The organism is Mycobacterium asiaticum (genome assembly GCF_001673635.1).
Lineage (GTDB): Bacteria > Actinomycetota > Actinomycetes > Mycobacteriales > Mycobacteriaceae > Mycobacterium > Mycobacterium asiaticum_C.
Genome location: NZ_LZMH01000082.1, coordinates 1 through 54430 on the forward strand (window position 1 = coordinate 1; position 54430 = coordinate 54430).

61 protein-coding genes and 1 pseudogene (1 of these 62 cut by a window edge) are annotated in these 54430 nt (G+C 65.5%); 21 read left to right on the plus strand and 41 right to left on the minus strand.

The genetic code is table 11. The features are described from left to right. Positions 1-246 (plus strand): annotated as a pseudogene (locus A5645_RS28910) (VWA domain-containing protein); the annotation flags it as partial. On the opposite strand, the gene A5645_RS23885 reads toward A5645_RS28910, so the two are convergent. The 3 genes from A5645_RS23885 to A5645_RS23895 are packed head-to-tail and all read right to left on the minus strand — an operon-like array spanning position 188 to position 3559. Beyond that, positions 188-1603 carry a VWA domain-containing protein gene (locus A5645_RS23885; RefSeq protein ID WP_065131281.1) on the minus strand — a complete coding sequence of 472 codons (1416 nt, stop codon included), beginning with the start codon at positions 1601-1603 and terminating at the stop codon, positions 188-190. The pseudogene A5645_RS28910 and the gene A5645_RS23885 overlap by 59 nt on opposite strands. After that, entirely contained in the window at positions 1600-2421 is an 822-nt protein-coding gene (locus A5645_RS23890) for a CbbQ/NirQ/NorQ/GpvN family protein (protein WP_065131282.1), read from the minus strand. Before A5645_RS23890 ends, A5645_RS23885 begins: the two co-directional genes overlap by 4 nt. A 1-nt stretch (position 2422) precedes the next feature. After that, complete coding sequence (locus A5645_RS23895; protein WP_065131283.1) at positions 2423-3559, minus strand: spirocyclase AveC family protein; 1137 nt, start codon at positions 3557-3559, stop codon at positions 2423-2425. Positions 3560-3687: 128 nt separating this feature from the next. Between A5645_RS23895 and A5645_RS23900 the strand changes: the two genes are divergently transcribed. Beyond that, positions 3688-4314 carry a TetR/AcrR family transcriptional regulator gene (locus A5645_RS23900; protein ID WP_065131284.1) on the plus strand — a complete coding sequence of 209 codons (627 nt, stop codon included), beginning with the start codon at positions 3688-3690 and terminating at the stop codon, positions 4312-4314. Positions 4315-4329: 15 nt separating this feature from the next. On the opposite strand, the gene A5645_RS23905 is transcribed toward A5645_RS23900, so the two are convergent. Continuing rightward, a complete protein-coding gene (locus tag A5645_RS23905; RefSeq protein ID WP_065131285.1) occupies positions 4330-5493 on the minus strand; it encodes a spirocyclase AveC family protein in 1164 nt (387 codons plus the stop codon). Positions 5494-5601: 108 nt separating this feature from the next. Here A5645_RS23905 and A5645_RS23910 point away from each other — a divergent pair, with 108 nt between their 5' ends. The 4 genes from A5645_RS23910 (at position 5602) to A5645_RS23925 (ending at position 9108) form a co-directional block, all read left to right on the plus strand. Next, the gene (locus A5645_RS23910; protein ID WP_065036933.1) at positions 5602-6363 is read left to right on the plus strand and encodes an LLM class F420-dependent oxidoreductase; all 762 of its coding nucleotides are present in this window, start codon (positions 5602-5604) and stop codon (positions 6361-6363) included. A gap of 86 nt (positions 6364-6449) precedes the next feature. Continuing rightward, a complete protein-coding gene (locus A5645_RS23915; protein ID WP_065036934.1) occupies positions 6450-7016 on the plus strand; it encodes a hemerythrin domain-containing protein in 567 nt (188 codons plus the stop codon). A 185-nt stretch (positions 7017-7201) separates the two neighbouring features. Then, positions 7202-8650, plus strand: a complete 1449-nt coding sequence (locus A5645_RS23920; RefSeq protein WP_065131286.1) for a protein adenylyltransferase SelO — start codon at positions 7202-7204, stop codon at positions 8648-8650. Positions 8651-8658: 8 nt separating this feature from the next. Further along, positions 8659-9108: a hypothetical protein gene (locus tag A5645_RS23925; protein ID WP_065131287.1), complete on the plus strand. Its 450-nt coding sequence runs from the start codon at positions 8659-8661 to the stop codon at positions 9106-9108. Here the strand turns inward: A5645_RS23925 and A5645_RS23930 are convergent. From A5645_RS23930 to A5645_RS23955, 6 genes are read right to left on the minus strand one after another with little or no spacing between them, the layout of a single operon-like run. After that, positions 9089-9472, minus strand: a complete 384-nt coding sequence (locus tag A5645_RS23930) for a carboxymuconolactone decarboxylase family protein (protein ID WP_065036938.1) — start codon at positions 9470-9472, stop codon at positions 9089-9091. The two genes, A5645_RS23925 and A5645_RS23930, sit on opposite strands and share 20 nt — an antisense overlap. 12 nt (positions 9473-9484) lie before the next feature. After that, on the minus strand, positions 9485-10279 hold the full coding sequence (locus A5645_RS23935) for an SDR family oxidoreductase (protein ID WP_065131288.1): 795 nt from the start codon (positions 10277-10279) through the stop codon (positions 9485-9487). A 13-nt stretch (positions 10280-10292) separates the two neighbouring features. Then, positions 10293-10697 (minus strand): VOC family protein, encoded by a 405-nt coding sequence (locus A5645_RS23940; RefSeq protein WP_065131289.1) that lies wholly within the window; start codon positions 10695-10697, stop codon positions 10293-10295. A gap of 16 nt (positions 10698-10713) precedes the next feature. Continuing rightward, on the minus strand, positions 10714-11649 hold the full coding sequence (locus A5645_RS23945; RefSeq protein ID WP_065131290.1) for a DUF808 domain-containing protein: 936 nt from the start codon (positions 11647-11649) through the stop codon (positions 10714-10716). A 52-nt stretch (positions 11650-11701) separates the two neighbouring features. Continuing rightward, positions 11702-12697 (minus strand): tocopherol cyclase family protein, encoded by a 996-nt coding sequence (locus tag A5645_RS23950; protein WP_065131291.1) that lies wholly within the window; start codon positions 12695-12697, stop codon positions 11702-11704. 46 nt (positions 12698-12743) lie between these two features. Continuing rightward, positions 12744-13379: a TetR/AcrR family transcriptional regulator gene (locus tag A5645_RS23955; RefSeq protein ID WP_065131292.1), complete on the minus strand. Its 636-nt coding sequence runs from the start codon at positions 13377-13379 to the stop codon at positions 12744-12746. A 91-nt stretch (positions 13380-13470) separates the two neighbouring features. Between A5645_RS23955 and A5645_RS23960 the strand changes: the two genes are divergently transcribed. Both A5645_RS23960 and A5645_RS23965 read left to right on the plus strand, forming a co-directional pair. Next, positions 13471-14487, plus strand: a complete 1017-nt coding sequence (locus A5645_RS23960) for a Rieske 2Fe-2S domain-containing protein (protein WP_065131293.1) — start codon at positions 13471-13473, stop codon at positions 14485-14487. Next, entirely contained in the window at positions 14484-15557 is a 1074-nt protein-coding gene (locus A5645_RS23965) for an NAD(P)H-dependent amine dehydrogenase family protein (RefSeq protein WP_065131294.1), read from the plus strand. Before A5645_RS23960 ends, A5645_RS23965 begins: the two co-directional genes overlap by 4 nt. Positions 15558-15573: 16 nt before the next feature. Here the strand turns inward: A5645_RS23965 and A5645_RS23970 are convergent, their stop codons facing one another. Genes A5645_RS23970 through A5645_RS23985 form a run of 4 tightly spaced genes read right to left on the minus strand, consistent with a single transcriptional unit; the run spans position 15574 to position 19179 of the window. Next, positions 15574-16026: a universal stress protein gene (locus tag A5645_RS23970; RefSeq protein WP_065036946.1), complete on the minus strand. Its 453-nt coding sequence runs from the start codon at positions 16024-16026 to the stop codon at positions 15574-15576. A gap of 53 nt (positions 16027-16079) precedes the next feature. Beyond that, positions 16080-17093, minus strand: coding sequence for an NADP-dependent oxidoreductase (locus A5645_RS23975; RefSeq protein ID WP_065036947.1), 1014 nt, complete (start codon positions 17091-17093; stop codon positions 16080-16082). Beyond that, complete coding sequence (locus tag A5645_RS23980; protein WP_065131295.1) at positions 17090-18058, minus strand: LLM class F420-dependent oxidoreductase; 969 nt, start codon at positions 18056-18058, stop codon at positions 17090-17092. The genes A5645_RS23975 and A5645_RS23980 overlap by 4 nt, the downstream gene beginning before the upstream one ends. Further along, positions 18055-19179, minus strand: a complete 1125-nt coding sequence (locus A5645_RS23985) for an acyl-CoA dehydrogenase family protein (protein ID WP_065131296.1) — start codon at positions 19177-19179, stop codon at positions 18055-18057. The genes A5645_RS23980 and A5645_RS23985 overlap by 4 nt, the downstream gene beginning before the upstream one ends. Positions 19180-19259: 80 nt before the next feature. Between A5645_RS23985 and A5645_RS23990 the strand changes: the two genes are divergently transcribed. Further along, a complete protein-coding gene (locus A5645_RS23990) occupies positions 19260-19721 on the plus strand; it encodes a winged helix-turn-helix transcriptional regulator (RefSeq protein ID WP_065036950.1) in 462 nt (153 codons plus the stop codon). Positions 19722-19727: 6 nt separating this feature from the next. Here the strand turns inward: A5645_RS23990 and A5645_RS23995 are convergent, their stop codons facing one another. After that, positions 19728-19988 carry a hypothetical protein gene (locus tag A5645_RS23995; protein WP_065131297.1) on the minus strand — a complete coding sequence of 87 codons (261 nt, stop codon included), beginning with the start codon at positions 19986-19988 and terminating at the stop codon, positions 19728-19730. Between the two features lie 3 nt (positions 19989-19991). Then, positions 19992-20894, minus strand: a complete 903-nt coding sequence (locus A5645_RS24000) for an oxygenase MpaB family protein (RefSeq protein ID WP_065131298.1) — start codon at positions 20892-20894, stop codon at positions 19992-19994. 164 nt (positions 20895-21058) lie between these two features. On the opposite strand from A5645_RS24000, the gene A5645_RS24005 reads away from it, so the two are divergent. After that, positions 21059-21283: a hypothetical protein gene (locus tag A5645_RS24005; protein WP_065131299.1), complete on the plus strand. Its 225-nt coding sequence runs from the start codon at positions 21059-21061 to the stop codon at positions 21281-21283. A gap of 9 nt (positions 21284-21292) precedes the next feature. Here A5645_RS24005 and A5645_RS24010 read toward each other — a convergent pair whose 3' ends face one another. The 5 genes from A5645_RS24010 to A5645_RS27940 form a co-directional block, all read right to left on the minus strand. Then, a complete protein-coding gene (locus A5645_RS24010; protein ID WP_065131300.1) occupies positions 21293-21682 on the minus strand; it encodes a VOC family protein in 390 nt (129 codons plus the stop codon). A gap of 100 nt (positions 21683-21782) precedes the next feature. Then, positions 21783-22592: a lytic transglycosylase domain-containing protein gene (locus A5645_RS24015; RefSeq protein WP_253867129.1), complete on the minus strand. Its 810-nt coding sequence runs from the start codon at positions 22590-22592 to the stop codon at positions 21783-21785. Positions 22593-22763: 171 nt separating this feature from the next. Further along, positions 22764-23255 carry an LppP/LprE family lipoprotein gene (locus A5645_RS24020; RefSeq protein ID WP_065131301.1) on the minus strand — a complete coding sequence of 164 codons (492 nt, stop codon included), beginning with the start codon at positions 23253-23255 and terminating at the stop codon, positions 22764-22766. Positions 23256-23373: 118 nt separating this feature from the next. Beyond that, positions 23374-24171 (minus strand): spirocyclase AveC family protein, encoded by a 798-nt coding sequence (locus tag A5645_RS24025; RefSeq protein WP_065131302.1) that lies wholly within the window; start codon positions 24169-24171, stop codon positions 23374-23376. Then, positions 24168-24308, minus strand: a complete 141-nt coding sequence (locus A5645_RS27940; protein ID WP_155768147.1) for a hypothetical protein — start codon at positions 24306-24308, stop codon at positions 24168-24170. The genes A5645_RS24025 and A5645_RS27940 overlap by 4 nt, the downstream gene beginning before the upstream one ends. Before the next feature lie 41 nt (positions 24309-24349). On the opposite strand from A5645_RS27940, the gene A5645_RS24030 reads away from it, so the two are divergent. Continuing rightward, a complete protein-coding gene (locus A5645_RS24030) occupies positions 24350-24988 on the plus strand; it encodes a TetR/AcrR family transcriptional regulator (protein ID WP_065131303.1) in 639 nt (212 codons plus the stop codon). Positions 24989-25002: 14 nt separating this feature from the next. On the opposite strand, the gene A5645_RS24035 is transcribed toward A5645_RS24030, so the two are convergent. The 3 genes from A5645_RS24035 to A5645_RS24045 are packed head-to-tail and all read right to left on the minus strand — an operon-like array spanning position 25003 to position 27442. After that, entirely contained in the window at positions 25003-25833 is an 831-nt protein-coding gene (locus A5645_RS24035; RefSeq protein ID WP_065131304.1) for a TauD/TfdA dioxygenase family protein, read from the minus strand. Between the two features lie 2 nt (positions 25834-25835). After that, on the minus strand, positions 25836-26159 hold the full coding sequence (locus A5645_RS24040) for a hypothetical protein (RefSeq protein ID WP_065036959.1): 324 nt from the start codon (positions 26157-26159) through the stop codon (positions 25836-25838). Next, positions 26156-27442, minus strand: a complete 1287-nt coding sequence (locus tag A5645_RS24045; RefSeq protein ID WP_065131404.1) for an aromatic ring-hydroxylating oxygenase subunit alpha — start codon at positions 27440-27442, stop codon at positions 26156-26158. The genes A5645_RS24040 and A5645_RS24045 overlap by 4 nt, the downstream gene beginning before the upstream one ends. Before the next feature lie 112 nt (positions 27443-27554). On the opposite strand from A5645_RS24045, the gene A5645_RS24050 reads away from it, so the two are divergent. Continuing rightward, positions 27555-28475, plus strand: coding sequence for a LysR family transcriptional regulator (locus A5645_RS24050; RefSeq protein WP_065036960.1), 921 nt, complete (start codon positions 27555-27557; stop codon positions 28473-28475). A 4-nt stretch (positions 28476-28479) separates the two neighbouring features. Here the strand turns inward: A5645_RS24050 and A5645_RS24055 are convergent, their stop codons facing one another. The 3 genes from A5645_RS24055 to A5645_RS24065 are packed head-to-tail and all read right to left on the minus strand — an operon-like array spanning position 28480 to position 32353. Beyond that, a complete protein-coding gene (locus tag A5645_RS24055; protein ID WP_065036961.1) occupies positions 28480-29430 on the minus strand; it encodes a TIGR03564 family F420-dependent LLM class oxidoreductase in 951 nt (316 codons plus the stop codon). A gap of 12 nt (positions 29431-29442) precedes the next feature. Continuing rightward, entirely contained in the window at positions 29443-30162 is a 720-nt protein-coding gene (locus A5645_RS24060; RefSeq protein ID WP_065131305.1) for a hypothetical protein, read from the minus strand. Between the two features lie 22 nt (positions 30163-30184). Next, positions 30185-32353 carry a hypothetical protein gene (locus A5645_RS24065; RefSeq protein ID WP_155768148.1) on the minus strand — a complete coding sequence of 723 codons (2169 nt, stop codon included), beginning with the start codon at positions 32351-32353 and terminating at the stop codon, positions 30185-30187. A 112-nt stretch (positions 32354-32465) separates the two neighbouring features. On the opposite strand from A5645_RS24065, the gene A5645_RS24070 reads away from it, so the two are divergent. After that, positions 32466-33374, plus strand: coding sequence for a DUF7064 domain-containing protein (locus A5645_RS24070; protein ID WP_065131307.1), 909 nt, complete (start codon positions 32466-32468; stop codon positions 33372-33374). A 152-nt stretch (positions 33375-33526) separates the two neighbouring features. Here A5645_RS24070 and A5645_RS24075 read toward each other — a convergent pair whose 3' ends face one another. Continuing rightward, positions 33527-34984, minus strand: a complete 1458-nt coding sequence (locus tag A5645_RS24075) for a phospholipase D-like domain-containing protein (protein WP_065131308.1) — start codon at positions 34982-34984, stop codon at positions 33527-33529. A 129-nt stretch (positions 34985-35113) separates the two neighbouring features. Between A5645_RS24075 and A5645_RS24080 the strand changes: the two genes are divergently transcribed. Both A5645_RS24080 and A5645_RS24085 read left to right on the plus strand, forming a co-directional pair. Further along, a complete protein-coding gene (locus A5645_RS24080; protein WP_065131309.1) occupies positions 35114-35959 on the plus strand; it encodes a mycofactocin-coupled SDR family oxidoreductase in 846 nt (281 codons plus the stop codon). Positions 35960-35965: 6 nt separating this feature from the next. Next, complete coding sequence (locus tag A5645_RS24085) at positions 35966-36505, plus strand: nuclear transport factor 2 family protein (protein WP_065131310.1); 540 nt, start codon at positions 35966-35968, stop codon at positions 36503-36505. Here A5645_RS24085 and A5645_RS24090 read toward each other — a convergent pair. The 3 genes from A5645_RS24090 to A5645_RS24100 are packed head-to-tail and all read right to left on the minus strand — an operon-like array spanning position 36489 to position 38401. Beyond that, a complete protein-coding gene (locus tag A5645_RS24090; protein ID WP_065036976.1) occupies positions 36489-37370 on the minus strand; it encodes a TIGR03854 family LLM class F420-dependent oxidoreductase in 882 nt (293 codons plus the stop codon). The two genes, A5645_RS24085 and A5645_RS24090, sit on opposite strands and share 17 nt — an antisense overlap. A gap of 49 nt (positions 37371-37419) precedes the next feature. After that, positions 37420-37971: a TetR/AcrR family transcriptional regulator gene (locus A5645_RS24095; protein WP_065131311.1), complete on the minus strand. Its 552-nt coding sequence runs from the start codon at positions 37969-37971 to the stop codon at positions 37420-37422. Next, a complete protein-coding gene (locus A5645_RS24100; RefSeq protein ID WP_065036977.1) occupies positions 37955-38401 on the minus strand; it encodes an SRPBCC family protein in 447 nt (148 codons plus the stop codon). The genes A5645_RS24095 and A5645_RS24100 overlap by 17 nt, the downstream gene beginning before the upstream one ends. Before the next feature lie 48 nt (positions 38402-38449). Here A5645_RS24100 and A5645_RS24105 point away from each other — a divergent pair, with 48 nt between their 5' ends. Both A5645_RS24105 and A5645_RS24110 read left to right on the plus strand, forming a co-directional pair. Then, positions 38450-39517, plus strand: coding sequence for a DUF2855 family protein (locus tag A5645_RS24105; RefSeq protein ID WP_065131312.1), 1068 nt, complete (start codon positions 38450-38452; stop codon positions 39515-39517). A gap of 21 nt (positions 39518-39538) precedes the next feature. Continuing rightward, a complete protein-coding gene (locus tag A5645_RS24110) occupies positions 39539-39904 on the plus strand; it encodes a DUF4345 domain-containing protein (protein WP_065131313.1) in 366 nt (121 codons plus the stop codon). Here A5645_RS24110 and A5645_RS24115 read toward each other — a convergent pair. The 4 genes from A5645_RS24115 to A5645_RS24130 form a co-directional block, all read right to left on the minus strand. Further along, positions 39901-40518 carry a nitroreductase family protein gene (locus tag A5645_RS24115; protein WP_065131314.1) on the minus strand — a complete coding sequence of 206 codons (618 nt, stop codon included), beginning with the start codon at positions 40516-40518 and terminating at the stop codon, positions 39901-39903. The two genes, A5645_RS24110 and A5645_RS24115, sit on opposite strands and share 4 nt — an antisense overlap. A gap of 44 nt (positions 40519-40562) precedes the next feature. Next, positions 40563-41675 carry an NAD(P)H-dependent amine dehydrogenase family protein gene (locus A5645_RS24120; protein WP_065131315.1) on the minus strand — a complete coding sequence of 371 codons (1113 nt, stop codon included), beginning with the start codon at positions 41673-41675 and terminating at the stop codon, positions 40563-40565. Continuing rightward, complete coding sequence (locus tag A5645_RS24125; RefSeq protein WP_065131316.1) at positions 41656-42690, minus strand: acyl-CoA dehydrogenase family protein; 1035 nt, start codon at positions 42688-42690, stop codon at positions 41656-41658. Before A5645_RS24125 ends, A5645_RS24120 begins: the two co-directional genes overlap by 20 nt. A gap of 74 nt (positions 42691-42764) precedes the next feature. Continuing rightward, complete coding sequence (locus A5645_RS24130) at positions 42765-44192, minus strand: wax ester/triacylglycerol synthase family O-acyltransferase (RefSeq protein ID WP_081288539.1); 1428 nt, start codon at positions 44190-44192, stop codon at positions 42765-42767. Positions 44193-44269: 77 nt separating this feature from the next. On the opposite strand from A5645_RS24130, the gene A5645_RS24135 reads away from it, so the two are divergent. Then, on the plus strand, positions 44270-45427 hold the full coding sequence (locus A5645_RS24135) for an acyl-CoA dehydrogenase family protein (RefSeq protein ID WP_065131317.1): 1158 nt from the start codon (positions 44270-44272) through the stop codon (positions 45425-45427). On the opposite strand, the gene A5645_RS24140 is transcribed toward A5645_RS24135, so the two are convergent. After that, a complete protein-coding gene (locus tag A5645_RS24140) occupies positions 45416-46222 on the minus strand; it encodes a TetR/AcrR family transcriptional regulator (RefSeq protein WP_065038162.1) in 807 nt (268 codons plus the stop codon). The two genes, A5645_RS24135 and A5645_RS24140, sit on opposite strands and share 12 nt — an antisense overlap. Positions 46223-46364: 142 nt before the next feature. Between A5645_RS24140 and A5645_RS24145 the strand changes: the two genes are divergently transcribed. Then, the gene (locus tag A5645_RS24145; RefSeq protein WP_065131318.1) at positions 46365-47552 is read left to right on the plus strand and encodes an amidohydrolase family protein; all 1188 of its coding nucleotides are present in this window, start codon (positions 46365-46367) and stop codon (positions 47550-47552) included. A gap of 14 nt (positions 47553-47566) precedes the next feature. On the opposite strand, the gene A5645_RS24150 is transcribed toward A5645_RS24145, so the two are convergent. The 4 genes from A5645_RS24150 to A5645_RS24165 are packed head-to-tail and all read right to left on the minus strand — an operon-like array spanning position 47567 to position 51425. Then, positions 47567-48391 carry an enoyl-CoA hydratase/isomerase family protein gene (locus A5645_RS24150; RefSeq protein WP_065131319.1) on the minus strand — a complete coding sequence of 275 codons (825 nt, stop codon included), beginning with the start codon at positions 48389-48391 and terminating at the stop codon, positions 47567-47569. Further along, complete coding sequence (locus A5645_RS24155; protein WP_065131320.1) at positions 48388-49473, minus strand: hydroxyacid dehydrogenase; 1086 nt, start codon at positions 49471-49473, stop codon at positions 48388-48390. The genes A5645_RS24150 and A5645_RS24155 overlap by 4 nt, the downstream gene beginning before the upstream one ends. Next, positions 49470-50582, minus strand: a complete 1113-nt coding sequence (locus A5645_RS24160) for a TauD/TfdA family dioxygenase (RefSeq protein ID WP_065131321.1) — start codon at positions 50580-50582, stop codon at positions 49470-49472. Before A5645_RS24160 ends, A5645_RS24155 begins: the two co-directional genes overlap by 4 nt. Before the next feature lie 24 nt (positions 50583-50606). Continuing rightward, complete coding sequence (locus A5645_RS24165) at positions 50607-51425, minus strand: HpcH/HpaI aldolase family protein (RefSeq protein WP_065131322.1); 819 nt, start codon at positions 51423-51425, stop codon at positions 50607-50609. A 52-nt stretch (positions 51426-51477) separates the two neighbouring features. On the opposite strand from A5645_RS24165, the gene A5645_RS24170 reads away from it, so the two are divergent. Together A5645_RS24170 and A5645_RS24175 are read left to right on the plus strand one after the other, a co-directional pair. After that, positions 51478-52626 (plus strand): acetyl-CoA acetyltransferase, encoded by a 1149-nt coding sequence (locus A5645_RS24170; RefSeq protein WP_065131323.1) that lies wholly within the window; start codon positions 51478-51480, stop codon positions 52624-52626. Beyond that, on the plus strand, positions 52623-53027 hold the full coding sequence (locus A5645_RS24175; RefSeq protein WP_065038145.1) for a Zn-ribbon domain-containing OB-fold protein: 405 nt from the start codon (positions 52623-52625) through the stop codon (positions 53025-53027). The genes A5645_RS24170 and A5645_RS24175 overlap by 4 nt, the downstream gene beginning before the upstream one ends. Here A5645_RS24175 and A5645_RS24180 read toward each other — a convergent pair. Further along, positions 53017-54430, minus strand: partial view of a class I adenylate-forming enzyme family protein gene (locus tag A5645_RS24180; RefSeq protein WP_065131324.1) — the 3' portion only. 158 nt of this gene lie beyond the right edge of the window; the window shows 1414 of its 1572 coding nt (coding positions 159-1572); its start codon lies off the right edge, out of view; the stop codon is at positions 53017-53019. The genes A5645_RS24175 and A5645_RS24180 overlap by 11 nt on opposite strands.

The following is a 54430-nucleotide window of genomic DNA, read 5'->3' on the forward strand; positions in this document are numbered from 1 at the left end:
GGGATCCGGGGTGCGGGGGAGATCCTCAAGACCGAGGCCGGCACCCCGAACAGGCTGCTCATCGTGCTTTCCGATGGTTACCCGTACGACGACGGTTACGAAGGCCGCTACGCCGAAGCCGACGCCGCCAAGGCGCTGGTGGAGCTGCGCGCAGACGGTATCGCCTGCCTGTGTCTCTCCATCGGCCCTACCGCCGACACATGCTCGTTGCAAAGGGTTTTCGGCTCGGCCGGCTATGCCACCTCCCCGCCCCCAGTCGCGTATAGCCGTATGGCTCAAGCTGATTGAGACGGGCCCGTCCCACAGCGCCGAATCGTTGTCCGAAGGTCTTGATCGCGGGCAGGTGAACGGCGTGCCTGCCATGGGACCGAAAGGCGTAGACCGCCACGCGATCCCCGAGTTCTTCGAGCGTGGCGGCCATTGTGGCGGCCGTCCTGCGTTGGTGGTCGTGGACGGCCAGGCCCTCCGAATCGGTGTCGGTGGCCGAACCCGAAGCATCGAGCAGGATCAGGACGCCGAGGTTGCGCTCGAGCTTGCGGCGATCCAGGTACACGTGTTCGGGCGGCGAATAGCCGGAGCGCAGATCCACGAACAGGTCCGTGAGGGCCTCGACGTCGAGCTCGTCGCCGTCGGGTCGGGCGCGCAATAGCTTGGGGCCCAGTCCGATCCGTGACAAGCGGCTTCGGAGCACGTCGTCGCGCGTGATTCCGGCCTCCGCGACGTCGGCCGCCGCCGTGAGCGGGAAGGCGATGACCCGGCACCACTGATCCCGGTAGCGCCGGCGGTGCACGTCCCATTCCGGATGCCAGGCACCGCCCACGCCGACGGCGGCACCGGGTTTGCCGTCGTCGGTGAAGCGGATCCGGGTGGGCATTGGCCGGGCCTCGGGACCGGCCGCGCCGGCCCGGCGGACCGCCCGGCTTCGCAATTCCGCGCCCGCGCCGCCGCCCTGCCCGGCCGAGCGCGAACTGCCGAACAGTTTGCGGAAGTAATCCGACAGCGACTGTGAGCCGGAAAGCGGATTCTCGAACAATCTCAGGATCTTGCTCGAACCCGACCGATCCCCGTCTTCGAAGTCGTCGTCGGCCTCCGGCATATCGGTTGGCCGGAACTGCAATTGCAGCTCCTGGTCGGTTGCCCTACCCCCGATCGCGGGGGCGGACACGAGCAGACGCGAGGGTTTGATCACCCCGAACCACGGAGGCGGATCGGCGACCTCGACTCGCCCGCGTGCGACTTCCAGCGACTCGGCCGCCGTCGCCGTGCGCGGGCCGGCAACGAATATCAGCCCGGCAGCGAGCGGAAGATATCGAGCGAGTTGGTCGATCACCCGTTGGCCTTCGACCGACAGATAACGCCGCGCGACCGACGGACGGGTACGCAACGACTTGACCAGGCTGCGGTCCAGGCTTCCCGCACCCAGCAGTGCGCTCTGCACCAGCATCTCGCGGCGCTGCTGCGCTACGCCGCCGCCCGCCGAGACAAAGACGACCTGTCCGTCCGTGTAAGCGGCCTGACCGCCCGGTGCCTCCGCGACATCTACCGACCTGCCCGCGACGTGGGTGGCCAATAGCCGGAAGATGCTGGGGTCGAAGGCTGTCACGGCCGCGGCAATAAGGCATCCACGAGTTCGCCGAGCGCGCGCACCACATCCCGGTCGTCGGAGAGGACTTGGACGATCGCGCAGCGGACGGCGCTGCGCAGACTCAGGCCTTCGGCGACGAGGCCACCGGCCAGGATCAACATCCGGGTTGACGCCACTTCCCGTAGCGGTGAACCATCGAGGTTTCTGATCGCGTTGCCAAGGTTGACCAGCAGACGCGCTGTCTCCCGGTCGATTCCGGCTTCATGGGCGACGACTTCGGTCTCGGTCTCGGCCGCAGGAAACTCGAGCTCGATCGCGATGAAGCGCTGGCGGGTCGACTCTTTGAGATTCTTCAGGACACTCTGATAGCCCGGGTTATAGGAGATGACCAACTGGAATCCGGGGGCCGCGGACAGTGTGGTGCCGAGCCTATCGACCGGGAGTTCGCGACGGTGATCCGCCAACGGATGAATCACGACGGTCGTGTCCTGTCGCGCCTCCACCACCTCGTCCAGATAAAAGATCGCGCCCGTGCGCACCGCCCGGGTCAACGGCCCGTCCACCCAGACCGTCTCACCCCCCTTGAGCAGGAACCGCCCCACCAAATCCGCCGACGTCATGTCCTCGTGCCCGGCAACGGTGATCAGCTCACGCCCGAGGCGGTGAGCCATCGCCTCTACAAAGCGCGTTTTCCCACATCCGGTGGGGCCCTTCAGCAACACCGGCAAGCCTCGGCGGGCCGCGGCGTCGAACACCTCCACCTCATCGCCGATCGGCCGGTAGAACGGAGACTCTGAATCCGCGTGCAGCGTCGGCGGACGACTATCGGTCAACAACTCAGTTCCCCCGCTTGAACGGAACGATCGTCGGCAGGGTCACTCCCGGCGGAAGTACGAAGTGGCCCTGCGGATCAATGTGGCCGGAGTTCTTGCCCGGGATCGGCAGCGCCGGGTCGGGGCAGAGGCGGTCGGTCCCGTCACCACAGATGCCCATGGTGAAGTAGGAGCGCTCCAGCAGATCTTTCGGCCAGGACTCGGCGTGCAGGGCAAACCATTGCGCGGGGATGTTGTAACAGAAGAAGAAGAACATGCTGCATGCGGCGAAAATGGCGAGAAACCGGGTGATTTGCTGTCTGGCGAACCCGCCCCGGATGTCTTCGGTCCCCCGCTCGACGAACGTGCGGCCACGATCGTCGGTGAAGTAGCGCAGTGCGCACAGACCCGCCTGTACGCCTCCCCACATCAGCCCTTCGTAGACCGGCCACTGGTAGTAGGTGCCGGCGTTGATCGAGAGTGCCTTGATGGCACCGGGATAGGTGAACAGTCCCATCGGCATCAGGAACAAGCCCTCGATGACGAAGTCGAAGAAAAAGGTCCAGATGATCAATACACCGATCAGCTTGATGTTGCTGATGTTCGGCCAGCGCACCTTGGCCCGGCGCATGACCCAGCAGCCCAACATCGTGCAGAGCAGCACCCCGAATGAGTAACCCGGCGCATTCATCAGGATGGGTTCGGCCATCATGCGGCCCGGCTCACCGAAGGAGACCCAACCGGGGATGTCCTGCACCCACGAACCTCGGTTCCACATCCAGGTGTTGTAGGTGCTCCAGGTGTTGAAGTAGTTCAACAGAGGGTCCTGAAAGAACAGCAGGCCGCACGCCACCAGCAGCATGCCGTCCAGGGTGATTCGCCGCTCCCGGTGCCAGGGTCTAACAATGAAGTGCCACAGGCTAAGTGGTAGACCGACGACGATCACGCCGGTCCAGGTGAGCAGGATCGCCTTCATGTACATGGGCGGGTCGCTGGGCCCAGTGGGCACTCGTTCGAAGTTGGGCCCGGTTATCCACCGGATCCACACATAGAGCTGGAAGGCCAGGACGGCGCCCCCGATCACCGCCCAGATCCGCACGGGCTTCGGCGACGGCTGTACCCGGCCGGCGGACAGCGCATCGATGCTCGACAAGCTGCTCATGACGCGCCTCCCTCCCGATGGTCGCGGTTTCCGCCGGCTCGGCAACGGTAGCCGCACCGGCCGCTAATATACCAATCGGTATCTCAGTAACCAATAGTTCACCAGGATTCTGTGGCACAATTTCACCCATGGTCGAGCGGTGGACGCGGGAACGGCGCCTTGAACACACGCGGTCGCTGCTGCTTGATGCCGCCGAAGAGGTCTTCGCCGAAAAGGGTTTCATGGCAGCGTCTCTCGATGACATCGCTCATGCCGCCGGCTACACCAAGGGTGCTATCTACAAGCACTTCGCCACCAAGGAAGACCTGTTTCTGGCCGTCAACGACCGGTACTGGCGCCGGTACTTCGACAACTTCGCCGAAGTGATGTCGACGGCGACACAGATCGGAGCGCGGGAGCTGGACGAGATCGCTGAACGATGGCGCCAACTCGGCCGCGACCGCGGCGCTCTGCACGCCGCCCTGGGCCACGAATTCACGCTCTATCTGCTGCGGAACCCGGACGCTCGGGAGCGGGTGGCTGCAAAGCGCACGGAAGTCGTTGACGCGCTTGCCAAATTCATCATCAAAGGCATCGAGCGGCTGGGCGGGGGCCTACTGATCCCGCCGCTGACATTCGCCCACATACTCGTTGCGACCACCAATTCGATCGAACTGGTAAGCCAACTCGATGATGCCGACCTGTACCGGCCGATCTTGGATCTGTATATGTCGGTCATCAAACTGCCGTCCGCCGCAAAGCGCTCAGGGCGTTGACGACGTTGGCGGCGCTCAGCCTCCCGGCTCAAAGGGAACCGTCCTGGGCAGCGTCGCGCCCGGCGGCAGCACCAGCCTGCCGTCCGTGTCGATGTAGCCGGACCGCTTGGTCGGCACCGGCACAACGGGATTCGGGCAGGGCCGGTCGGTACCGTCACCACATATGCCGCCGATGAAGTATGAACGTCGCTGCACATCCTCGGGCCACGGGTCGGCATGCATGCCGATCCATTGCGCGGGAACGTTGTAGAAGATGAAGAAGCAGGCGCTGACGCCGCCGAAAATGGCGAGGAAGCGGACGAACTGTTGGCGCACCGCCCCGCCGGGAACACTGTCCAGACCCCGCTCGACGACCGTGCGGCCGCGGTCATCGGTGAAATAGCGCAGGCAACAGAGCGCCGCCTGAACACCTCCCCACATCAACCCTTCGTAGACCGGCCACTGGTAGTAATGTCCGGCGTTGAGTGAAACCGCCCGGATAGCACCGGGATACGTATAGAACCCGATGGGCAGCAAGATGCAGCCCTCCATCACCAGATCCAGCAAGAAGGTGCACGCATAGGTCACCGCGATCAGCCGCAGGTTGCTGATGCCGGGCCATCTCGCCTTGATTCTGCGCATCACCCAGCACCCGACGATCGTGATCAGCAGCACGCCGTAGGCGTAACCCGGGGCATTGGTCAACAGCGGCTCGGCGACCTGCCGGCCCGGCTCCTCCGGCGAGACCCAGCCCGGAATGTGCGACGACCACGAACCGCGGTTGAACAGCCAGGTGTTGTAGGTGCACCAGGTGTTGAGGTAGTTCAACAGCGGGTCCTGGAAGAACATCAAACCCATTGACAGGACCAACATCCCGTCGAGGGTTATCCGCCGCTCGCGCCGCCACGGCCGGACGAAGAACCACCACACAGCCAGCGGCAGAGCGGCCCACAGGATGATCGCATTGGCCAGCAGTGGCACCTTCATGTACAGCGGCGGATCGCTCGGCCCGGCGGGGACCCGCTGGAAGTAGGGCCCGGTGATCCAGCGGAGCCACACGTACAACTGCAGGATCAGCACCGCCCCACCGGCCACCGCCCAGATCCGGACCGCTCTGATCGAAGGCTGAGCCTGCCCACGTTCGGGGACCGCGGTGATCGATTCGGTGACTGCGGTTGCGCTCTCGACTCGTTCGCGCATGGTCTCGTCCCCCTCTACTCACACGGCAACCTCGCGAATATACCAGTGAGTATCTGAACGACGAACAAGAATCTACGCTCCCGGGCGGGCGGCCGGTTAGCCTCGTACATGCTGAAGATCGGCGTCCAGATCCATCCGCAGAACACCACGATGGCCGCGCTGCGCACGGCGTGGCAGGGAGTCGACGACATCGGCGTCGACAGCCTGTGGACCTGGGACCACTTCTTCCCGCCGTTGTACGGATCCCCCGATGAGGCCCATTTCGAGGGCTGGCAGATCCTCGCCGCGATGGCCGTCACCACCGCCAAGGTCAACCAGATCGGCATGCTGGTGACCGGCTGTGGCTACCGCAATCCGGACCTGGTGGCCGACATGGCCCGCACCCTCGATCATCTCTCGGGAGGACGCGCCGTACTGGGCATCGGATCGGGATGGATGGATAAGGACGAAGTCGAATACGGCTACCCGCTACGGACACCCGCGCAGCGACTCGACCTATTGGCCGAGGCGCTGCCGCGCATTCGGCGTCGCATCGGCCTGCTGCAGCCCGGGCCTATCGGCTCGATGCCCATCCTGATCGGCGGCAACGGCGAACGACGCACCCTTCGGCTGGTGGCCGAGCATGCCGACATGTGGAACGGCTACGGCGACGCCGAGACCGTCCGTGCCAAGAACCGGGTTATCGACCGGTGGTGTGCGGAAATTGGCAGGGACCCAGATGAGATCGAACGCACGGTCTGGATAGATCGGGTCGATGCCGAGCTCATCGAATCCCTCGCCACAGCGGGTGCGGACCACCTGATCCTGGGCTTGCGAGCGCCCTACGACCTGCAGTCGGTCGAACGCCTGGCGGCGGCCCGCAGCGTTTAGCGCCGGTCGGCGAGGGTATGCGATTGTCAGCGGCGCACAGCCCCGCGCGCCCTTCAGACTCCGCCACTTATGGAGGTGTGTTCGGCATGTCCGAAATGATCGTTGAGACGCCTGACGAGGTTGTCAGTTTCCTCAAAGCCCAGCATGACCTGATCGAGGACATGTTCGACGAGGTGTTGCACGCGTCCGACCCGCGAGCCCGCGAGAAGCCGTTCATCGAGTTGCGCCAACTGCTCGCCGTGCATGAGACGGCCGAGGAGATGGTGGTGCACCCGCGACTTCGGCGGGAAGCCGACGACGGCGATGCGATCGTCGAAGCGCTGCTGCACGAAGAGCACGAAGCAAAGACGTTGCTGTCGAACATCGAAAACCTGGACGTCACCTCAGAGGAGTTCGTCACCGAGCTGACCAAGCTGCGCGATGCCGTGCTGGCCCACGCCGAACATGAGGAGCTCGAAGAGTTTCCCAAGTTGCAGAAGGAAGTCGACACCGACGACCTCAAGCGCATGGCGGCGGCGGTCAAGGCCGCCGAGGCAATCGCGCCGACCCGGCCACACCCGGGCGTGGAATCGGCGAAGCTCAACCTCGCCGTCGGGCCGTTCGCCTCGATGCTCGACCGCGCCCGTGACCTGATCAAGCAAGCAATCGGCTAGGAGCATTGATGAGTTCCCCCGAACCGCGTGAAGACCAAGACCAGGACCAGGCCGCGCAGGCCGCTGAAGCCGCCGATGATGACAGCGTCGTCTCGCCGCCTGCGTACCCCGCGTACTCCGTCCCCCCACCAGAGGGGCTCGCGGGGAACGAGGATGGCTGAGCAAACCTGGATAGTCTGGGTCAAGTGAGCGTCACACCCGATATCGCCGTCCCCCTGCAGGACCGCTTTTCGCGCGAGCTGCCGGAATTGGCGGTGCCGTGGAAAGCCGAGATACCGCCGGACCCGCGATTGCTGGTGCTCAATGAGCCCCTCGCCGTCGAACTCGGCTTGGACCCCGCCTGGTTGCGCAGCGGCGACGGACTGCGGTTTCTGGTGGGCAACCTGGTGCCCGACGGCGCCGCGCCGGTGGCGCAGGCCTATGCCGGCCATCAGTTCGGCGGTTACGTGCCACGGCTGGGCGATGGGCGGGCCCTGCTGCTCGGCGAGGTGACAGATACCCAGGGTCGGTTGCGCGACATTCACCTCAAGGGTTCGGGGCGCACGCCGTTCGCCCGCGCCGGCGACGGCCTGGCCGCGGTGGGACCGATGCTGCGCGAGTACATCATCAGCGAGGCGATGCACGCACTGGGCGTGCCCACCACGCGATCCCTCGCGGTGGTCGCCACCGGGCGACCTGTCGAGCGGGACACGGTCCTGCCCGGCGCGCTACTGGTCCGCGTCGCGAGCAGTCACCTGCGCGTTGGTAGCTTCCAATATGCTTCCGCGACAAGGGATGTCGAGTTGCTACGGCGGCTGGCCGACCATGCCATCGCGCGCCACCACCCGGGGGCTGCCGACGCCGAACGCCCTTACGTCGCACTGTTCGAAAGCGTCGTGGCGGCCCAGGCGTCGCTGGTGGCGAAATGGATGCTGATCGGGTTCGTGCACGGGGTGATGAACACCGACAATGTGACGATCTCCGGTGAGAGCATCGACTACGGGCCATGCGCGTTCATGGAGGCCTACGACCCCGACACGGTATTCAGTTCGATCGACTACTGGGGGCGCTACGCCTACGGCAACCAGCCGACCATCGCGCAATGGAACCTGGCCCGGTTCGCCGAGGCGCTGCTCCCGCTGTTCTCCGAGGACCCGAACGAGGGAGTCGCGTTGGCGGAGAACGCGTTCGGCGGATTCCAGCACTACCAGACCGCGTGGCAATCGGGCATGGCCGCCAAGCTGGGCCTGGCCACCGACAAAGCCACGCCGCTGGTTGACGAGCTGCTCACCCTGCTGCACGAGAGCCACGTCGACTACACCTCGTTCTTCCGTCACCTCGGCGACGCGGCACGTGGTGACGCCGAGGCGGCGCGCGGACGCTTCGTCGACCCCGCACGCTTCGACGATTGGGCGACGCGCTGGCGGGCGCTGGGTCCCGACGCCAAGCTGATGGATCGAGTCAATCCGATCTACATTCCGCGCAACCATCTCGTCGAGGAAGCGCTGGCCGCCGCAACGGCGAACGACCTCGAGCCGCTCGGTCACCTGCTCGACGCCATCACCGCGCCGTACACCGCGCGGCCGGGGCTCGAGCGCTACGCGGCACCGGCGCCGGTGGATTTCGGCGTTTACCGAACCTTCTGCGGCACCTAGTCACGAACATGGCCGGCGTGTACCGCGCACCGCTGCGTTCCCGCAGCGACGAGGTCGACCCGCGTGCCACCCTGGAACATGCCCTCCGGAAAGGCTTGTGCGGTTTCGGACAACGGGTGCGCACACCTACCGAACGGGACCGCCTCGAACGCCGCGCGGCGCGCTTCGCCGAGGTGCTCGACGGGTCGTTCGTGTGGACCCGCGACCCGGAGGGGATGTACTGGCTCGGCCGCATCGCCGGCCCGTATTTCTACGACGACGACGAAGACGCGGCCGCGGTCGATCTGGTGCACGTGCGGCGGTGCGACTGGCTCGCCGAGCCGCTGCTGGAGCCGCAGGTGCCCGCCGCGGTCGTCGCCACCTACGGTCGCGGCGGCCGCAACTTCCAGCAGACGCATCACCCGTCGGTCAGTCAAGAGACACAACGGATCTGGGACGCTACTCGGTCGGCTCGGTAGTCCTCAGCACGGTGGCGGCGATATTGCGGGCGCTCGCGGCCGCGGGGTAGCCGGCATATCCGGCGGCGTGGTAGATCACCTCTTCGATCTCCTCGGCGGTGAGGCCGTTGCGCAGCGCGATCGGGAAGTGGAGCTTGAGTTCCTCGCCGGCGCGCAGGGCGATCAGCACCCCCAGGGTGACGAGGCTGCGGGCGCGTCGATCCAGTCCCGGCCGGGTCCACAGCGCGCCGAAAACGTGGTCGAGCGCGAGGTCGCCCAATTCGTCGGCGAAGCCGCCGGCCCGGGTCGAGGTCAGGTCATCCGGGATCAGACCCGGCAGCATTTCGCGAAAGGCGTTGAGCCCCTGGGTTCGCAGTTCGGTCAAGGTGGTGCCTCTCTATGCGTTGGGTTCGCGGGAGATCTGATAATCGATGAACGCATCCCAGTCCTCTACCCGGCGGCGCACGAGCTCACGCACGCTTGGATGCGAGGTCACGAAGAAGCGATTGGCCAGGATCGCCTCGACCACAAGCTCACCGACCGTCGCGGCATCGAGCAACTCGAACTCGCCGGGCAACCGCATGGGCGCACCCGAGCCGAAACTCGGCACGTTGCGGGCGATGTTGGTCAGCACCGGGCCCGGACACAGCAGGGTGACCCCAATGTTCTTGGGCCGCAGGTAAATCGCCAATGCTTCGCTGATCTGCACAATGGCGGCCTTGGTCGCCGCGTACGGCATCCGGTCGTAGGAGTAGGTGTACAGGCCCGCGAATGACGACGTGTTGACGATGTGTCCCTCGGCCTGGTTTAGCAGCACCGGCAAGAACGCGTTGTTGCTGCGGACCACGGACATGAGGTTCACGTCGATGATGCGCTGCCACTCCGCCACCGGAATATCCTCGGGTAGACCGTTGGTGAGCACACCGACGTTGTTCATCACGATGTCAACCCGGCCGAACTTTTCGATCGTCCAGTCGCGCAACGCTTCAAAGATCTGCGGGACGGCGACGTCGGTCGGATAGGCGAACGCCGGCGTCCCGTGGCCGGTGATGTCGTCGGCGACAGCCGCGCTGGCGTCGCGGTCGACCGCCACGACCGACGTCCCGCGGCCCGATAGCGCGCGAGCGGTGGCCAGCCCGATCCCGCTGGCGGCGCCGGTGATGACCGCGACCTTGCCCTGCAGCGTCCGCATCGGTTCGACCCACCTATTTCTCGACCAGGACCTCACCCTCGAGTCCATCCGGGTCGCGGAAGAAGACGCTACGCACCGCGCCGAAATCGTTGACCTTGCCGTCACTTGCGCCGTGCTCGATCAACCGTTGTCGGATCGTCTCGAAACTCTCGGGCGACGCCGCCTGCAGACCGAAATGGTCCAGCCGTCCCCTTCCCCACATCGGTGTCTGACGGTCGGGTTCCGGATTGCCCTCGATGGTCACCACATTGAGTTCCGTGTGGGGCCCGATGCGGATCATCGTCATCGTCTCGTCACCCTTCTCGCCGTGCGGCTTGGTCGGCCCCACCTCAGCCTCGAAGACCTTGGTGTAGAACTCCCGTAGCCGGTCGATGTCCTTGGAGATGAGCGCGATGTGGTTGATCCCGTTCAATAGCACAGCCGCTCCTTGCGCTTCAGGTTGCCGACGAGGAACGGCGGCGCCGCATAGCTTGCACCAGGTGCACGATGGTTACCACCACGGCGCCCACAATTGACCCGACGACCGCCGACAGGCCGGTGTTGACCAGCCAGGCCAGTACGCCGCCGACCGCGCCACCGGCATGGTGCACCCACTGCTCGGCGTGGTGCACCCAACCGTAGGGGGTGTGCCACCCGACGTGTTCGCTTCCCGTGAGCAGGATGTGACCGCCCACCCAGAGCATCGCGGCGGTCCCGACCACGGAGAGCACGGAGAGCAGCTTGGGCATCCCGGCTACCAGGCCGCGTCCGATCGCCTTGGCCCATCGGGATGATGTCTTGGTTAGGCGCAGCCCGACATCGTCCATCTTGACGATCGCGCCGACCACCCCGTAGACCGCGACGGTGATCACCAGCGCAACGATGATCAGGATGACCAGCCGCGGCACGAATCCCAGTTTGGCAACCTCGTTCAGCGCGATCACCATGATCTCGGCCGACAGGATGAAGTCCGTCCGGATCGCCCCGCTCACCACGTGATCCTCGTTCTCGGGCTCGGCGCCGTCATGCTCGTGGCCGGTCAGGCTGCTCCAAACCTTCTCGGCGCCTTCGTAACACAGATACGTCGCCCCGACCATCAGGATCGGACTGAGCAGCCAGGGCGCAAACTGACTGAGCAGCATTGCGCCGGGCAGGATGAACAACAGCTTGTTGCGCAGGGATCCGAGCCCGATGCGCTTGATGATCGGCAACTCGCGCTCGGCGGAGATTCCCTCGACGAACTGGGGCGTCACCGCGGTGTCGTCGACGACCACTCCGGCGGCCTTCGCCGTCGCCCGTCCGGCCGCACCGCCGATGTCGTCCAGGGACGCCGCGGTCAGCCGCGCGAACAGCGCGACATCGTCGAGGAGTGCGAACAGACCCGCACTCATCGCGACTGCTCCATGGCGCAGGAGATTACTCGGATCACCGCCGATCGGCCCATCACGCCGGCCTGCTGCCGATTTCCAGACCGGCCAGCGTGGAGGTGCCTTCGAAGATGGTGCGGCCCCATTCCCGAACCCGCAGGTGCAGGGTCCCGGCCAGGTGTTCGTAGTCGGTGTCGATGTTGCGGCGCTCGGCCGGCAACGGCACCGGAAGCACATGCGGTCCGGCTGACGTGCCGTGCCCGTCGAGTTCGACGCGATAGCGAACGGTGCGCGCGACGATGTGCCAGCGCTGCAAATCGCAACTGGCTGACACCAGGGCCGGCGGAGTGAGTCGCAGCACTCGATCCCCCAGTCGCACAACAACTCCCGTCACATCGCGCTTCAACGGCCCCAACTCGAGCAGGCCTCCGGAGAACGCCACCGACACATCTTCATCGCCGAAATCGTGGGCCTGTCCCCACCACCAGCGCAACGGAAAGCCGGCTCCCCAATTGCGTTCGCAGTACAACGTGGCATCGGCGAAGGTCCACTCTTGATCGTTGTGCGTCACCGTCCCGGACGCTTTACCGCCCAGCCGGTACGGATGCCAGTACTGGTTCAGGAAGGGCACGGACGAGAACACACCGCCGCCGCCGAAGGGTTTCGGCCACTCGTACGGCTCGTGGAACCTCAGGTCGACTCTGGTGTCACCGAGGGTCATCTTCAGCCGCTCGCGGCTCGCGTCGATGAAGTCTCCGCCAGAGTCGGCTTGCACCGAGAAGTCCCGTCGATCGGCCCGCACGCCGTCGACCGCCGCCGACCGCACCACCCCGCCGGGGTGCAATGCGATCGCCGCGGTCGACCAGTCCCCGCCCGGGTGCCGGTTCGCGCTGCACAGGGCGACCACCACCCGTCCCTCGGCGGGGTCGGAGAGCCGCCAGAACCAGCCTTCCATCTCGGTTCCATGGGATGGGACCGGATCCCCGAACGGCACATCGGCGCCGCTTCGCCGATACAACGAGACCAGCTTGGGGATGACCTCAATATTTGCCACCGAATCGACGAGCTTCACACCTCGTCTGGTACCCGCCGCCTCCCGGGATGAACCCGTGCGTTCCTCACTTGCCGCCGGCCGTCGATTCGGCGAGATAGGCGGCGATCGCATTGGTCAGCCCACGACGCGCCTCGTCGAGATCGGCATAGCTACCCAGCTGGCGTTCCGAGACCAGGCCGCGCATCGCGCCCGGGATCAGGGTGGCGACCTCGTGCACCCGCTGGGGGTCGACCTGCAGGTCGGCGAACGCGTTCTGACAGGTGGCGTGCCAGCCCTGCCCCCACGAGCGCAGTTCGGCCGCGGTGCGCGGGTACAACCGGTCGAGTTCGCTGGGTTCGCGGGGCAGAGCCGCCCGCAGATTCTCGATGGCCCGCGAATCGGGGGCGGTTAGCCCTTCGTAGAGGGTGTCGATGATTTCCGACACCCTGGAACGCAACGACGCTCCGGTGTCGGGGTTGGCGAACAGGTTGGCCCGGCGTTGCGCGGTGTGGTGCAACACGGCCGCCCAGAACCCGTCGGCGTCGCCGAACTGGTACTGCACGGTCCCCCAGGTCACGCCGATCTGTTTGGCGATGCGGTTGGCCGATACGGCACCCGGGTCCCCGGAGGCGAGCGCCGACACCGCCGCCTGCAGCATGGCCTCGCGAGTGGCCAGCCCACGCCGGTTGGCCCTGCGTCCCGCGCTGTCCGCCACCGCCATTCGCGCATCGTAGCGCGAAAATCCATGTTTCGTTGACTCCTTTATGAATCTTTCATAGAGTGCTTGATGATCAGACGGAGAGGACCGGCGGATGGCCAAGCCCCCTTTGTCGATGAAGCCAACCGGGTGGTTCCAGGTGGCGTGGTCCGACGAGATCGGCATCGGCGAAGTCCACAGCATGAAGTATTTCGACCAGGAGATGGTCGCTTGGCGGACCGCGTCGGGTCAGCTCACCGTGATGAACGCCTACTGCGAGCATCTGGGTGCGCATCTGGGTTACGGCGGAAAAGTGGTGGGCGAGGTCCTCCAATGCCCGTTCCACGGCTGGCAGTGGAGTCAGGAGGGACGCAACGTCTGCATCCCCTACCAGGAACGGCCGAATCGCGGCCGGCGGGTCCGCACCTACCCGGTGGTGGAACGCAACGAGTCCGTCTACATCTGGCATGACATCGAAGGCCGCGCACCGTTTTTCGATGCCCCCGATGTGTTTGCCAGTTTCGCCGACGGCAGCGGTCCCGCGGACTACTACTCGCAGCAGCGACTGTTCCGGCAGCACCTGGAGCTGCACCCGCAGTACGTGCTGGAAAACGGGGTCGATTTCGCCCACTTCAAGTACGTGCACAACACGCCGATCGTGCCGATCTTCACCCGGCATGACTTCGACGAGCCGATCTCCTACGTGGATTTCACCATCACCTTCGAGGGCGACGACCGGCAGCGCATCGAAGACGTCAACAGCGGCGTCGAGGCCATCAACGGCGGCCTCGGCGTCGCCGTCACCAAGAGCTGGGGGATGGTGGACAACCGCACGATCTCGGCGGTCACCCCGGTCGACGAGCGCACGTCCGACGTCCGATTCATGGTCTACATCGGCCGCGTCCCCGGCCGGGATGACGAGCGCGCGGAAGCCAAGGCACGCATGTTCGGTGACGAGGTGATCCGGCAGTTCGTCCAGGATGTGCACATCTGGTCACACCAGCGCTACTCGGATCCGCCCGCGCTCGCAACGGCGGAATACGAGGGTTTCACCGCAATTCGCAACTGGGCCAAGCAGTTCTATCCCGACGGCAAAGACTCGACTCGACCCCTGGAAAGGGCCACCTCATGACAATCAAGGTCTTCCAAGTTGCCACCGGCAATGTCGGCTCGGAGATGATCAAGCGCATCGCCAACCATCCCGACCTGGAACTGATTGGCGTGCACTGCTATTCGGCGGAGAAGATCGGGAAAGACGTCGGCGAGTTGATCGGCCTGCCACCCAACGGCGTCACCGCGACCGGCAGCATCGACGAGATCATTGACGCCCGGCCCGATGTGCTGACGTTTCATGGCGTGTTCCCCGACGAGGATCTCTACGTGAAAGTCCTCGAAGCCGGGATCAACATCGTCACCACTGCCGACTGGATCACCGGCTGGCACCGCAACCGCAACCACCCCCACCATTCCGGCAAGCCGGTCACCCAACTGCTGGCCGAAGCGTGCGCCAAGGGCGCGTCCACGTTCTACGGGACCGGCATGAACCCCGGCGTCAATCAGATTCTGGGTGTGGTCTGTTCGGCCGATGTCGCCGAGATCGAGAACGTCACCACCATCGAGTCGGTCGACGTGTCTTGCCACCACTCCAAGGACACCTGGATCGAGGTCGGCTACGGGCTTCCCGTCGACCAGCCCGACATCCCGGGCAAATTGGAGAAGTACACCCGTGTCTTCGCCGACAGCGTGCTGATGATGGCCGATTGCTTCGACATCGAACTCGACGAGGTGAAGTTCGACTACGAGTTGGGCGCCTGCACCAAGGATGTCGACCTCGGCTGGTACACGCTGCCCAAGGGTTCGCTGGGCGGCAACTACATCAAGTATCAGGGCATGGTGGCAGGTGTTCCGCGGGTCGAGACGCATCTGGAATGGCAGATGACACCGCACACCGACCCGCACTGGGATATCAAGGGCTGCTACATCACTCAGATCAAAGGCGACCCGTGCATCTACAACAAGCACATGATCTTCCCCAAGCCCGGCGTCGACCTGTCCAATCCCGACAACTTCGCCTCGATCGGCATGACGGTCACCGGGCTACCCGCGCTGAACTCAATCAAATCGGTCCTCGCCGCTCCCCCGGGACTGATCACCAGTGCGGACCTGCCGCTGCGGGGGTTCGCCGGCCGCTTCAAGATCTAGGGGTTTCAGTGCGCGGTTAGTCCTGGGTCTCGACGACCAGCACCTCGGTCTTGGCGCGCCGGGACACCGTGCGCGGCACAGCGCCGACGACCCGGCCGACCAGCGAGTTGTTTCCCACGTCGCCCACCACCAGCAGGTCGGCATCGACATCCTCCACCAGCTGCACCAGGGCGTCGACGGCAGAGCCTTCGACGGCGCGCTCCTCCACCTCGGTGGCGCCGGCGTCACGCGCCCGGGAAGCGGCTTGGCGCAACATCTCATACACCGGAGCGTTGCCCTCGTTGCGATATTTCTCGTTGCGATGCTGGTCGGGATCGGGCCCGGCGCGATTATGGTCGGAGTCGGTGAACGCCGACGCGACGATCAACTTGGCGCCGGATTCGGCGGCGATCTGCGCCGCGCGGTCGACCGCGCGAAACGACGTGTCCGATCCGTCGGTGCCTACCACCACGACCTGATATTTGCCCATCTGAACCTCCCGAGGTGTCCGGGATGGACTAGCCGCTGGCCACGCATTTGAAACTAGGAACCGTCCAGGGCGAGGATCAGTTTGCCGGTGTTCTCGCCGCGGAACAGCGCGAGCAATACTTCAGGGAAGTCGCCGACGTCGCCGCGGACGACCTGCTCGTGCGAGCGCAGTTCCCCGCTGCGCAGCCAATCCGCCAGCCGCACAACGCCTTCACCGTAGCGATCGGCGTAATCGAAGATGACGAAACCGGTCATGGACGCCCGCGCAACCAGCAATTGCATGTAGTTGGCGGGGCCGCGCAACTCGTCGGTGGCGTTGTACTGCGAAATGGCCCCACAGATGACGACGCGGGCGCCGCGCGCCAGTCGCGCCAGCGCGGCTTCCAGCGTCGCTCCCCCGACATTGTCGAAGAAAACATCAATACCGTTGGGCGCGTGCACCTTCAGCTGCCGGCGCAGATCTCCCGCCCGGTAGTCGATCGCGGCGTCGAACCCGAGTTCTTCGACCAGCCAGCGGCACTTGTCCGGGCCGCCGGCGATGCCGACCGCGCGGCAACCGTTGATCCGCGCGATCTGTCCCGCGATGCTACCGACCGAACCGGCCGCCCCCGAGACGACGACTGTTTGTCCCGGTTGCGGCTTCCCGACATCAAGCAGCCCGAAATAGGCCGTCAGGCCGCTGATTCCCAGTGCGCCGAGATGCACCGGGGCGGGCGCCAGCGTGGTGTCCACCGATGTCACATCCCGGCCGTCGGAGATCGCGTAGCGCTGTACTCCGAACGTGCCGTACACCTCGTCACCGACGGCGAATTTCGGGTGCTGCGAATCGATTACGCGCCCGATCCCGCCCGCGCGCATCACCTCACCGATCTCCACCGGCGGCACGTAGGACCGTCCGGCGTTCATCCAGGTGCGCATCGCCGGGTCGACGGACAGGTATTCGACCCGCACCAGGAACTGCCCATCGGAAACGGTCCCGACTGATTCTTCGGCGATCTGCCAGTCGGAGACCTTGGGCAGGCCGACGGGACGGTTGGCCAGCCGGCATACGGTGTTGGTGAGGGTCACAATCGGTCTCCTTCTGCTATTGCGGCAAGGGTCGCCCGGGCGCCCGGGTCTTCTGCGGTGGAAGGCACAACAGCGACGCAGTCGGCGCCCGCTTCGCGGTAGGAGCGCAGGCGCGCGGCAATGTGCTCCGCAGACCCCAACGCGCCCACTCCGTCGAGCAATTCCACCGGGATCTCGGCCGCCAGTGCACGGCGCGGCGCGCCGGCCCGCGCCTTGGCCACCAAATCACCGAAGCCGAGTGCGGCGAACATCTCCCCATATCCGGGTGGGGCGAGGTACACCGCCACCTGGCCGGCCAGTTGAGCGTGCGCGGCGGCGCCGGGATTGACGGCGACCGGCACCCACACCGTCAGCCGAGGCGGCGGGCGGTCGGTCGCGGCATCGTCGAGCAGGCTACGCACCTCGGCCACCCGGGCCGGTGAAGCCAGGTTGAGCACCACCTCGTCGGTATGCCGCGCCGCCAGCCGAAGCATGCCGGAACCGAAGGCGCCCAACGCGATCCGAGTTTCCGGAACTGGGGTCCGCAGCCGAAACCCGTGGCTTGAGACGTGCCGGCCGGCATAGTCGACGCGCGCGCCGTCCAGCATCGGCCGTAGGCAGTCGATCGTTTCCCGCATGACGGTGACGTGGTGCGCCCAGGAACGGTTGTGCCAGCCGGCCACGATCACCGGACTCGAGGCCCCCAACGCGATGTCGACCCGGCTGCCGGTCAGTGAGGCGACGGTGCTGACCCCCAGCGCAAGCGTCACCGGACCACGCACCCCGACGGCCAACGGTCCGATCTTGAGCGCCAGCCCGGGGGCCTGCACCCCGATCGCGGTCGCCAGCGCGAAGGCGTCATACGTCGCCATCTCGCCGATCCAGAGCGCATCGAACCCAGTCTGCGCCGCTGTGAGCGCGATCTGGACGGCTTCCTGGTCGGGCCGGTCGAGCCAGAACGGAAGGACGACTTCGGTGGCTGTCACAGCATCGTGACGTCGGCGGGCCGGCCGAGCAGGACGCGACCGGGCAGCTCACGCGATGCCTCGTTGACCTGAAAGTGAGCGGTGGCGGTGAACGCATCGCGGAATCGGCGCTGTAGCGGGGAATCGTCATAGATGGCACTGCTGCCCGCCAGGTCATACAGGCTGCGCACCACGTCGGCCGATGTGCGCGCCGCATGGGTCGCGGCCAGCCGGAGCCGGGTGCGCAAGTCCATCGGCACCGGCCCGGATTCGTGGCTGGCCTGCCATGCGGTGTCGATCGCCTCGTAGTACAACGCGCGCGCCGCACTCAATGACGACTCCGCGGTCGCCACCGCCGCCTGGGTGGACGGGCGCTCGGCCAAAGTCCGCGTGGATCCGAGTCCCTTTTTGCCGGCGGCCAATTCCGCGAAGTCGTCGATGGCGGCGCGGGCATTGCCCAGCGTGGCCGCACCGATCGACAGCGCGAAGAACCCGAATACCGGGAACCGGTACAGCGGCCGGTCCAGCACGGGCCCGTCGAACAACGAGAACACCCGTTCGGACGGGACGAAGATCTCATCGGCAACGGTGTCGTGGCTGCCTGTGCCGCGCAGACCCAACGAGTGCCAGTTGTCGAGCACGTGCAAATCGTCCTTGGGCAGCGCGACGACCGACGGAATGCGGCCGTCGTCAACGAAACAGCCGGCGAAAAGAACATCCGCGTGCGTGATTCCGCTACAGAACGGCCATCGCCCGGACACGATCACGCCGCCGTCGACGGATCGCGCCTTACCCCGCGGTGCCCACACCCCGGCGGCGACGCCCCTTCCGCCGCCGAACATTTCGTCGCGCGCGCCCGGTGGCAGGTAGGCGACCAGCAGAGCGCTGGTGATCGCGATTGACACGCACCAACCCGCCGCGGCATCGCCGCGGGCAATCGCTTCGGCGCATCGCAGTGCGATCGGCGGCTCCAGCTCGAGTGCGTCAACCTCGCGCGGCATGGTCGCGCGCAACAGACCGGCGTCGTTGAGGCGATCGACGAGATCCGGCACGAGCCTGCGTTCGCGTTCGGTCTGCGCCGACACCTCTCGAGCCGAGAGCGCGATTTTCTCGGCGACAACTTCGAGGTCAGGGTGGCTCATCAGCGGCTCCCGGTAGCGGTGACGGTTCAATTACGTTACCACCTGCGGTTCAGTAATGTAACCGGTACAGTGAATGAACTATGTCGGCCGCCGATCTGTCCCACCGCTTCCAGGGCGAATCCGTCGGCCGCGCCTTGGAGTTGGTCGGCGAGCGGTGGACGTTGCTGATCCTGCGTGAAGCGTTCTTCGGCGTGCAGCGTTTCGGCCAGCTGGCGCGCAACCTCAATATCCCGCGGCCCACGCTGTCGACGCGGCTGCGGATGCTGGTTGAGGTGGGCCTTTTGGACCGGGTGCCGTATTCGCAGGATCCCGAACGCTATGAATACCGCCTCACCGACGCGGGCCGCGAGCTCTTCGGGGCGATCGTCGTGCTGATGCACTGGGGGGACCGCCATCTACCTCTGCCGAGTGGACCTCCAATTGTGTTGCGCCACAATCAGTGCGGCGAGATCGTCGAGCCGCTTTTGGTCTGCGCCCACTGTGAGCAGGAGATCAACGCGCGCAACGTGACGCCCGAGGCGGGCCCGGGTTTTCGCGACTAGCGCGCGTCACGGCGCCGGACAGGCGTCCGCGATCTGGATCGAAGCCGGCCACAAGATGGTGGTCAGCCCGAATGCCGCGACGTCGGCGCCGGCGGGTATCATCTGCGACAGCCGCGCCTGGATCCGCTCCACCTGCGGGTAGTGCAGAGAAGCCCACACCAAGCCGATGCACAAGTAGGGCAACGCGAGCCACAGCCCCAGCTCGATCAGGGCCGCGACACTGAGCTGGTGGCCCAGCACTCGCCGCAGTCGATCCATCGCGGTCATGGGTCAGATCAACGGACGGTCCCGCCGCACGCGGCTGCGCACATCCGCGAGCAGGACGTGACTGCTGCCCTGGCGAACGAAGGGGGGAAGGAAGCGGTTGACGAAAGCTACTAGCAGGAACAGGTATTCGAACCGGCGCTGCTTGCCTTTGCTCCAGGAGACGCCGAGCGCCTCCCGAAAGACCGGCGCCAGGAAGCCGACGGTCAAGAACTTCAACAGCCGATGGAAGGGCAGCCGCAGCAGTGGATTGATCATGCGAAGGTCGATCAGCTCCATCAAATAGTTGCCGACGACCTCCCCCACCTCGACCTGCCGGCACGCCTGGACCCAGTAGTCGTCGAATGCTTTTCGGGTCGGCGGCCACTGGTCTTCCCGGACTTGCAAGGTGGTGCCCAGCGTCCAGGCGGAGCGGTAGAACTGCTCGGCTTGCTCGTCGTTCATCGGCCCGCGCAACAGCTGATAGGTGTCTTCCAACCCGACGAACAGGCACGCAGCCACCCACATCTGCAGGTCGCCGTCGAACGCGTTGTAACGAACGGGACTTTCCGGCGTCGACTTCACGTGCCGGTGCGCCCCGTCGACGGCCGCCCGGAAGGCGGCGCGGTCCTGTGGCGAGCCGAAGACCGCTACGGCCAGATACTGAAAGGTGGTCCGGGCCCGCTTCCAGGGATGCTTCAACAGATTGCCGGAGTCGACCTTTGACTCCACTACCCCGTAGCCCACACCCGGCCGGGACAATTGCATGATGACGTTCGCCGCGCCGGCAGCGAACGCCCAGAAGTCCATCGCTTCGCGAATATCGACCGGGGCATCGCTCCAGCGAGCGGTCTGACGGGTGACGCCGATGCGAGTGTCCTCGATGGACAGCGTGGCTCGCTCGACGGACTGACTATCCGGAATCGACATTCACAGCACCCCCAGCCCTGTGCGTCTTGCCATGACTCAAATCTAACCCCAACAGGCATTGCCTGGTCCTGATCCGACGACGGGAGATCAAAGAGTTGACAGAATAGGGGTTAACATATTGGTACTCGATTCCATCCCGGACGCACTCTCCACGAGGGCCGAAGATGCTCACCAAGCTGCGGGAACTGCTCGATTACAAGATGACCATCGCCGAATGGCTGGGGCTGGCCGTCATCCTCGGCATCCCGTATTTCCTGGTGGGACTGGTGTGGTCGTCGACGCATACCGAGCACTTGCAACGACTGCACGGCGCGGACCTGGTGGTGTCCTTCCTGGGTTCGATCGTGTCCTGGCCGGTCCTGCTGTTTTCGAATGTCTGTATGACCTGAGGCGCGGCGTCAGCCGCGCAGATGCGTGATCTGGATCAGGTTGCCGCAGGTGTCGTCGAGCACGGCCGTGGTCACCGGTCCCATGTCGGCGGGCTCCTGAGTGAAGAGCACTCCCAGCCCGCTCAGCCGCTGATATTCCGCGTGCACATCGTCGACGGCGAAGGACGTGAACGGGATGCCGTCGGCGATCAACGCTTCCTTGAACGGCTTGGCCGCCGGATGCTGGTCGGGCTCGAGGACCAGCTCGGTGCCGTCCGGATCCTCCGGGGAGACCACGGTGATCCACCGGTGTTCGCCCATCGGCACGTCGTGCTTCTGCTTGAAGCCGAGGATCTCGGTGTAGAAGCGCAGTGCCTTGTCCTGGTCGTCGACCAGCACACTGGTCAGGTTGATTTTCATGGTGTTCCCTTCCCCCGGTTCAGCCACCGGGCAACGATCGGCTCGAGCGGCGCGGTGCTGATGTAGTGGAACTTGAAGCAGTTACTTGCCCGTCAATGGCTCACTGCGGGTGTCCGGCCAGGTAGTCGGCGACGGGAATTCGCTCCGACGCGGCGTACCCGACCGGCAGCAGCACGTCCCCCGACGTGGTCAGGTAGTAGACGTCCCACCGGTGATAGCCGGCGAAAGCCGCCGGATCAGCGCCGATCGCGGCGGCATAGTCATTGACCGCGCCGACGTAGTGGCTCGAGTGGTTATAGCTGTAGATGGCGCCGTCGCGATTGCCCGCAAAGCCGTTCGCGGCGAGCATGCGACCGGCCGCCATGATGCTGTCCCTTGGGGAATGAATGTCGCCGCCCCCGCCGTAGCTGGCAAACGTCGACGGCAGGAATTGCATGGGCCCCTGGGCACCGGCGTTGCTCACCCCGGAGATGCGGCCGAAGTCGGTCTCGACCATGTTGATCGCCGCCAGGTAGTTCCAACCGACACCGGTGGCCGCCTCGGCCTCGCGGTAGTAGCCGAGCAACTCGTTGAGCGGCGCCGGCGGGTCGATCCGCCAGGCCGGCAGTGTCGACCTCGCCTCCGGCCCGTTCAATGCCATGAGGTGATGGCGCGCATCGACGTTGAGGTTGTAGATGCCCACGAGTGACGCCGGGATGATCGGCCGCACGATCGGCTCCCACTCGGGGTGGCGGCCGATGGCGCGGTACGCCGCCTGCTCGCGAAGTGCGGCGGCCTGCAGCACCGCCTCCGAGGACGACGGATCGCGCAGCGCCTGCTCGTCGGCCACCAGGTCGCGGGCCAGCTGCGCGGGGTCGGCGGCCAGCGCCGGTTGCGCGGCCGACTCTCCACAGCCCACCAGGCCCGACATGATCGCCGCGGCGAATAGAGCTGCAGCGCAACGCAGCATGCGCGAACGGATCTTGGGAACGTCCATGGTTCGACCTCGAGGCTGGTATGCGGGTGTTAGCCCTACATCTTGTCCGCTCGCGGGTGATTGGCCAAGCAGCCGGTCTACAACCGGCCTAACAAGGGGAGCGCGTCACCACGCGGGTTGCGGGTCCAACATCGCGGCCTGGCTGCCCTGCCACTGGTAACGGACGGTGGTGATGGGACCCGGGCACGCCGTGCAGACCTCTCGGCCGTCCTTGTAGTCGAGTGCGACGATCTCGTCGGTGGTCTTTGCCTTGTTGAGCGTGGTGAACGGGTAGGCCTTGGATGTCGCGACCCCGACGAAGCTGCCCTTGTGGAACAGCAGCGCGAGGTCCGGCGAACTGCCGGTGGCACCGATCACGGTGATGATGACGGTCGACAGGGTGGCGCACGGGTTGTAGTTGCTGCTCGGATCGAAGCTGTGCGTGTTCAGGTCCCACGCCCCGTTGCCCGGTAGCGCGGGTATTTGTTTGATCGCTGCCCGGATTTCCGGCGCCGTGAGGTTCACTCCGCATGTCGTGGGTTCGGCCTGCGCGGGCGCGGCCAACGGACTCAACGCGCACAGGACGGCGATAAGCGCGGATAAGACAACTACTCGCATCGAACACTGCCTCCTGGTTGGCTGCATCCATCGTGGCGCGGTGTCATCCCCGCTAGAAGGAATGCTGCGAAGTTGTGTCGAAGAAGTGACCTGTGCGGTGCGCTCTGGCGTCCGCTACTTAATGCCCGCAGTGCTTGGGCTGGTTCGGGACGCCCGGGAACAACTGCTCTGTCGAGCCCGAGGTCACCCAGCCGCCCAGCTTGGTGGCCAGATGCGGCGCGAAGACGGCGCCATACAGCAGATTGCCGATCAGGATGACGGCCACAATGGACAGCGCGGCCGATTGGGCGGGAGTCTTCGACAGCTTGTCGGCCCACATTTTGATGACATTGCGGCCTTGGGCATCGGTTCGGCCGAGCAGATAGGTGAAGACCATCATCTGCACGCCCAGCGCGATGGAGTCATAGATCGGGTATTGATGCTTGGTTCCCTCGAAGACGGCGAGCCCGGGAATGACGTAGCCGTAGTAGAAGACACCGAGCCGAGCGCCGATAACAGCATTGAACAGGAAGGCCCAGCAGAATCCCACGATGAAGCCGGCGCTGAGCAACGTGAGGGGTCGTCGCCACCCGAACCGCGCGCTCAGCCGTCGTCCGAGCGCCGCGCCGATCACCGCGGGCAGGACGAAATAGCCGATGTAGCCGAGGGGGACGGCCGACGGCAGCCCGCCCCAGGTCATGTTCAACGGCCACCACGACGGCATACGGGGTAGCGCCGGTGGAAATTGGGCGTACATGGCCCAGTCGTACGGCGCCTCGATCCACGAGAAAGAGATCGCCGAGATACACAGCAGCAGCAGCGGGTGCAGCCGGCGGCCCCGAATGCTCAGGTACACACCGAGCGCGGTGAACACGATGCCGCTGCCCCAGCCGAAGATGACCGCCGCCGTCAGCAGCGGCGTCAGCTCGGTGTTCATCGGTCCCGCTCTTTGGCCGCACCGCCGCGCGCTTCGGGGTCGAAATACAGGACCGCGCCGAAGATCAGCGCGATCAGGCCGAACAGGGTGCCGAGCATGATGACCGCGCCCACGACGATTCCCTTCGACAGCGACATCGACTTTGAATAGTGCACACTATTCAAAGTGACGGGTCAAGATGGCTATCGTGAATGCCGTGCGCCAGCCGTCCCGCCGGCCCCGCGGTGAACCCCGCAGGCTGCTGCTCGACGCGGCACGTTCGCTGTTCGCCCGCCAGGATTACCGCACCACGACCACGCGCGAGATCGCCGAGGCGGCCGGGGTTTCCGAATACCTGCTGTTCCGTAACTTCGGCTCGAAGGCCGGACTGTTCCGGGAAGCCCTCGTCCTGCCGTTCACGAACTTCGTCGACGAGTTCGGGCGGACGTGGCAGTCGGTTGTTCCGGAGGAGACCGACGAAGAGGAACTGGCCCGGCAGTTCGTCGGCCGGCTCTACGACGTGATGGTCGAACACCGGGGCCTGCTGCTGACGCTGGCGGCAGCCGAAACGTTCAGCGAGGCCGAGATGGTCGACGCCGGCATCAACGACATCCGGCGTGCCATTGCGGTGCTCGGCCGAATCAGCACCGAGGGCATGCAGCTACGCGGACTGCGCTCTCGCCAGCCAGACCTGCCCGCGCACTCCACGGTGGCGACGGTGGTGGGCATGGTGGCGCTGCGCTCAACTTTCTTTGGCGAGCAACAACCTTCCCGGGATGTGATCGTCGACGAACTCGTGCAAGCGACTCTGCACGGCTTTCTTCATCGCCCGAAATGAGCTTTGGGCCCCGTTCAGTGCAGCGGTTCTTCGCCGGCAATTACCGTGCGATGCATCAGGCGTCCACTGTGCGCGGCATACGGCAGCGCCCGGTGCATCGTCCCGGTGTTGTCCCAGACGAGCAGATCACCGATCTGCCATTCGTGCCGGTAGACATAGCGTGGTTGAGTGGCCCAATCACGAAGGCGCGCAAGCAGTGCGCGACTCTCCTCTACCGAGAGGCCCAGCACGTAATCCGCGGTCGCGCCGAGCAGCAGCGACTTACGCCCGGACCGGTGCGTCCAGACCAATGGGCACGACTTCGTCGGAGACTTCTGCCAAAAGCAAATCTCTTCGTAGCTCATTTCGGGGCGTACGTAGTACTGCGACCGCTCTGCGCTGTGGACCACTCGAAGTTCAGCAATGGCCGCTTTGTCGGCATCGGGCAGGTCCTCGTATGCGGCGTAGGTGTTGCAGAACTCGGTTTGTCCGCCGGAATCGGACAGCTTGATCGCCCGCAGTACGGTGGCGAGATTGGGATAGGGCTGCAGTGAGCCGTCGAAATGCCAGAACATCGAACCCTTGAGGTATTCGGCGCGCTGGTTCACCCGCTGGTCGAGTGAGATCTTGTAGATGCCGTCCTCGCCCTCGTTCTGCACAATGCCGCCAAGGGATTTCGCGATTGCCACTTGCTGCGCATCGCTGATCTGCAGGCCGCGGAAGAAGATCACTCCGCGCTTTTCCAACGTGGCCCGAACGGCTTCGGCCACGCTGCCGCTGAGCAACGTCTGCAGGTCTGTCCTGATCTCGCTGCCGATCAGCGGTGTGCGGTCGATGATTTCAAGCCGTGTGGTGGACAGTCCCATGATCAGCTCAGCCTGGTGAGGATGGTGTTCGCCGAATGCTTGACCCGCGGTTGGCGCCACAACTCGACCGCCAACGATACGGTGATCAGCGAATACAACAAGTTGCGCAGGTTCGCGACGTCCTCGGGCAACGGCTCGGCATAGTCGAATTTGTCGATATAGGCGACCGCCTCCTCGGCGTATGGGAACACCTCGTCGTAGAACGCCTGGATCTCGGTCATCGAACTGTTGACGCGTTTCACGTACCGCCGGTGTCCGTCCTCGATGGCCCACTCCGCGACCAGATGTTCGAGAGAGGAAAACTCCGGTGGCAGAGCGGTATTCATTGGTTCACCTCGGTCAGCGCCCGCTCGCCTGCCGCCACGTAATCGCCGACCACCTTGTGCAGGTGACGCAACAGGATCTCCTCGTCGTTCATCGTGAAGTGCGTGAGTACGCCACTGTTGAGCATCGCCTGCAGGCCTTCGGACGGACTGGCGTCTTCGAGGATGATGTCGTTGAGGAAGGTCACCGTCAGCTCCTGGCCAAGCCTCTCCCTGTGCGTCTTGGGCGGCTGGTAGAACATCTCGGCTTCGAAGATGTGCGAGTGCGGACCCGTCGGCCAATGGGCGTGCGTGCTGAAGCCCGAGGCCCCGAAGATCAGTACGAAGTTCGGGAAGAACTGAAAGGAATCGAAACCGTACTTTTCCGACCGCGTGGGATTCAGACCCGCAGGCATGGGCCCGCGATCGGTTCGCTTGTTCCACGGGCCCGCGGCGCTTGCTTCCATCACGCATTCGATCGGCTTGGAGTAGGGCGTTTTCTGCGATGGCTCCCCGGAGAACGAGAACATTCGATGTGGCCCGTCGAGCTGATAGGCCAACGCGTCGGTGAATGGGTTCGGCTGGTCGAACGCCTCTCTGGCCTCGGCGGTGAGCGCCCCGAACGAGGCGGCATGCAGGTACGGGCCGTGGTAGCTCTCGGCGAACCCGTCGAGGAAGATTTTCCAGTTGCACTGCAACTCCACCGTGAACCGGTACACCTGGTGCGGCCCGGCGAAGGGGTAACCCTCGATGCCGTGGGCCAACTCGCCGAGGTAGGAGCGCAGCGACTCGGTGTTGTGCGGGTTGAGGTTGATAAAGATGAAGCCTTCCCATACATCGCATTGGATGCCGGGCACCCGGCAGCTGTCCGCATCGAAGTCCAGCAGCAGATCCTTGCGGGTGGCGGCGTGCAGCGAGCCGTCCAAGTTGTACCGCCAGCCGTGAAAACGGCAGTACAGCAAGGGCGCCCGGCCCTGTACTTCCTGGAACGGATCGTCCTGCCACAGCAACTTGTTGCCGCGGTGCGGACAAATGTTGTGCAGAGCGCGGATGACGTCGTCCTTGCCTCGCACGATGATGACCGAGGTATTGAGGAACTTGAGTTCGCGGGTGAAATAGCTGCCGGCGCGCGGCACCCGTTCCACGCGTCCGACGTAGAGCCAGGTCTTCTTGAAGACGTGCTCTCGCTCCTTGTCGTAGAACTCCCGTGACACACAGTCTTCCAGCGACACCTGGCCGCGCCCCAGTTCTGGGTACGCGTCGGTCCAGTGCCCGCTCGCCGGTTTGCTCAGTACGTCGCGACCCATGAGGCCCTCCTCCTCTCGGCCCCGATCCCACCCCCGGCCGAAGTTAGCACTTGACCAGGTGCGCAAATAGGTCTTCACTTGCAACACCCTGTTGCATTTTTGGAACGCGCCCATGGAACAAAATCTGCCGTTCGACCTCGATGCCTTGCTGGTATTCGGCAAGGTGGTCGAGTGCCGGAGTCTTTCCAAGGCGGCGACGCTGCTGGGAATGCCCAAGTCGACCGTTAGCCGCAAGCTCAGCAAGCTGGAGGCCGACCTCGGCATCAAGCTGCTCCGCAAGAACACCCATCAGCTCTCGGTGACCGACCTCGGCGAGAAGATCTACGGCCACGGCATCAATATCCTGGCCGAGGCCAACGGGGTGCGCGCCCTGGTCGAGAAGAGCAAGCAAGAGCCGCGTGGCGAGTTGCGCGTGGCGATACCGGTGTTCGTCGGGATCGACTACGCCTCACGGGTCGGCGCCGCGTTCCTGCGCCGCTACCCGAATTCGCGCTTGGATATCCGGTTGGTGGACAACGTCGTTCACCCCGTGCACGACGGATTTGACGTCGTCTTCGGCACCGGTCCGCTGCCGGATTCAACACTGATCGCGCGAAAAGTTTTCAGCCTGCAGCTTTTTCTGTGCGCTTCGGCCAATTTTGTCCGCGAGCTTCCCGAACCCCTCAGCACTCCGGCCCAGTTGAAATCCGTGCCCTTCATCGACTGCGGCGTCTGCGAAGGGTCCGGCAAGCTCACGCTCGCCAAGAACAAGCGGCGCTATGAGCTGAACCCCTTGATTCGGGCCCGCGCCAACAACTTTCAGGTTGGCAAACAGTACATCTTGCAAGGCCTGGGCGTTGGCGCGATGCCCAACCAGATCATTGTCACGGCCGAGTTGCGCGACGGAAGCATCGTCCCGGTGCTACCGGACTGGACCCTGACCCGCACGGACGTGTACATGATCCATCCGTTCCAGCTGTCCTTCTCGACGTTGATCAGCGCCTTCTACGAGACCGCGTGCGACATCATCACCGAGAACTCAGCGCGGGCGTGACCCGCTATAACTCCGGAATGATCGAGGCGAGGAATTCCTGGGTCCGTCGTCGCGACCGGGTGCGCGCCGACACGTCGTCACCGAGCGGGACGACACGAGCCGCGAGGTCGGTGACACCGGCCTCTCGGTAGCGGCGTAACCGCCCGAGGATCGCCGCGTCGTCCCCGGCGGCCATGGTGTCCCCGACATCTCTGGCATCGCCATGTTCAAGCAGGCGAACATAATTCGGCGAGAAGTCCGCGTGACCGAGGACCTCGCTGGCGTAGCCGCGCGCCTTCTCTGCCTCGCCGTTGGCGCAGAGGGCGACGGGAACCCCGGCCACGATGCGCGGCTCGGGACCCCCGGCGGCCGCTGCGGCGATATGTGGCGCTACATGGTCCCGGATGGCTCGCTCGTCGGCCATCCACAGGATGGTGCCGGCTGTGCGCTCGCCGGCGATGCGCAACATCCTCGGCCCCAGCGCGGCCAACAGAACGGGCATCTCGAAGGCGTCGGTGACATCGACGCTGGAGTGAACGCGGTAGCTTCCGTTCTCCACGTGTACCGAACCGACTCCGGCGAATGCCGCCCGCAGCACGTCTAGATAGTCACCGACAAGATGAGCAGGCCGGTCGTAGGGCAACCCCAATTGTCCCGTGACGATCCAGTGATGGGAGGGACCGATGCCGAGCGTGAACCTCCCGCCACACGCCACCTGGGTGGTGAGTGCCTGCTGGGCCATGATCATCGGGTGGCGCGTCTGGATCGGCACGACGGCCGTCCCCAATTCGATGCGACTGGTGGCCTGGCCCAGCACGGTGAGGGCGGTCATCGCATCCAGGTAACCCGGCACCTGGGGCATCCAAAACGAGTGGAAGCCGGCACTTTCGGCCCGCGTCGCGTCGTCGATCAGCCCGGCCAGCCGATCCGACCGGGGGCGCTCCTTATCGGAGCCGACCATCAGACCAACGCGCACAAGACCTCCCTGCTACGGCACATAGCGATCCCACTCGTAAGGCACGACCGCATGAAACGGTGCGGCCAGCAGCGCTTCGGTGCCCGCCGTACGCCAGCCGGCCTCGAGCACGGGGCGCAGCCGCTTGGCTGTGGTGACCGGGTCCGCGTCGAGGAAGCAATAGCTGATCCACTGGGCGGGTTCTTGCACCGTGGCCGCGGACCAGACGCCCGCCACCCCATCGATGTGGGCCAGCTCGTTGCTCGGCGCGTTCCCCCGTTCGACCAGCAGGAAGACTCCCCGCAGCGGTAGCCACGGCAGCACATCGGCGCCGACCTTGACTCGCGGGGAGGCGGACTTGCGCGTCACCTCGTAGACCCCCCGTTGCACCGGGGGCAGCAACGGCATCATCCGCCCGGCGTCCCGCAGCGCCCTGCCGAGCTCGGTGAATGCCTCGAGCCCGTCGCGGTCGCTGAAAAAGTACGTCATCACATGGTCGACCGGATCGAGCGGGTCCCGACTCGCCACTCGTGCTGACCGGCACTCGGGCGTGGACACCAGTCGCAGTGAAGCACGCAGGGTCGGCAGCCGGTATTGCTCAGGACGGTGATCCAGAGAGTGCCAGCGCAGATAGTCCGCGTCGGCGCCATGCGGATGACGGGTCGCCATCGACACGAACAGCGTGCTGATGTTCCCGTTCCCCGCGGCAAGAACATCGGCGTCCTCGTCGGTGGGCGTGCCAGGCAGCGTCATGGCCCCGCGCCCGACACGATCCCTATTGCTGGTCGTCTGCTGGGTCGTCGTCTGCTGGGTCGTCGCGATCTTCCGGCGAGCACGAGGGAAGCTTATGCAGTGCGTCGGGATCCGGCCCCTCGGCCTTCAGGTACGGGCGGCCGTCTTCCGCGGTGGCGATCCGGATAGGGATCTCGGCGCCGCCCGCGCTGTCGGGTTCCACGTAGAGCTCGAGTTCGCCGGAGCCGACGAACAATACGGCGTCGTCCGCGGAGAGTTTCCAAGGATGGCCGTCGGTGGGCCACCGGCCCCCGATGAGGCGGATGTCGCCGCGGTAGCCCTCCGCATCCTCGGGCGTGTCGGAAGAAACGCAACTGACCCATAACTTGGCCGGCAGCGGACGGAAATACACCGCGAGGCGCTGACGGTTGAGATCCGCGGCGATCGGGATGCCGATCGGTGGCAGCGAGGTGCCCTCGGGATTGTCGTTCAGCGATTTCTTCACCTCTCGTGAACCGATGCCGCTGCCGAACCAGTCGATTGTGAGCACCGTGGAGAAGTACTGAGCGATCGCCAGCGTCAACAGGCCGCCCGCCCCCGCGGCGCCCACCCCGGCGCCCGCCACCGCCGTCACCGGCAGTGCGATCAGCCCGGCGACCGCCGCCGCACCTGCCGCCGTCGCCACCTTGCCGGCCGCGGACAAACTGAAGTCCGCGCTGACGTCTGGCTCGGGAGGGTTCTGCGCCGGGCGCACGCCCACGGTCCTGGGAAGCTCGTCGAACCACTCGTTGACCTGCTTGACTTCCGCCTCGTAGTCGTGATCGGTGGCCTCCCCCGCGCGCTTCTTCTCCCGCGCGGTCCGAAGCCTGCCCTCCAGGCTCTCGATCGTCTTGAGGTTGACCCGCCGGGTTTCTTCCTCCTTCGGGTCGCGCGGAATGTCGTCGAGGCCCATCTCGTAGGTGACCTTGAAATTGGCTTTGAAGTCATAGAGCTTGGTGTCGGCGCTGACGGCACCGTCGACAACCAGCCGGCCGTCCTTGGTGCGGGGCAGGATATCGGCTTCGATGGCGTCGAGGCTGCGCTCCTCACCGCCGATGTTGATTGTCTTGGGGCCTTGCAACAGGCACGGCACATCGGGGTCGAAGTCGTTCGCGTCCAGGTTGAAGGTGTTCATCACCGTGTCGCGAACCTGCCGCAGGACGCTCCAACCGGTGACAGCCAATCCCGTTTTCTCGTGGGGGTTTTCGGCAAGGACGGATGCGGGCAGCTCCTCGCCGTGTGGCAGTTCGCGCAACGTCTGCACCTGCACCACCAGCGATTCGTGAGTGACGTCGCCGACGTTCCACCGCTGCACGATCGCGTCGATGGCCTTGAAGGTGGTGTCGTCCGGCGCCTGCGGATCCACGTCGACGGGCGACGGCAGCAGACTCTCGATGCCGTTGTCGCCCTTCTCGGCGAGCTGTGGCCGGACCGCATCAGCGATCTGCGCGGCCAGCGAGTCGAGCACCCTGATTCGGGCTTCGTCGTCGGAGATGCTGGGGTGCTGCAGCTTCTCCATATTGACCAGTAACTCCCCCGCGACGCTGTGGGTGATCCAGTAGGCCTCGGCGTAGTCCAGTTCCCAGCTGATCCGCGGGTCCTGCCCCGCCAGCACGGTCACGCCGTCCGGACGCCGTTCGACATCGGCACCGAACAGTCGCGGGCCGTATTCGTCGGACAACGGGGTGGCTAACAGCACTGGAGCGTCCTGCGCCGTGAAATTCAATGCGATCGTCTGCTTGCCGGGCTCGGTCTCGTGCGGTTCGAGCTGCTCATGCACCGTGAGCCGGCCAAACACCGGAATCTCGTTGTAGGGGATCTCGCGGGACTCACCGGCGCGCGGACCTTCCGGGATCGTGACGGTCACGGGCGGCAGTTCCACCAGCGGGATGCAGGTCACCGAATCGATGACGATCTTCGAGTCGAAGATCACCAGGTCGATGGCGAAATGCCTTAACGGGTCCCGGGATTCGCCGTCTATCTCCTCCTGCCACAACCGTTCGTGCGAATCGAAGATGAACCACACCCGGTCCAGCGTCAGGTCGATGGTGGCGGTCGCAGAGTAGCCGGTGCCGTCGACCGACTCGCTGCGCTTGTCACCACCGAACATCTCGACCGTCTGATCCTGGACGCGTTCGCGATGGATTTCGATCATCGTGTCGGGACGCTGCATGTCCACACTCCTAGGCGGTCGCAAGCGGGTTTGCGGATGCTGTACCCACAATCAACCCGGAGTCAATCCCGTCGTGCTTGTCCAGTCGCCGTCAAGGCGGTTGACTCGCAGCGTGACCTGCGATCCCGGCGCGCACGACGGCGCATTCCATGCGGCCAGCGACGACCCCGAGTGGGCCGAGAGTGGTTGCTTTGCGATTTCGGTGCCCGAACGCGACATCAACGGGTTCCTGTACTTCTTCCACGACGTGCGCTCCGGCATGTCCGGCGGCGGCCCGGCACTGTGGGACCCGACCGGGGAAATGCCGCACGACTGCCTTTTCTACGACTGGCGCTGGCGTCAACCACCCACCGGCTCAATCGCTTTCGATGACTTCACGCTGCCGAACAGCCTGGGTCACCAGGTCATCGAGCCCGGCCGGCGGCATCGGCTCACGTATCGCCAGCTCGGCCTGGAGTTGGCGGTGGAGTGGACGGCGCTGATGCCACCGCACCACCTCGGGCCGCCGTCCGATGCGGCCGGCCACTTCGACCAGCCGGGCAGAATGACCGGTCGGCTCAGCCTCGACGGCGCGGAACACGACATCGATTGCTTCTCCATGCGCGACCGCACCTGGGGCCCGCATCGTGCCGGTGCGGCACGGTCCGGTGACTACCTGTGGGCGATCGCCTCCCCGGACGACCACTGGCACGCCCTGGCGATGGAAAGCCGGGCCCCGGACGTAGACAGGGTCGTCGGCGGATACCTGTTCGCCGGCGGCCGGCTTGGCGAACTGGTCAGCGGTGAGCGCCGGGTGTTCATGCGCCACGATCGCGCGCCGGCGCAGGTGGTGTTAGAGGCCACCGACGAGTACGGCCGCGCGCTGCACGCCGAAGGCCGGGTGCGCACGGCGCTGCGCTGGTTGGGCTGGCCGGGACGGCTGACCTATTGGACTCTGACCGACTGGAGCTGGAACGGTGTGCGTGGCTGGGGCGAGAACCAGGAGTTTCACGCCAGGGAACGAGTACGACGGCTCGGTTGACCAGCACCACAGGCGATCCACAGCAATGCTGGTCCTCGATCTGCGGATCCGAGCCACACACATCTACGGACCCGAGCAGTGGGTTGGCCCGGCCGCCGATTGCCCGTTCGCCAGCACCGGCGGCGGGGGATGTCGCCGGAAGAAGACCGCCCTCAGCGCCTCAGTCGCTCGATGAGTCGCTGCACGCTCTGGCCTATCGATCGCGGGACATGATCGGGATCCATCAGCTCGTTCTCCGCCAACGGGCTCGCTTCGTCGGCGATTGTCTCTTTGGTGAAGGGCTGCAACGTCTTACCGTGCGCGCGTAGTTCGTCGACCGTTTTCAGGAAAGACCGGTACCGGCGCAGCGCGTCCTCGAACTCGCCGACAGATACGCCCAGGTGCTCGGCGATCAATTCGTGGCGCATGTTGGTGATTTCCTGACGAATCTCCTGCGCGCCGTCTGTCCTGCCGATGGCTTCGATAGCGACGTCGCACTCGCTGTCGAATCCCATCGACCGGTTGTTGAGATTCGACGACCCGATGCGCAACAACCGATCGTCGACGACCAGCACCTTGGAATGGACATAGATCGGCAGCCCGCCGTCGGTGACGGGGTAATAAATGCCCAGACGGTCATGATCGTCGGCGGCCCACAGCTCCTGGATCAGCAGATGCCTGGCGCTGTCCATGGCTTGCTGCTCGAGCGGACTTTCCGAACTCCGGGGCAGCACTATCACGATCTCGGGACCGTCGTCTTCGCGAAGACGGCCGGCAAGCGCCTCGACGAGGTCGCGAGAGGCCAGATACTGGTTCTCCAGATAGATCACGTCTCGCGCGGCCGCGATCGCCGCGAAGTTGAGCGCCTCCACCTCGCGGACCTCGGCGCGATCCTCCAGCTCGGGCAGGGTGCGCGCGATTCCGACGTCGACCTTGCGCAGGGACGGCGCCAGCCCGCTCGGCCAGGCCACGTGCTTGGCTTCGACCGGCTCCAGCGTCTGACCGGTCGCGGTCTGCCACCGCTCGCGCGCCTGCTCACCGAGCGCGACGGCAGCGGCGCCGTCGACCGCCAGGGCCACCTCGTGGCGAGGTCCATAGCCGCGGCCCAACGTCCGCCTGCCCCGGTTGGTGTGCGCATGCTCGCGGGTGTCCCACCGTTCGATGGTGAGGTCGAGACCGCCGCAGAATGCCACCGCCTCGTCGATCACCGCGATCTTCTGGTGATGTACCGCGCCGATCGGGTGGGCGCCGTCGACGGCGAACCGTATTCGCTTGCTGCTGAGACGATTCACCAGCGTCACCGGGGTCAGCCCGTACCAGATGCCGTCGAAGGCCGGTAGCAGTCGCAGATTGGATTTCAGTAGGTAAACCTCCAAAGTTGGCCGCTTCCAGAGCATCCAGTACAGGAAGGCGCCCAGCTGGTTGGGCCCCGGCAGCGTTTTGCTCCCGCGCTCGAACGCCATCCTGGCGTCTAAGTCCCAGGCGATCAACATGATTCGGTGTCGAGCCCGCAGCATCGCCGCCTTGACATGACGGAAATAGTCAGCGGCGTCGATGATGCCCGCGAACTGATCGGCCCGTACCACCCGCCAGCACGTCTGGCCGGGAATCAGAAGTCGGTCGTCGCCCACGCCGGCCTCAACCAGTCCGGCGGATCGGGGAGCGCATACTCGTGTGTCTACCCCGCTGCCGGTGGCCACGCAACGGCCCGTGCGCACCCGTGTTTGACTTGGTGCGGATCATCCTGGCGAAAGGTAGCGATGGCAGGCAATTCAGTCGGCAGAGTCGCCGGCAAGGTCGCATTCATCACCGGCGCGGCACGCGGCCAGGGTCGCGAACACGCGGTCCGGCTGGCTGAGGAGGGCGCCGACATCATCGCGGTGGATGTCTGCGAGGACATTGACGGCGTCGCCTACCCGGGGGCCACCGAGGACGACCTCGCGGACACGGCCGCCCTGGTGGAAAAGTCGGGACGGCGCGTCGTCACCGCCAAGGCCGATGTGCGCAACCTGGACAGTCTCCGCGTCGCGCTCGAACAGGGGGTGGCCGCTCTGGGGGCGGTCGACATCGTCGTGGCCAACGCCGGAATCAGCGGCACCCCGGCGCCGGCGGCCCTGATCGAGAAATCCGCGTGGCAGACGATGCTGGACATCAACTTGACCGGCGTCTGGCAGACCGTGAAGGCGGCGCTACCACACATGACCAACGGGGGCGGATCGATCATCCTGGTCAGCTCGATGCTGGGTATTCGCGGCGGCGGCTACATGGCCCACTATGCGTCGGCGAAACACGCCGTCGTGGGTCTGATGAATTCTTTGGCCAATGAACTTGCGCCGCAGTGGATCCGGGTGAACTCCATTCACCCGGGCAACATCCTGACGCCGATGCTGGACAACGAGTGGTTCTGCCGCACCATGCGGCCGGACCTCTCCGATCCGACCGTGCACGATGCGGCCGAGATCATCGGCCAATTCCACCTGCTGCCCAAGCCACTGATCGAGGCACGCGCTGTCAGCAACGCCGTACTGTTCCTGGCCTCCGATGAGGCGCAGTACATCACCGGGGCGGCACTGCCCGTCGATGCCGGTGCCGTCGCGAAATTCTGAAAAGCGATGACAACGACCGATCCCATACCGCAGGAGATGATCGACGAGTATCACCTCCGAAAGCTCGTTCATGCCTATTGCCGCGCCGTCGACCGTGGCGACATCGACGGACTCCGGAGTCTGTATCACCATGACGCGCTCGACAGTCACGGAGCATTCTCGACGGGCACCGCGGACCAATTCCTGCAGCAACTCAGCGCCTCCCGCCCCCACATCCGGATGATGCAGCACCACGTCACCACGATGAACTTCGCGATCGCCGGGCAGCGGGCCGAAGGCGAGATCTACTCACTCGCGGTGCACACCCTGGCCGGGCGGAGCCGGGACGTCGATCTCATCATCGGTGGCCGCTACCTGGACAAGTACGAGAAGCGCAGTGGCGCATGGAAGTTCACCGAGCGGACGATCGTGACGGACTGGGCGCGGGTGAGCGATCCCTCCGCAATGGACTCCAGCCACCCGATCACCAAGGACACGCTCAAGGGTGCGCTCGACGCGAATGATCCGTCCTATCGGTTCTTCGCGCTGCTCAATTCTGGCGACTGACCAACTCGTCGACGAACCGGTCGATGAACCCGTCCAGCGGCGCCGTGCCGACCGGCCGGATGACGAACTTCGTCAATCCGGCCTCCAGGTAGGCGTCGAGTTGCCGATGCAACGCGTCCCACCCGGCTGCCACCAGCTGACCGGGATCGACATCTGGGCGACGCCGACGCACCGCCGCGACCAGTTCCTCGGGCAGCTCTGCGTCGGCGACCGCCAACGAGATGCCGAAATGATCCGCATCGATACGCCGGCCCGCGTCCGCCGCGGCGCGTTCGATCGCCGCACGCCCCCGCGCCGCTTCTTCGGGGGTGAGAAAGCTGCCCAGCCAACCGTCGGCCAGGGCGCCGATACGGCGGAACGCCGCCGCCGAGGACCCGCCCAGCCAGATGTCCAGGGGCGGCACCGGCCGCGGCGCGACCGCGGCCCCACCCACCGTGAAGAACCTGCCGGCGTAGCTGGCCGAATCCTCAATCAGGGCTGCGCGCAACACCTTCAGCGACTCGTCGAACACCTCCGCCCGCTTGCCGTCCGGCACCACGAATACCTCACGTTCAGCGGGAATCGCCGACCGCAGCCCGAACGCCGGGAGCACCCGCTTGGGCGCCAGCGCCGCCAGCGAGGCCAGCGACTTGGCGACCAGCACCGGATGCCGACCCGGCAAGACCGCGACCGAAGTGCCGACTTTCAGTCGGGTGGTGCGCGCCAGGGCGTAGGCCATGCCCACCGTGGGATCCACCGCCGGGGTGTAGACAAGCTCGGAGAACCACAACGAGTCCACACCGCTGGATTCCAACCGGTCGACGATGTCGGCGAGCTGCCCGGGAGCGGTCTCCGCACCCAGTCCGATCCCGAATCGAATCTTCACGCGCATCTCCTTACGTGTGGCTGCGAACCTATTCAACGCAAGGAGGTGGCTATTTGCGTCCCGGTCGCCGCAGGAGATCGGCAAACACCTGCGCGGCGGCGCCCACCCCGCTGTCGTCGTCGGTGGCGACCAGGTCGAGCAGCAAGCCGCGCGTGACCGCCAGGCCGAGGCGCACCAGCGCCGGGTTGTCCGTACCGCCGGCCGCCGTCTCCACCTCGGCCAGCCAGGTATCCACCGCGCCCGGCACCATGCGGACGAAGGGCTCCTCGCCCTGGACGCCACGGGAGTAGCACTCGAAAAAGAGCCGTTCGAACGGCCTCAGGTCAGGACGGCACAGCACCGTCCACATGGCGGTGAAAGCGTCGGCCGGCTCACCCGGCATGTCGGCCAGGATCGCCATCTGGCGACGTTCGACCTCCTCCACGATCGCAAGCAACAAGTCGTCGCGGGAGGTGAAGTGGTGCAGCAGCATGCGGTGGCTGGTGCCGACGGCGGCCGCCACATCGCGCAGCGACCGGTCCCCGATGCCGCCCGCGGCGAAGTCCGCGACGAGCGCGTCGAGCAGCTCCTGGCGCCGCTTGAGATCAGGAGTGCGGGCCAAGGGATTGCCGCGACCGCTCGCTGCGGGCCTTGAGGCCCTGCGCCTCCAGCTCCAGGTAGCGGCGAGTGGTGCGCAGCATGAGTCGGCCGACCAGGGCGCCCACCGGTCCCCGCTGGTCGAGCTCCTGACTTACCAGCGTCCGTCCCTCCCCGACTGGTGTCACCGCATGACTGGCCGATGTGGTGCCGCCGGGGGAACGCTGCACCCAGGTCCACGAGACGCCCGGCACCAATTCGCTTACCTCCCAGACGAGTTTGGGCATCCGCGGCTGCTTGATCTCGAAACGTCTGCCGACCGCCAGCGCGGACCCGTCCAGGCCGGCCAGGCGGGTGACCGAGGCGGTCCACTCCGGCCAGCGTTCGACATCGGTGAACACGTCCCATACCAAGGTTGCGGGTGCGTCGATCTCCACGCTGCTCTTCGTAATCATGTACCGCATGGTACATGATTAACTGGACGGACGGCTAGGCTGACGGCCATGGATTTCGAGTTGAGCCGCACCGATCTGCATCAGACCCGCTTCCTTTCCGACGCCACGCCATCGGCGCAGGACGGCCAAGCTCTGCTTCGCGTCGAATCCTTTGGGCTGACCGCCAACAACATCACCTACGCCGTGTTCGGTGAAGCGATGCGGTACTGGGACTTCTTCCCCGCCTCGGAGCCGGAGTGGGGCAAGCTCAACGTCTGGGGCTACGCCCACGTCGAGCAGTCGCGGCATCCCGATCTGGCCGACGGCATGCGGGTCTACGGCTACCTGCCGTGTGCCAGCCACCTGTTGGTTGTCCCGGACCGCATCAACGAAAAGGGCTTCGTCGACGCCGCGCCGCACCGCGCCGCATTGCCCTCGGCCTACCAGGGATACCGCGACGTCCGAACCGATCCGGTCTATTCGGCTGACCGCGAAGCGGAGCACATCCTGTTTTTCCCGCTGTTTTTCACGTCGTTTCTCATCGACGACTTCGTCTCGGACGAAGGCTTTTTCGGGGCGGACACCATCGTCATCTCCAGCGCTTCGTCGAAGACCGCGATCATCGCGGCTTACCTGCTCGCCAAGCGGCAGGGTATCCACGTCGCCGGTCTGACGTCGGCGGGCAACCGGGGTTTTGTCGAGGGACTCGGTATCTACGACTCGGTTGTCCTGTATGACGACATCTCTGCGTTGCCAGGTGACCGTGCCGTCTACATCGACATCTCCGGTGACGGCGCGGTCCGCACCGCCGTGCATTCCCACTACGGCGACCGCCTTGCCCACAGCTCCGCGGTCGGCATGACCCACTGGACGCAGATGGCGCACGACAGCGGTGAGCTCGCGGGACCGAAGCCCGTATTCTTCTTCGCCCCGGATCGCATCAAGAAGCGTGGCGCCGACTGGGGCACCGCCAAACTCGACGAGCAGGTCGCCCACGCGTGGGGTCCGTTCGCCGACTGGGCGTCGAAATGGCTACGGGTGGAGCGTATCTCTAGCCAGGACGAGATCCAGCGGGCCTACCTGGGACTGCTCGACGGGAAGGTGGACCCGACGGCCGGCACCGTCGTGGAATTGTAGAAGGACTTGTAGGAGGACGCGATGACGCTCACCGTGCTCGTCGTGACCGCGGCGTTTTTTCTCGGCATGGGCGTCTACGCGCTCGCCGCGCCGGCCCGGATGATCGGGGTGTTCGGCATCGCCCTGCCCGAACGCACGTCGCGCTCCGAGGTGCGGGCCGTCTACGGCGGCTTCGGTTGTGCGATCGCGGGTGTGCTGGCCTTCGCCGCCGTCGACTCGAGCTCCCGCAGCGGGATCATGTTGACCGTCGGACTGGCCTTGGGTGGCATGGCTGTCGGTCGGCTGGTGTCGGCCGCCATCGAAGGCCGAACCCCGTTCTATCCCAACTGGTTCTACTTCCTCGTCGAAACCGTCGCCGCCACCGCCCTGTTGCTCACCTCAAGCTAACCCTCGGGCGAACTGCCGGGCCAGGGGTTGTCCCACCGGTCGGTCACCGCCACCTCCGACACCGGCTTGCGCCGGACCGGACGGTGTCCGCCTTTCGGCCAGCCCGCGGTGAGCAGCGCGGCGATCTGCCAGTCGTCGGGAATGCCTGCGACGGTTCGCAATTCGCTTTCGCACGAGGAGTGCCACAAGGTGATCGCCGCACCCAGTCCTTGCGCGCGGGCGGCGAGCAGGAAGTTCTGCACCGCGGGAAAGATCGAACCCCCCTGTTGGAGTTCGGAGGCCCCGGGCTGGGGGCGGATGCAGAACAGCACCAGCACGGGCGCCGCTCCCCCGGTCTGGGTGTGCTCGGCCACGGTGCGCAGCGCGCGCGACTTGGGGTCGTCTGCCCCGTCATCGGGCGCCGAGAGGTGGTAGAAGTCGGTCATCGCCTGCCAGGTCCGGTTTGCCCCGGCGGTCACGATCCCGCGGGCCGCGGCGGATTTGAGCACGACGAACTTCCACGGCTGCTGGTTGCCGCCGGACGGGGCCCAGGTGGCGGCCAGCAGACACCGCTCGAGCACATGGTCGGGAACGCGTTCGTCACGGTAGCGCCGCACGGCGGAAGCGGTGCGCATGACGTCCCACAGATCGGCAGCCGTTGGCCGCCCCGACGCCGCAGTCATGCTTGTCGCAATCCCGGCAGGACCCCACGCCACTGAGCGCCGCGCACGGGACCGGTGACCAGTGGCAGGTCCAATGTGGACAGCAGTCCCGGTGGTGCGGCAATGACGGCGGGAATGGCGTTCAACTCACGCATCACGGTCGCGTAGGTCAGGCCGCGCATATTGCTTCCGCGCCCGTGCATTTCGATGTCGACCGTGTAGGTGGGCAACCCGTCCACGATGACGCGATATCCGCCATGCGGGGAGGGATGCCGGGGCCAGTGCGGAGCTGAGCCTTCACCCATGCGAGTGAAGTGTTCGAGTACAACGCGCTCCTCGCCGTCGACGATGCCCGCGAGTTTGAACCGCATCCCGCCCATCGTTCCCGGCTCGATCCAGCCGGAGGCGACCTCGTAACGCTCTGTGGCAAGCCATTTTTCGATGGTCGCCTCGACGCGGTCGAGCGGCAGTCCGAGGCCGTCGGCAACCAGGTGCACGATCGGCCCCCACAATGCGGTGAGCCGCTCGGTGTCGAAGAGCGGCGCCGGATGGTCAGGCGGATGGGCGAATCCCATGAAGTCGAACATGATGTCCGGCTGGTTGATCGGGCCGTAGTCGAGTATCTCCAGCATGGTGACCTTGTCGATACGGCTGCTGAAGCCGGTCATCGTCAGCGCGATGACATCGTTGGCCCAACCGGGATCCACCCCGCTGTTGAAGAAGCTGCTGTTGCCTTCCCGGCACGCGGCGGCCAACAGGTCGACGGTTTCGCGGTCGGCAGCGGGCGGGTAACACATCGGCACCAGCGAGGTACACACCACGTGCTTGCCGGCGCGTAGGCAGCGTGCAATGTCCTGTGCCGCTTCGGGATAGCGATAGTCACCGGACGCGAAGTAGGCCACCACGTCAGCGTCACCGGCCAGCGCGGCTCCGATGTCGCGGGTGGCGACGACGCCGGTCGCCGGCATGCCGCACAGCTCGCCGGCGTCCTTGCCCTCTTTGGCCTCTGAATACACGACCACACCGCAAAGCTCCAGGCCCGGGTGCGCGATGAGGGCACGCAATGCACCGACCCCGACCTGCCCAGGGCCCCAGAGAATGACTCGCGGTTTACGATGTCCGTCGGCCATGCACGCCCTTTCCGTAGCGGGCATCGGCAACACGATCCAGCGCGACGGCCGATTCGCCGTAAACCAATGCCCAGCCGCGGACTCGGCGGTAGTACAACTGGACATCGCATTCCATGCTGAACCCATAGCCGCCGTGGATGTGCAGGCTGCGTCGTGTTGCGTCGCGCGCAGTCTCGTAGGCGAACGCGAACGCCATGGCCGCCAGTTGACACATGCGGTCGGGTTCATCGGTGTCGGCGCATGCCGCCCGCAGCGCGAGGAGCCGTGACCCGGCGGCGGCGGTCGCGCTGTCGGCCAACGGATGTGAAACTGCCTGAAAGGAGCCGATAGCGGCGCCGAATGCCTGGCGCTGCTTCGCGTAGTCGACCGCGAACTCCACTGCTCGGGCGGCCGCACCGGTCAGCGCCGCCGCGGTCAAGGTCAGCCACAGATCCAGTGCCGTACCGAACAGGTCGCTGGCCGACGCGCCCTCGGCGAGTAGGACGTAGTCGCCGTCAATCGCAATGTCCGCCAACGGCAACGATCCAAGATTCTCGATAGGGGTCCGGTTGTCCCGCAGTGGGACCGCCAACAATTGCCCGTCCACCATTGCGATCACCCAGTCCGCGACCGCACCGGCCGGGACCAGCCGCAGACACCGGTGGCGACCGGCGTGCGGGGCGAACGTCACCAGCCGATCGCCTGCCAGCACCGGACCGAGCAACTCGTTGCCCACTCCACCACAATCTCCAAGTAACCGGGCGGCCACCTGTGCTTCGATCAGCGGAGCCGACGCCACCGCCCGACCGAATTGCTCGGCGATAAGAGTCAGGTCCAGTACCGATGCGCCCGCCCCGCCGTCAGCCTCCGCAACGGCCATCTCGACGGCACCCGTGTCCACCAACGCGTTCCACAGGTCGGGATCGAAACCCAGCGGCTCCGCCGCACGCACGCGGGCAGCGGTCGACTCGCGCGCGAACAGCGCGGCGAAGGATTCCACCAACTGCCGCTGTTCGCCGGACAGGCTCAGATCCACCGGTGTCCATTCCTTGAGCGGATATGCTCGCTCTCAAAGATGAGAGTAACATTATCCACAGGCCGTGCGGTTTCTCAGTCGCCGGCCGCCGATGCCAGGGGCGCACCCGGCGAGTTACCCGACGCCAACAGAGCTGTTCGAATCTCGTTGAAGGAATCCGTCATTGCCTGTGTCGCTTCGTGCGGGTCGTCCATCGTGATGTCATCGGTGAGCACGGAGACATTCAACTGGTCCACGTAACTCCAGACGGTGATGTTGAGGGCGCTGCCGGCGGCCAGCGGCCCGACCGAGTGGATCTCGCTGATCCGCGCGCCGCCGAGTGTGTGGGTGGTCCGGGGCCCGGGAACGTTGGAGATGGTCAGATTCATCACCGAGCCGGAACTGAGTCGTCGTGATTGCCAGCGGAACATCGCCGGGGAGAACCGGGGCGGCAGGTAAGCCAGCCATTCGGCCATCAGCGTGGGTCCGCGCAGCGCGAAATTCTCCTTGGCGACGGCGGCAGCGACTGAGGTCAGCCGCACCCGTTCGAGGGGGTCGGCAATGTGAATCGGCAAGGGCGGAATCATGTAGCCAAACTCGTTGCCGCTGAGCCGCGTCGGTGATTTGTTGAAGCTTGCCGGCACACCGGCGAGTAGTGGCTTGTCGACGCGGCCGCCGTAACGCAGCTGCAGGGTACGCAGCGCTCCGGCCGCTATCGCAAGCACCACGTCGTTGATGGTCACGCCCAGCTTCCTGCTGATCAGCACCACCTCGCTCAGCGGCAACGAAGCGGTGGCAAACCGCCGCCCGGGTGAGACGACATGGTTGGCGAAGCTGGGCGGTGGCAGGGCCGGGCGCCTCGGCGCATGGTTTTTCCTGCGCTCGCGAGATCGGCGCCAGACACGTCCCACACCCGTCCCGGTCCGCCAGATCAGTGGCGGCAGGCTTGCCAGCTGGCGCAGGTGCTCCCGAGTGGCACCTTCCACGAGTCGCCCTGTCGGCGGGATCGATTCTGGTCTGTCTGCGGTGTCGGCAAGCAACAGCGATTCGTACTCGCGTAGCGCCTTCGCGATCAAGTTCGCCGAAGCCACCCCGTCCGCGAGCGCGTGGTGGAGCTTGAGGATGACGGCTATGCGGTTGTCGGCGAGGCCTTCGGCGATATGCAGTTCCCACAGTGGACGGTCCCGCTGCAACGGAACGGCCGCAAGGGCGCCGATCAATTGATCCAGTTCCCGGCGCCCGCCGGGCGGCGCCACCGCGGCCCGCCTGATGTGGTAGTCGGCGTCGATCGGAGCATTCTCCTGCCACATTGGATGGTGGTAGTGACCGGGTGTGCTCACCAGCCGGTAGCGAAGCGGCTCGAGGCCGAGCAGCACCCGATAGGCGGCCTCTTTCAGCTCGGGGAAGGGCAGTCCGGCGGGCAGGGCGGACAGATCGACCACGGCCACCTTGATCGTATGCATGTGGATCTCGGCTGTTTCGCTGTACAGCAACATTGCGTCGACGCCACTGAGCCGCTTCATAGCGCTCCGAGAATAGCCCTTCTCGCGGCGGCTAACACCTCGACTTCCCCGGCCGGGGCATTGCTAGTCTCGCTGCAATGCATTTCCAGCTCGACCCCGATACCGAGGCGTACCGCGACGCGGTACGCGCCCACCTTCATGCGGTGTTGACTCCGGACGTCACCGAACGCATCTATCGAAGCGGCGTCGCGCACGATGACGACTTCACGAAAGGACTCGTCGACAAGGGCTATTTCGCGCCGGACTGGCCGGCCGAGTTCGGCGGCCAGAACCGCAACGCGTGGGACGCGCAGGTGGTCAACGAGGAACTGATGCGGTTTGACGCGCCCATGTACCTCGCCGAGACAACCCGCATGGTGGCATCGATCATCCGCGCGGTCGGCTCTCCCGCGATGAAGGATCTTGTGCTTGATGCCGCCATGAAGGGTGACATCACGATCGCTTTGGGCTTCACCGAACCTGAATGCGGATCGGATGTCGCGGCCGCGACGACGCGGGCGGTACGCGACGGTGACGACTGGATTATCAACGGCAGCAAGATGTTCACCACCAACGGCCACATCGCCGACTACATCTTCCTGTTGGCCCGCACCAATACCCAACGGCCCAAGCACCAGGGGCTCACCATGTTCCTCGTCCCGCGTGAGAGCGAAGGCTTTGACGTACAAGCCGTCTGGACGCTTTCCGGTGAGCGCACCAACATAACCTTCTATTCGGATGTCCGCCTGGGCGACGAGTGGCGGGTCGGCGAGGTCGACGATGGCTGGCGGGTGATGGGCCTGTCCTTGCAGGACGAGCACGCGTCGGGCTGGGGTCCGCACCTGACCCGGCTCCTGCAGCACGCCGAGGATTGGGCCGGCTGTGGGGCCGAGGACGGCTCGCCGCCGATCGATGACCCAGACGTCCGGCGCCGCCTGGCCAGGGTGGCGATGGAGAACGAAGTCGCGATGCTGCTACAACGCCGCTGCGTCTGGATGACCGAGCAGGGCCGGATGCCGGTGGCCGAGGGATCGATGTCGAAGTTGTTCAGCACCGAGGCGCTCGAGCGGGCCAGCCAGGACATCGTCGAGCTCGTCGGCCCCGACGGACTGCGCAGCTGTTTCGAACCCACGGCACCGCAGCAGGGCCGGTTCGAGCATCTGCTCCGCTTCGCCGTGGGTACCACGATCTACGCGGGCACCAGCGAGATACAGCGCAGCATCATCGCCCAGCGCGGACTCGGATTACCCCGTTAGCTTCCGCACCCGGCGGGGCGCGGCTGCGCGCGCAGCCGCCTTCCGCGGCGCCTTGGCGGTGGCGTCCGGGGCGGGCGGGCTGACCGCCTGCTTGCACCACGCCCACAACTGGTCCTCGGTGAGCTTGGATCCCTTACCGCCCAAATGGAATACACCGATCTGAGCCAGTGCGGTCAGTGTTGTGTTCAGTAGCGTGGTCAGCTGCTGGGGGGTGAGATCGTTGCGCACCAACCCCGCTCGTGCGCATGAGGTGATGATCTTGGTCAGCAATTTCAGGTGTGGCTCCCACACCTTGGCGAAGTCGGCCGGCCGGTTGATCTCCAAACTCAGGTTGTAGATCGTCATCACCCGTCCGCCTACCGATTCCGAGGACTCGGCCCGGTACAGGACGCCGCGGCAAAAGGCTTCCAGCTGCTCCATCGGCCCGTCCGCGGCCGCAACCTCTTGCCGGATGTTCTCGGTGAACTGACTGGTGACGTTCTCGTACAACGCCAGCATCAGCTCTTCCTTGCCGGCGAAGTGCTGGTAGAACGCCCGCAGGCTGAGGTTGGACCGGTCGATCAGGGTCTGGATCGTGAAGTCGGCCTTGCCCGACTCCTCTACCAACTCCAGCGCTGTCGCCAGGAACCGCGAACTGCGGGCGAGAGCGCGAGCTCTCGCCGAACTGAGGCGCCGCTCGATGGTGCGCTCTTGCCACGTGGTGGTTGGTTCGACAGCGGTGGTTGGTTCGACGTCGGTATCGACACCTTCTGTGCCGGCGTTGGTATCGGCGCCGGCGCTCTTCTTCGCAGCCATGATGCCGCTAAGAATACGCGCACGACGCGCGCATTCGCGCGCTACCTGCGGGTGAATGTTGACTACGGCCGCGGCGGGACCGGCTGCATACGGTACGGTGAAAATGGTCATTCTCGTTTTTGCAGAACCAAGGAGTACGGCGTTGAGCGCAGACATCCTCATCGTTTCGCCCGACGACCATCTGGTTGAGCCGGCCGACTTGTGGACTTCCCGGTTGCCCGAACGCTATCGGGATGTCGGGCCGCGCATTGTCCGTACCCGCGGGCGCATGGATCCAAGCGTCACTTCCGATGTCGCTTTCGTGGAGGATGACGAGGGCCGTGCAGCGGACATCTGGCACTACGAGGACAAGAAGATCCCGATTCCGTTGATCAGCGCGGCCGCTGGATACGACCTCGACGAACTGTCCACCGATCCGATCACCTACGACGAGATGCGTCCGGGATGCTTCCGTCCGGCCGACCGGCTCGCCGACATGGACATCGCCGGGATCGAAGCCTCGGCATGCTTCCCCAACACCCTGGTTCGCTTCTGCGGCCAGCGCTTCCTCTATGGCAAGGACAAAGAGCTCGCGAAGCTGTGCGTCGAGGCCTACAACGACTTCCAGATCGACGAGTGGGCCGCCGGCTCCAACGGGCGCCTGATTCCGCTCGGCATCATTCCGCTCTGGGATGTCGAACTCGCCAGCCGGGAGGTGGAGCGGGTGGCCGCCAAAGGCATGCACGCCGTGTGCTTCTCGGAGCTGCCGTCGCGCCTCGACCTGCCCTCGATTCACAGCGGCTACTGGGACCCGTTCTTTGCCGCCTGTGAACGCAATCAGGTGGGCATCATGCTGCACATCGGATCGAGTTCATCGCTCACGAAATCCTCACCCGACTCGCCGCATGTCGTCACCAGCGCTCTGATGGCGGTCAATTGCACGATCGCGCTGGTCGATTGGCTGTTCTCCGGCAAACTCATCCAGTTCCCCGACCTCAAGATCGCCTTTGCCGAAGCGCAAGCGGGCTGGATCCCGTACTACCTGCAACGTGTCGACGAGGTTTGGGAGGACCGCCGGGCCTGGGGCGGCATTCATCCCCTGCTCACCGAGCCGCCGAGCAGCCAGGTGCCCGGCCGTGTCTACTTCTCCACATTCGGCGACCCCGTTGCGTTCCGAATCCTCGACCTGGTCGGGCCGGACCAGCTGATGTTCGAGACCGATTACCCCCACAACGACACCAACTGGCCCAGAAGCATGGAAGTCGCGAACAAGGCGACCGAAGGCCTGGACGAAGAAACCAAACGTAAGGTGTTGTCCACCAACGCGAAGCGCTTCTTCGGCCTGGTGTAACCCGGGTTTTGCGCTTACCGCGCTTGCCAGTCCGGCTTGCGCTTCTCCAAGAACGCACGCGGTCCCTCAATGGCGTCCTTGGTCAGAGCGACCTTCATGCGATAGTTCTCGGCCAGCAACTCGGCCTCGTAAATGGGCAATGTCAAACCTTTACGCACCGCCATGCGTGATCCCCGAACCGCCAGCGGGGCATTCGAGTTGACCACATCGGCGATCTCCCACGCGCGGTCCATGAGCCGATCGTGCGACACCACTTCGGTGAAGACACCCAGGTCGTATGCGCGCTGGGCGTCGAGTTGCTCGTGGCGGCCCATCAAGATCAACCGCATCGCCACCGGCAGCGGTAGTATCCGGGCGAGCCGGACTCCTTCCCGCCCGGACGTCACGCCGATGCTGACGTGCGGGTCCATCAACGTCGCACGCTCGGACGCGACCGTGATGTCGGCGGTCGTCACCAAATCCATGCCTGCGCCGCAGGCGATCCCGTTGACCGCACAGATGATGGGTTTGGTCATCTGCAGCCACGGCGGTGTCGCCTCTTGGGGTGCATCCCACTGCCGCATCGAGCTCAAGATCTCCTCGCCCTGATTGTCGATGCCGGCCGCATTCTCCATGTCATGGTCGGCGGCCTTGTTCACGTCGGCGCCAACACACAGCGCCCGACCCGCACCGGTGACGATCATGGTCCAGATATCCTGCGAGCGTTCTATTTCCGCGTAGGCCACCGCGAGCTCTGCGATCATCTCGTCATTGATCGCATTGAGCACCTCGGGACGGTTGAGGGTCACACAGGCCGTGCGGCCCCTGACCTCGAATCCGATGGTGTCGTAGTGCGTCACCCGGCGTGACCCCTGTTCCTCGGCATCGATGCGGCTTCCGGGCGGAAATCGAAGACGTCGCGGAATCGTTCGCAATACCGCGGCCAGACGTCGGGATTCAGCAGCCGGGGTGGCATGCCGCCGCCGAAGATGGTCTGCCACTGGGTAGCCGTCGCGACGGCGAGGTCGCGGGAAGCCTCCACCGTGATGCCGGCGATATGCGGTGTCGCGATCACATTGTCGAGGTGCAGTAGCGGGTTGTCCGGCCGCGGCGGTTCGTCATGGAACACGTCGAGGCCCGCCCCGGCGATCCCGCCGTCGCGCAGCGCTCCCAGCAGCGCTGCCTCGTCGTGCACTGGACCCCGCGCGGTGGTAATGAAGAAGGCCGTGGGCTTCATCGCGGCGAATTGTTCGGCACCGAATAAGCCCTTGGTTTCAGCGGTCAGTGGGCACGTCACCTGGATGAAATCGGAGCGCGTGAGCAATTCGCCGAGGGTGACCGGCTGCACCCCGCGACTCCGGGCGGTGATCTCGTCGAGGTAAGGATCGAATACCAGGACTTCCATACCGAACGGCGCGCACAGCTCCACCAGGCGACCGCCGATGGCGCCGAGGCCAACCACGCCGAGCGTCTTGTCGAGCAACTGCGTGCCTCGCAACGCCATCCGGTTCACCGGTGACCCGGCCCGCAGCGCACGATCGGCCACCGTGATCCGCTTGGCCAGGTCGAGCATGAATCCGAGCGCGTGCTCCGCGACCGCTTCCGCGCCGGGACCGGAGTTGTTGCACACCGCGACCCCGGCGCGCGTGCACGCCTCGACATCGATCACGTCGTAACCCGCCCCGGCCGAGCACACCGCCAACAGTTGCTCGCACCGCCCGACCAGGCTTGCGCCCGCCAGCCACTGCACACCCCGCGGGTACGGGGTCACGTCGGAACGGGTGGCCACCTGATAGCCGTGCGCGGATTCCAGTGCGGCCCAGCCTCGCTCGTCCGGCGCGTCAAGCTCGAGCTCTACGAGGTCGATGTCTGCCCGGTCGAGGATCTCGCCGGCGACCGGATCGGTCCAGCGCTCGAAGACCAGGCGCGGACGAACGGTCATCGTTTGACGTTGGGTTTAGCCTGCGCGGCCTTGAACATGTCGGCCAATGCCGCGTCGACGTTCTTGTAGTCGTTGCGTGCGATAGCGCCGTCGCGGCCGGCAACCACGTCGTAGCCCAGCCGCAGATCTTTGTTCTCCATGTGAAAGTACTCGCGCCCGATCGGCAGCCGGCGGTCCTTGCGGGGCACTTCCATCCAGGCGCGCAAGAAACACCGCGTCTTCTTCGGGTCGGTGCTGCTGACGAAGTCGGACCGGGAATGGCACATCGCGAAGTTGTTGGCCACGGCCGCTTCTCCGGATTCGAGTCGAAACTCGACCTGCTGTTCGACGAGTACGCTGCGGAGCAACTCCACCGCCTCGGCCTGTTCCGGAGTGAAGTCTCGACCGAGCGTCTTCATCGCCGGCAGGATGCTGCTGTAGGTGAAGTTGATACAGATCCGGCCATCGATCTGTGAGAACACCGGCACGTCGTAGGGGGTTACGTCCGGCTGGTCATCCGGTTGCTCGCTGCGACGATGATGAGGAAATCCCTGGTAGAGCACGCCTAGCAGATCCGGACGCTCAGCAAGTATCCGATTGTGTGCGGCCGGGCCGCTGGCGAACTGGCTTTCGCCGCCAGTGGCGGCCGGGTATACGCACAGCAGCGACAGGATGTCGGCGGCATCGTTGTGCATGGCGAGTTCCGCACGTGACTTGGTTCCGCGCGCCGGCTGCACTCCCCCGGGCAGCACCTCCTCCTGCACCCGCACCATGCGGTGCCCGAAAGAGTTGTTGGACACCAGATATCCCAGATGGGTGCAGAACGCCCAATAGATGCGCTCGAGCTCTTCGATTGAGTGCTGCGCGACGGGGAAACCGCGAACGCAGGCAAGACCCCTGCCGAACATCAGTTCCCGGTAGAGCCGGGCAAGGTCGTCGTCGAGGTCTGGATGCCGAGCGTCCTCGGGAGTGATGTCGTCGCGGCCTTTCGCCGCGGTCTTGGCCAGGATCGATTCCAGCGCAGCCACATTGCCAGACGAGAGGTCGAAGACGAAGTCCTCCTTGCTGACATCGGCGCCGGTCCAAGCCATCGGGTCGGTGACTTGCTCGGTGTAGATGGCGGTCGGCATCCGATCCTCCTGTGACGTTGCTGGCTACCGCGGCGCGTCGAGTGCGCGAAGCGCCCGCGCACGGGTGCTGGCCGCTTCGGCCACCATTCCGACGTCCGTCCCCGCCGAGATGAAGCGCAGTCCCAGTCCTACAAAACGTTTCAGCAGGTCAAGGGACTTGATTCCAGCCACTCCGAGCGCCACGCCGTGCCTACGACAAGCCGCCGCGACCGATTCTACTGCACGGTGGAAATGCTCGTTCTCATACTGCCCATGAATGCCCATTTCCGCGGTCAGGTCACTGGGTCCGATCAGGATCATGTCGATGCCGCCGACCGAGGCAATCGATTCACAAGCCGCCACTCCCTCGGGCGTTTCGATCATCACCGCCACGACCGTATGCCGTTCGAGCACCTCGACCAGCTGCGCAGGAGTCCTCGACCCATATCCGCTGACCGCATTCGGCCCGGAAATCGATCGGCGGCCAACCGGGGGGAAGCGTGCGGCGCGAACCACGGCCTGGGCCTCTTCCTCTGAATCAATATGGGGCACAATGATTCCTACCGCCCCAATGTCGAGCGCACGGGCAATAAAGCTGGCATCGGCCGACGGTACCCGCACCAGACCGGAGATGCCGGCACCCAGCGCGCTGACACAGAGCAGTTGCGCGGTCTCCAAGGATGTCGATGTGTGCTCGAGGTCGACGTAGACCGCGTCGTACCCGCACGCCGCGGCAACCGCAGGGACATCGGGGGTGCGCGAGTTCTGCAGGGCCAGACACAGCACCAGCGCTTCTCCCCGCAGCGCCTCCCGCAGTGTTCCCGTCATTGGCTCACCGTAGCCCACTGAGAATCTCGCTTCCATATTCTGGCGAACGGTCGTTATCGTGCCGGGCGGGATGTGATAACCATTAGCTATGCCGTCCAACCGCGTCGCCATTGTCGGTGTCGGGCTTTCCGACTGCGGCCGGGTTCCGGACAAGACCGCCATGGCTCTGATGGCCCAGGCCGCTCGCCGGGCGGTCACCGATGCGGGCCTGAGCAAGGACGATATCGACGGCTTCGGCGGACACGGAACGCTGCTCCCCCCGGTCGAAGTCAGCGAGTACCTCGGGTTGCGCCCCTCCTGGGTCGACGCGACCAACGTCGGCGGGTCTTCGTGGGAGGTCATGGCGGGGCACGCGGCAACGGCTATCGCGAACGGCGAGATCGACACCGCCCTGTTGACCTACGGATCGACCGCACGTTCGGATGTCAAGCGTCGAACCCGCGCATCGGCGGCTGCACTGGGCACCGGAGGCCCATTGCAGTACGAGGCGGCCTACGGAGCGACGCTCATCGCCAAGTACGCCATGGCGGCCCGGCGGCACATGATCGAATACGGCACCACCACCGAGCAGCTGGCCGAAGTCGCCGTCGCGGCGCATGAGTGGGCGGCGATGAACGCGGACGCATTCGAGCGCGACCGCATCACCGTGGACGACGTCGCGGCCGCACCGACGCTGGCCGATCCGTTCACCACCAAACACGTCTGCCTCCGCACCGACGGTGGCGGTGCCGTGGTGCTGGCCAGCGAGCGAGTCGCGAAAGACTCAGCACGCGAACCGATTTGGATCCTCGGCGCCGCCGATGCCACGTCGCACGTCAGCATGAACCAGTGGCCTGACTTCACCACATCGCCGGCCATGCGGTCGGGGCCGCGAGCCTTTGCGCAAGCCGGCGTCAGCCCGGCCGATATCGATGTGTGCCAGCTTTACGACTCGTTCACTTCTACGGTCCTGCTGACGGTGGAGGATTTGGGCTTCTGCGCGAAGGGCGAGGGAGGACCGTTCATCGCCTCGGGCGCGCTGCGCCCCGGTGGGTCGCTACCCACCAACACCGACGGCGGCGGCTTGGCCAGCTGCCATCCCGGTATGCGGGGCATGTTCCTGATGGTGGAGGCGGTCCGGCAGTTGCGGGGCGACTGCGCGGCACGCCAGGTCCCGGACGCCAGGCTGGCGTGTGTCCATGCCATGGGTGGTTTCTTCACCCACAGCGCCACAATGATTCTCGGGAGACAGTCATGACGGCGCCGGATCGCCCGACCATCGACCTCGACAGCCAGGCCTGGTGGTCCGCGGTGCAGGATCGCGAGCTGATGCTCAACACCTGCCGATCCTGCGGTCAGGCGTCGCTGTACGTACGGCCGTTCTGTCCGCACTGCTGGAGCGAGGACGTCGACCTGGCGCCGGCTACCGGCCGGGCGCGCCTCTACACGTGGAGCGTGGTGCACCAGAACGCGGCACCGTTCGACGCGCGCACGCCCTATGTGCTGGCGATGGTGGACCTCGAGGAGGGACCCCGTCTGATGACCGTGGTGGAGGACTGCGACTTCGACGACCTGCGCGCCGACCTGCCACTCGCGGTTGGATTCCGCACCGATGAGGACGGATTCGTCGTCCCGGTTTTCCATCCGGTCATCGATTAGCGGAAACCCGCTCGGCAAGCAGCCGGATCCGGCCCGCCGCGGCCGCGTCGAGTTTCTTGCGCTCGATCTTGCCGTTGGCATTGACGGGCAGCGGCTCGTCCCACAGCACCAGCTCCTCGGGCAGCTTGTATTTGGGCAACCCCTGTGAGATCAGTGCCGCAGCGACGCTGTTGAGCGATATCTCGAGTTTCCGATCGGCGACGACAGCCACCGCCAGTCGCTCGCCGGTGGCGGCATCGGCGACCGGATAGGCGGCGCACTGGCGCACCCCCTCGATCCGCGCCACCGCGTTTTCCACCTCCGCGGCCGGGATCTTCATCCCATTGCGGATCACGATGTCCTTGATCCGGCCGACGATCCGCACGCGCCCGCCGTTGAGTTCGGCGACGTCACCGGTGCGGAACCACTGGCCGTCCAGACTCGCGGCATCGCTGTCGCGATCGGTGTATCCCAGAAAAGCGTGCGGCCCACGGATGCAACACTCGGTCGGTTCCGCCGCCGAGCCGATCCGCAGCTCGACGCCGTCGAGTGCCACCCCGTCGTCGGCGTGGCGCACCGCCCTGGGCTCGTCCCGCAGGCCCGACGTGCTTACCGGCACCTCCGAAGACCCGTAGGCGCGCATGACCAGCACACCGAAAACGTCCTCGATGCGCGCCACGATTCCCTGGTCCAGCATGGTGCCGCCGAGATAGACCGCGCGCAGCGGTACGGCGGCTCCCCGCGCGACCGCCTCGTCGAGCACCCGGTCCAGCAGCCGGTCGGGTCCGCCGTACCAGGTCGCCCCCGAAGCCAGCAGCAAGTCACATGTCGCCGCGGGATTGAAGCGATCCTCCAGCACAACGGGTACCCCGAGCATGGGCGCGATGAACAGCGCCTGCACGACTCCGGTGACCGAGGCCAGCGGGCTGATCAGAAAAATGCGGTCGTCGTCCGTAAGTCCAGCCGCCGCAATGTAGTTGGTCGATGCCTTCGCCAGTGTGCTGAGGGAGTGGATGACGCCCTTGGGCCGTGACGTCGTGCCCGAGGTGTAGAGCACCAGACACGGCTCATCGGCCGCACGCGCCGGTCGCAACCGCGGCACGCGGTCGGGTTCGCCATTGCCCACCTCGATCCACCGACAATGACCGGACAGCTCGTGCCCGGCGATCGGCGGCCAGTTCGGCGCCGACCCGTACCCGATGCCGGTGTTCGAGATGACCTCCGCCACCTGGGCCGGCCCGGCGCTACGCGGCACCAGTAACACCACCGCGTCGATCCGCAACGCGGCGTGCACAGCCACGACCGAATCCACGTCATTGCCGACCACCAGCAGTATCGGGTCCTCCGGCACCACACCCGCGTCAAGCGTCGCCTGCGCGGCCGTGTCGATGCGGGCATCGAGCTCGGCGTAGGTGAGCTCGGCA

Bases quoted from the DNA above. Each gene is read 5' to 3' on its own strand.
- A5645_RS23895 (WP_065131283.1), bottom strand. From the start codon at position 3,559: ATGAGCAGCTTGTCGAGCATCGATGCGCTGTCCGCCGGCCGGGTACAG.
- A5645_RS23900 (WP_065131284.1), top strand. From the start codon at position 3,688: ATGGTCGAGCGGTGGACGCGGGAACGGCGCCTTGAACACACGCGGTCG.
- A5645_RS23905 (WP_065131285.1), bottom strand. From the start codon at position 5,493: ATGCGCGAACGAGTCGAGAGCGCAACCGCAGTCACCGAATCGATCACC.
- A5645_RS23910 (WP_065036933.1), top strand. From the start codon at position 5,602: ATGCTGAAGATCGGCGTCCAGATCCATCCGCAGAACACCACGATGGCC.
- A5645_RS23915 (WP_065036934.1), top strand. From the start codon at position 6,450: ATGTCCGAAATGATCGTTGAGACGCCTGACGAGGTTGTCAGTTTCCTC.
- A5645_RS23925 (WP_065131287.1), top strand. From the start codon at position 8,659: ATGGCCGGCGTGTACCGCGCACCGCTGCGTTCCCGCAGCGACGAGGTC.
- A5645_RS23935 (WP_065131288.1), bottom strand. From the start codon at position 10,279: ATGCGGACGCTGCAGGGCAAGGTCGCGGTCATCACCGGCGCCGCCAGC.
- A5645_RS23945 (WP_065131290.1), bottom strand. From the start codon at position 11,649: ATGAGTGCGGGTCTGTTCGCACTCCTCGACGATGTCGCGCTGTTCGCG.
- A5645_RS23955 (WP_065131292.1), bottom strand. From the start codon at position 13,379: ATGGCGGTGGCGGACAGCGCGGGACGCAGGGCCAACCGGCGTGGGCTG.
- A5645_RS23960 (WP_065131293.1), top strand. From the start codon at position 13,471: ATGGCCAAGCCCCCTTTGTCGATGAAGCCAACCGGGTGGTTCCAGGTG.
- A5645_RS23965 (WP_065131294.1), top strand. From the start codon at position 14,484: ATGACAATCAAGGTCTTCCAAGTTGCCACCGGCAATGTCGGCTCGGAG.
- A5645_RS23970 (WP_065036946.1), bottom strand. From the start codon at position 16,026: ATGGGCAAATATCAGGTCGTGGTGGTAGGCACCGACGGATCGGACACG.
- A5645_RS23985 (WP_065131296.1), bottom strand. From the start codon at position 19,179: ATGAGCCACCCTGACCTCGAAGTTGTCGCCGAGAAAATCGCGCTCTCG.
- A5645_RS23990 (WP_065036950.1), top strand. From the start codon at position 19,260: ATGTCGGCCGCCGATCTGTCCCACCGCTTCCAGGGCGAATCCGTCGGC.
- A5645_RS23995 (WP_065131297.1), bottom strand. From the start codon at position 19,988: ATGACCGCGATGGATCGACTGCGGCGAGTGCTGGGCCACCAGCTCAGT.
- A5645_RS24000 (WP_065131298.1), bottom strand. From the start codon at position 20,894: ATGTCGATTCCGGATAGTCAGTCCGTCGAGCGAGCCACGCTGTCCATC.
- A5645_RS24005 (WP_065131299.1), top strand. From the start codon at position 21,059: ATGCTCACCAAGCTGCGGGAACTGCTCGATTACAAGATGACCATCGCC.
- A5645_RS24010 (WP_065131300.1), bottom strand. From the start codon at position 21,682: ATGAAAATCAACCTGACCAGTGTGCTGGTCGACGACCAGGACAAGGCA.
- A5645_RS24015 (WP_253867129.1), bottom strand. From the start codon at position 22,592: ATGTCGGGCCTGGTGGGCTGTGGAGAGTCGGCCGCGCAACCGGCGCTG.
- A5645_RS24020 (WP_065131301.1), bottom strand. From the start codon at position 23,255: ATGCGAGTAGTTGTCTTATCCGCGCTTATCGCCGTCCTGTGCGCGTTG.
- A5645_RS24025 (WP_065131302.1), bottom strand. From the start codon at position 24,171: ATGAACACCGAGCTGACGCCGCTGCTGACGGCGGCGGTCATCTTCGGC.
- A5645_RS27940 (WP_155768147.1), bottom strand. From the start codon at position 24,308: ATGTCGCTGTCGAAGGGAATCGTCGTGGGCGCGGTCATCATGCTCGGC.
- A5645_RS24030 (WP_065131303.1), top strand. From the start codon at position 24,350: ATGGCTATCGTGAATGCCGTGCGCCAGCCGTCCCGCCGGCCCCGCGGT.
- A5645_RS24035 (WP_065131304.1), bottom strand. From the start codon at position 25,833: ATGGGACTGTCCACCACACGGCTTGAAATCATCGACCGCACACCGCTG.
- A5645_RS24040 (WP_065036959.1), bottom strand. From the start codon at position 26,159: ATGAATACCGCTCTGCCACCGGAGTTTTCCTCTCTCGAACATCTGGTC.
- A5645_RS24045 (WP_065131404.1), bottom strand. From the start codon at position 27,442: ATGGGTCGCGACGTACTGAGCAAACCGGCGAGCGGGCACTGGACCGAC.
- A5645_RS24050 (WP_065036960.1), top strand. From the start codon at position 27,555: ATGGAACAAAATCTGCCGTTCGACCTCGATGCCTTGCTGGTATTCGGC.
- A5645_RS24060 (WP_065131305.1), bottom strand. From the start codon at position 30,162: ATGACGCTGCCTGGCACGCCCACCGACGAGGACGCCGATGTTCTTGCC.
- A5645_RS24065 (WP_155768148.1), bottom strand. From the start codon at position 32,353: ATGCAGCGTCCCGACACGATGATCGAAATCCATCGCGAACGCGTCCAG.
- A5645_RS24080 (WP_065131309.1), top strand. From the start codon at position 35,114: ATGGCAGGCAATTCAGTCGGCAGAGTCGCCGGCAAGGTCGCATTCATC.
- A5645_RS24085 (WP_065131310.1), top strand. From the start codon at position 35,966: ATGACAACGACCGATCCCATACCGCAGGAGATGATCGACGAGTATCAC.
- A5645_RS24100 (WP_065036977.1), bottom strand. From the start codon at position 38,401: ATGATTACGAAGAGCAGCGTGGAGATCGACGCACCCGCAACCTTGGTA.
- A5645_RS24105 (WP_065131312.1), top strand. From the start codon at position 38,450: ATGGATTTCGAGTTGAGCCGCACCGATCTGCATCAGACCCGCTTCCTT.
- A5645_RS24110 (WP_065131313.1), top strand. From the start codon at position 39,539: ATGACGCTCACCGTGCTCGTCGTGACCGCGGCGTTTTTTCTCGGCATG.
- A5645_RS24115 (WP_065131314.1), bottom strand. From the start codon at position 40,518: ATGCGCACCGCTTCCGCCGTGCGGCGCTACCGTGACGAACGCGTTCCC.
- A5645_RS24120 (WP_065131315.1), bottom strand. From the start codon at position 41,675: ATGGCCGACGGACATCGTAAACCGCGAGTCATTCTCTGGGGCCCTGGG.
- A5645_RS24130 (WP_081288539.1), bottom strand. From the start codon at position 44,192: ATGAAGCGGCTCAGTGGCGTCGACGCAATGTTGCTGTACAGCGAAACA.
- A5645_RS24135 (WP_065131317.1), top strand. From the start codon at position 44,270: ATGCATTTCCAGCTCGACCCCGATACCGAGGCGTACCGCGACGCGGTA.
- A5645_RS24140 (WP_065038162.1), bottom strand. From the start codon at position 46,222: ATGGCTGCGAAGAAGAGCGCCGGCGCCGATACCAACGCCGGCACAGAA.
- A5645_RS24155 (WP_065131320.1), bottom strand. From the start codon at position 49,473: ATGACCGTTCGTCCGCGCCTGGTCTTCGAGCGCTGGACCGATCCGGTC.
- A5645_RS24160 (WP_065131321.1), bottom strand. From the start codon at position 50,582: ATGCCGACCGCCATCTACACCGAGCAAGTCACCGACCCGATGGCTTGG.
- A5645_RS24165 (WP_065131322.1), bottom strand. From the start codon at position 51,425: ATGGAAGCGAGATTCTCAGTGGGCTACGGTGAGCCAATGACGGGAACA.
- A5645_RS24170 (WP_065131323.1), top strand. From the start codon at position 51,478: ATGCCGTCCAACCGCGTCGCCATTGTCGGTGTCGGGCTTTCCGACTGC.
- A5645_RS24175 (WP_065038145.1), top strand. From the start codon at position 52,623: ATGACGGCGCCGGATCGCCCGACCATCGACCTCGACAGCCAGGCCTGG.